Below are 57,671 nucleotides of genomic sequence, written 5' to 3'. Positions count from 1 at the left end.
AAGACGGTCGAGCAGATGTCCGGCGTCCGTGTCGACCACTTCGTGGAGGTGGACTTCGCCGGCTTCAAGGGGCTCGTGGACGCCCTCGGCGGGGTCACCGTCACCCTGGACAAGCCGATGTCGGGGGCCAAGGGCAGCCTCAAGCTGGACGCGGGCACGCACCGGCTCAATGGTGAGCAGTCGCTGCGGTTCGTCCGCACCCGCTACGGCTACGGCGACGGCAGCGATCTGGGCCGGATAGGCCTCCAGCAGCAGTTCATGATGGCGCTGCTGGCGGAGCTGAAGAAGCAGGACGCCCTGTCCAACCCGGCGCGGCTCTACAAGCTCGCCGACGCCGGCACCAAGTCGCTGACCACCGATTCGGGGCTGGGCTCGCTGAGCGCGCTCGCCGAGTTCGCGCAGAGCGTGCAGGGCGTGGACCCGAGCACGATGGAGACCATCATGCTGCCGGTCGCCTACGACCGGATCGACCCCAACCGGGTGGTGGTGGCCGAGCCGCAGGCGACGCAGCTGTGGGAAGCGGTGCGCAAGGACGAGAAGATCCCGGCCTCGGCGAAGGACTCCCCCGCCAAGGCCGGGTGATGCGCTCGTGGTTCAGGTGTGCGGCACCTGCTCGTCGCCGCGTTCGAGGCCGCGGCCGAGCCGGCTGTGCCCGCGGCCGTACGCGTAGTAGACGACGATGCCGATGGCCATCCAGATCCCGAACCGCAGCCAGGTGTCGGCCGGCAGGTTGAGCATCAGCCACAGGGAGGCCGCGATCGAGACGATCGGGAGCACCGGCACCCACGGGGTGCGGAAGGAGCGGTGCAGGTCGGGGCGGGTCCGGCGCAGGATGATCACGCCGAGCGCGACGACCACGAAGGCGAACAGGGTGCCGATGTTCACCAGTTCCGCGAGCTTCTCCAGGCTGGTGAAGCCGGCGAGGAAGGCGATGGCCACACCGAGCAGGATGGTCGCGCGGTACGGGGTGCGGTACTTCGGGTGGGTGACGGAGAAGAAGCGCGGCAGCAGACCGTCGCGGCTCATCGCGAAGAACACCCGGGTCTGGCCGAGCAGCAGGATCATGCTGACCGTGATCAGGCCGACGGCGGCACCGAGGCTGATGGCGCCGGCGAAGAACGGCTGGTTCACGGACTTGAAGGCCTCGGCGAGCGGTGCGGTCGGCGACATCTGCGTGTAGTGCTGCATACCGGTGACGACCAGGGTCACGGCGACGTAGAGCACGGTGCAGACCAGCAGCGAGCCCAGGATGCCGCGCGGCATGTCGCGCTGCGGGTTCTTGGTCTCCTCGGCCGCCGTCGCCACGACGTCGAAGCCGATGAAGGCGAAGAACACCAGCGCGGCGGCGGTGAAGATGCCCATGACGCCGAAGTTGGTCGGCTCGTAGCCGAACATCAGCTGGACCAGCGGGGCGTGCCAGCCGCTGACGGTCTCCTCCTGGGGCTTGGCCGGCGGGATGAACGGCGAGTAGTTGTCGGCCTTGATGAAGAACAGGCCCGCGACGATGACCAGCAGCACCACGGTCACCTTGATGGCGACGACGATGGCGGTGATCCGCGCCGAGAGCTTGGTGCCGACCACCAGGATCGCGGTGAGCGCCAGGACCAGCAGGAAGGCCATCAGGTCGAAGGAGCCGCCCGCGTCGGGTCCGGCCAGCGCCCTGGGCAGCTCCCAGCCGAGGTTGGTGTCCATCAGATGGCGTACGTACCCGGACCAGCCGACCGCGACCACCGCGGTGCCCAGGGCGAATTCCAGCACCAGGTCCCAGCCGATGATCCAGGCGGGCAGCTCGCCGATCGAGGCGTAGCTGAAGGTGTACGCCGATCCGGCCACCGGCACCGTCGAGGCGAACTCGGCGTAGCACAGGGCCGCGAGGGCGCAGACGACGCCCGCGGCCACGAAGGACAGGGCGGTGGCGGGTCCGGCGTTGTTCCGGGCCGCGATGCCCGTGAGGACGAAGATGCCCGTGCCGATGATGACACCGACACCGAAGATCATGAGGTCCCACGCGGAGAGCGACTTCCTGAGCTGATGCTCCGGCTCTTCGGTGTCACGGATGGACTGCTCGACCGATTTCGTACGGAAGGGGCTGTTGATATCCGTAGTCACGGACACACCTCCGAACTCAGGGTCCCCCCGGCGCGACCGGGAGGTGCCGGCATACGCGAACGGGCCGGGTGAACCACTCTTCAAGAGTGATCTCCCGGCCCGGTCCGTGCAACAGGGCGTCCCCGCGGGGGTGCCGGAACTAGTCGACCGCTGCGGCCGGCTCGTTGTCCAGACGGCCGTCCAGCTTGGCCACCAGGCCGGTGACCTGCCGCGCGATGTCCGGAGCGGTCAGGCCGATCTCGGCCATGATCTCCTTGCGCAGGGCGTGGTCGAGGAAGCGCTGCGGGATGCCGAAGTCACGCAGCGGTACGTCGACGCCCGCGTCGCGCAGGGCCTGCGCGACCGCGGCGCCCACACCGCCGGTACGGCCGTTGTCCTCGACGGTGACGACCACGCGGTGCCGCTCGGCGAGCGGCGCCAGGGCCTCGTCGACCGGCTTGACCCAGCGGGGGTCGACCACGGTGGAGGAGATGCCCTGCTTGTCGAGCAGGTCGGCGATCTCCAGGCACATCGGGGCGAGCGCGCCGACCGAGACGATCAGTACGTCCGGCCGGGTGACCTCGGGGGCTGGGGCGCGCAGCAGGTCCATGCCGCCGATCCGCCCGATGGCCGGGACGGCGGGGCCCACGACGCCCTTGGAGAAGCGGACCACCGTGGGGGCGTCCTTGACCTCGACGGCCTCGCGCAGCTGCGCGCGCAGCTGCTCGGCGTCGCGCGGGGCCGCCAGCCGCAGGCCGGGGACGACCTGGAGGATGGACATGTCCCACATGCCGTTGTGGGAGGCGCCGTCGTCGCCGGTGATGCCGGCCCGGTCCAGGACGAAGGTGACCCCGCACTTGTGCAGGGCGACGTCCATGAGGACCTGGTCGAAGGCGCGGTTGAGGAAGGTGGCGTACACGGCGAAGACCGGGTGGACGCCACCGGTGGCCAGGCCCGCGGCGGAGGTCGCGCCGTGCTGCTCGGCGATGCCGACGTCGTAGATGCGGTCCGGGAAGGCCTCGGCGAACTTGTTGAGGCCGACCGGGTGGAGCATGGCGGCGGTGATGCCGACGACGTCCGCGCGCTCGTGGCCGATCTTGACCATCTCGTCGGCGAAGACGGAGGTCCAGCTGGCGGCGGCGGTCTTGACCGGCAGGCCGGTGTCGGGGTGGATCACGCCGACCGCGTGGAAGCGGTCCGCCTCGTGCTCCAGGGCCGGGGTGTAGCCGCGGCCCTTCTGGGTGAGGCAGTGCACGATGACCGGGCCGCTGAAGCGCTTGGCGCGGATGAGGGCGGACTCCAGGGCCTCCACGTCGTGGCCGTCGATGGGGCCGATGTACTTCAGGCCCAGGTCCTCGAACATGCCCTGCGGGGCGATGAAGTCCTTCAGGCCCTTCTTGGCGCCGTGCAGGGTCTCGAAGAGCGGCTTGCCCACGACCGGGGTGCGCTCCAGGATCTCCTTGCCGCGGGCCAGGAAGCGCTCGTAGCCGTCGGTGGTGCGCAGGGTGGCCAGGTGGTTGGCGAGGCCGCCGATGGTGGGGCCGTAGGAGCGCTCGTTGTCGTTGACGACGATGACGAGCGGGCGGTCCTTGGCGGCGGCGATGTTGTTCAGCGCCTCCCAGGCCATGCCGCCGGTCAGCGCGCCGTCGCCGATGACGGCGGCCACGTGGTGGTCGTCGCGGCCGAGCACCTGGTTGGCCTTGGCGAGGCCGTCGGCCCAGCCCAGCACGGTGGAGGCGTGGCTGTTCTCGATCACGTCGTGGTCGGACTCGGCGCGCGAGGGGTAGCCGGACAGGCCGCCCTTGGAGCGCAGGTTGCCGAAGTCCTGACGGCCGGTGAGCAGCTTGTGCACGTAGGCCTGGTGGCCCGTGTCGAAAAGGATCTTGTCCTTGGGCGAGTCGAAGACCCGGTGCAGGGCGATCGTCAGTTCGACGACGCCGAGGTTGGGGCCGAGGTGCCCGCCGGTCTTGGAGACCGCGTCGACAAGGAAGGACCTGATCTCCGCGGCCAGCTGGTCCAGCTGCTCCGGGCTGAGCCGGTCCAGATCTCGCGGTCCCTTGATGCGGGGCAGCAGCACCCGTGCCTCCTTGCAGTTGCTTGCTGGTCTGTCGAGTCTAATGTTCCGCTCGCGGCGGGCGTCATCGGGCGGTCCCGGGTCGGTCACACCATTGTCATACGTGTACACACCGGTACGAGGTCACACACCACGAGCGGGTGAGGGAACGCACTGACGTACGCACCGGCGGACGCGTCGGGACACGCGGGTGCCCGGCGCCACCGTGAGGTGGCACCGGGCACCTGGAAGACGCCGGTCCGGTCGCTACGCCCTGTCGGCCTAGGCGCGGCCCGCCGTCTTCTGGGTCTTGCGGGTGACGGAGTCGATCACCACGGTCGCCAGCAGCACCGCACCGGTGATCATGTACTGGATCGGGGTGGCGATCCCCTCCAGGGCGAGACCGTACTGGATGGAGGTGATGACCATGACACCGAGGAGGGCGTTCCAGGTCCGCCCGCGCCCGCCGAAGAGGCTGGTGCCGCCGATCACGGCCGCCGCGATGACGTTCATCAGCAGGTCACCGGCGCCGGCGCTCTGGTTCGCCGCCGCGATCTTGGAGGCCCAGAACAGGCCGCCCACGGCCGCGAAGGTGCCCGCGATCGCGAAGACCGCGATGCGTACGCCGGCCACGTTGATGCCGGCGCGGCGGGAGGCCTCGACGCTGCCGCCGAGGGCGAAGACCTTGCGGCCGAAGCCCGTGCGGCGCAGCAGGAAGTCCGTGCCGACCAGCACCAGCACGAAGAGCAGCACCGCGAGCGGCAGGCCCTTGTACTGGTTGAAGACCGCCGCCGGCCCGAACGTGACGAGCGCGAGGAAGCCGGTGCGCAGCAGGATCTCGTTCAGCGGCCGGGAGGGGACGCCCGCGGCCTGGCGGCGGCGGTTGTCGAAGAAGGTGGCGAGGAAGTACGCCACCACGGCCAGCAGGGCGAGACCGTAGCCGGCGGCGACGTCCGAGAAGTAGAACGTGGTGAGCTGCCCCACCACGCCCTCGGAGTCGATGTTGATCGTGCCGTTGCTGCCGAGCAGCTGGAGCATGAACCCCGACCAGAACAGCAGGCCCGACAGGGTGACCGCGAAGGCGGGGGCGCCGATCCTGGCGAAGAAGAAGCCGTGGATGGCGCCGATCACCGCGCCGCCGGCGATGGCCGCGAGGACCGCCAGCCACTCGTTGACGCCGTGGGTGACGGCGAGGACGGCGAACAGGGCGCCGGAGACTCCGCTGACCGAGCCGACCGAGAGGTCGATCTCGCCGAGCAGCAGCACGAAGATGATGCCGACCGCCATCATGCCGGTGGCGACCATCGTGATCGCGATGTTGTTGAGGTTCTCCGGGGAGAGGAAGTTGGAGTTCAGTCCCTGGAAGATGCTCCAGATGACGATCAGGCCGATCACGACCGGGAGGGATCCCAGGTCGCCGGCGCGCATCTTGCGCCGGAACTCGCTCACGTAGCCGGACAGGCCCTGCTCGCGCACGAGCAGGCGCGGGTCCACGGCCGGGATGGCGTCGTGCGGGGCGGCGGGGTTGGCGAGTTCCGCGACGGCCTCGGTGCCGTGGTCCGCGGCGTGGTGTTCGGTGCTCACTTGCGAGCCTCCCCGGTGCGCGCCGCCCGGCGGGTCACGGCGTTGTCCGTGGCGCCCGTGATGGCGGAGATGATCTCTTCCTGCGAGGTGTCGGCGACGGTGAAGACGCCGTTGTTGCGGCCGAGCCGCAGCACCGCGACCTTGTCGGCGACGGCCTTCACATCGGCCATGTTGTGGCTGATGAGGATGACGGCGTGGCCGCGCTCGCGCAGCCGCTCGACGAGGTCGAGGACCTGGGCGGTCTGCTCGACGCCGAGGGCGGCGGTGGGCTCGTCGAGGATGACGAGCTGGGGCTCGCCCAGCATGGAGCGGGCGATGGCCACGGTCTGGCGCTGACCGCCGGAGAGCGAGGCGATGGGGATCCGGACACTGGGGATCCGGATGGACAGGGTGGTGAGCAGCTCGCGGGCGCGGCGCTCCATCTCCACCTCGTCCAGGACCCCGCGGCGCTTGAGCTCGCGGCCGAGGAAGAGGTTGCCGACGACATCGATGTTGTCGCACAGCGCGAGGTCCTGGTAGACCGTCGCGATGCCCAGGTTCTGGGCGTCGTGGGGCTTGGTGATCGACACCGGGCGGCCCTCCCACTCGATGACGCCGTCATCGATGGGGTGCACGCCGGCGATCGTCTTGACCAGCGTGGACTTACCGGCGCCGTTGTCGCCGACGAGGGCGACCACCTCGCCGGAGTGGATCTCGAGTTCTACGTCGGTCAGGGCCTGGACGGCGCCGAACCGCTTCGAGACCCCTCGCAACGCCAGCACGGGCGCAGCGGACACATGAACCATCTCCTTCGCCGCCTGACCAGCGGGGATGTCGTGCAAAGAAGTGCGGAAGGTGGGGTGGGGTGGGGTGGAGCAGAGTGGGTGGATCGTTTCTGCCCGGCGCCCCCGCGGTGGCGGGGGAAGAGGGGGCGGGGGCACCGGGCAGGCGGGAGGTGTCCCCCCTCGGGGCGGGGGGACGGGGGCCTTCACACGAGGGCCGGGGCCTTTCGCGGGAGGGCCGGGGCCTTTCGCGCGGGGGCCGGGGGCCTTCGCGCGGGGCCGGGAGGCTCGCGTACGGCGTGCCCGGAGCCTCGCGGAGCCTTCGGGGCCCCGCGGGCGGCCCGGGACCGTACCCGCGGGGCCCGGGGACCCTGCGGCGGGCCCGGGGCCGTACGGAGGGCCGACGGGCCCCACCGGGCCCGGGGGCCTACTTCAGGCCGACCGTGGCACAGGCGGCCGCGTACTTGTCGGAGCAGATCTCGTCCACGGTGTAGACGCCGTCCTTGATGACAGTGTCCTTGATGTTGTTCTTCGTGAGCGAGACGACGGGGACCAGGACCGAGGGGACGCCCTTGGTGGTGGGGCTGTCGACCTTGGAAGTGGTCACGGAGTCGAGCTTCTCGCCCTTGGCGAGGGCGACGGCCATCTTCGCGGCGGCCTCGGCCTCCGGCGCGTACGGCTTGTAGACGCTCATGAACTGCTCGCCCGCCACGATCCGCTGCACGCCGGCGAGTTCGGCGTCCTGACCGGTGACCGGGGGCAGCGGGTTCAGGCCGGCCGCCTTGAGGGCGGTGATGATGCCGCCGGCCATGCCGTCGTTGGCGGAGTAGACGCCGACGATCTTGTCCTTGCCGAGCGCGGAGATGGCGCCCGCCATGTTGGTGTTGGCGTTCTCCGGCTTCCACTCGACGGTGTCGTACTCCTTGCCGACGTTCACCTTGCCGTCGAGCACGGAGTGGGCGCCCTGCTTGAACAGCTTGGCGTTCGGGTCGGTGACCGAGCCGTTCATCATGACGATCTGGCCGTCCTTGGCCTTGTCGCCCAGGGCCTCCAGGAGCGCCTTGCCCTGGACGCGGCCGACCTCTTCGTTGTCGAAGGAGGTGTAGGCGTCGATCGGGCCCTCGGCCAGGCGGTCGTAGGCCACGACCGGGATACCGGCGTCCTTGGCCCGCTTGACCGCGCCCGCGATGGCCTTGGAGTCGACGGCGTCGATGATCAGGACGTTCACCTTGTTGGTGATCATCGCGTCGACCTGCGAGTTCTGCGCGGTCGCGTCCTGCTTGGCGTTGGCGTAGACGACCTCGCCCTTGCCGCCGGTGAGCTCGGCGATCTTCTTCTCGATGAGCGGCTTGTCGAACTTCTCGTAGCGCGCGGTCTGGTTCTCGGGCAGGAGCAGACCGACCTTGATCGCGTCGCTCTTGGCGGCGGAGCCGGACGCCGCGGGCTTCTCGCCGGCCTCCTTGGCGCTGCCACAGGCGGCGAGCGAGGCGGCCATCGCGGTGGCGGCGACGGCAACGGCGGCTCTACGCATACGCGTGTTCATTTCTCGAACCTCCCTGACGAGGCCGCAACGCTGCGGCCGAGGTGGTGTGAGTCAACCTCGGCCGCAACTTTGTCGTCAAGGAGTGAATCCTTAACGAGATGACAACGGAGTCATCCGTTATCTAACTGAAGACAAGAGGGCGGGGGTCGAAGTCCCGCCAAGCAGGGTGGAATCGCCCATTTCGCTGAGCACGAGGGCCAGCGCGCCCAGCACCTCGGCACGGCTGCCCAGCGATCCGGTGACCACCGACAACTGCCGGGCGGCGCTGGGGATCGCGTACCTCCCCACTGATTCACGTATGGGAGCCAGCACGAGTTCACCCGCCTCCGCGAGCGAGCCGCCGAGCACGATGCGGCTCGGGTTCAGGAGGTTGCACAGACTCGCCACCCCGCTGCCCACGTGCCGGCCGACGTCGGAGACCACCCGGCGGCATCCGGGGTCGCCCGCGCGGGCCAGCTCGACCACCCGTTCCATCGTCAGTTCCGGTCCGTGGCTGCCCTGCAGGAGCGGCAGCACGTAGCGGGCGGCGGCGAAGGTCTCCAGGCAGCCGCGGTTGCCGCAGCGGCACACCGGGCCCGACTCGTCGAGGGTGATGTGCCCGATCTCGCCGGCCGTGCCGCCGGGGCCGCGGTAGATCTGACCCCGTATGACCAGGCCCGCGCCGACGCCGCTGGCCACCTTGATGTACGCGAGGTCCTTGACCCCGCGGCCGCTGCCCCACACCAGCTCGCCCAGCGCGCCGAGGTTCGCGTCGTTGTCGACGTACACGGGGACGCCGAGCCGCTGCGAGAGCTCCTGGCGCGGATTGATGCCCGCCCAGCCCGGCAGGATGGAGGTCGAGCCGAGCGTGCCGGACTCGACGTCGATGGGCCCGGGGACGCCGAGGCCCACCCCGATGATCTTGTCGCGGCCCACCCCGGTGTCCTCGATCAGCTCCCCGACCAGCGCTTCCGCCCGGTCGAAGCCGTCCACCCAGGACGCGTCCACGTCCAGCGGCTCGGCCTCCTCGGCCAGCACCTGGTGGGCCAGGTTCCCGACCGCGACCCGCAGGTGCGTGTGCCCGAAGTCGACGCCGATGACGATGCCCGCGTCACCGCTGAGGGAGACGCTGCGCGCCCGCCGGCCGCCCGCCGAGGTGGGCGTGACCTCGACCGTCCCGCCGTCCTTCAGCTCCCGGACGATGTTGGAGACCGTGGCCGCCGACAGTCCGGTGGTACGGGCGATCTCCGCCTGGGTCAGCGAGCCGGCGAGCCGGACGGCCCGCACGACCCGTTCGAGATTCGCGCGGTGCAGCGAGGACTGCGAACCCGGAGTCTCCACGACTCATCCACTCCTGCCTACAAGCGACGGCCTGCCGTCGCCCCCCGGCCGAGGTCGCGGTGTCGAGACCTCGGCGTCTCCAACTTGTGAACCCTAAGTCGAGCCTTTGGCCCTCCACACGTCAAGAGGCTGAGCCAGCACGAATCGTCTCCTTGGGGCCGAAAGTATGAGAGAACCACCGGCCGGGTTCGTGTTACGGTCGCTGAGGCGCCGGTCATCTGCGGCTTTTCGGCCGAACCGGGCGCCTGCCATGACAGCGCGACGCGAGGAGGTGTTCGGGATGAGTCCCGACCGAAGTTCCCGCCGCGCCCTCGTCGGCTGATCACCTTCCGATCGCAATCGTGATCGTCAGCTGAAGCGCTGACTCCTCTTTTCCTCATCTTCCTTCCGCATGCCCGCTCGCGCCTCGCGTGGGCCCCTCCGGCATGCCGACCCGCGGGTCCGGCCGCATCAAGGCGCCGCCCCGCCGGTCCATGACCACTCCGCGTGACCGTACGGCTCCGTGCTGTCCGGATCGCGTGGAGGGAGGCATTCGTCATGACCATGCTCACCCCCCGTACCCCGACGAAACTCGCGCCGCCGGGCCGTACCCGGCGCGAGCGCAAGGCCGCCGAGCTGGAGGCCCGCACCCGTCGGGCCGGCGACCGGCTCACCGCCCTCAGCGCCCGGCCGGGCGCCCAGGTCCTCGAGGAGCTGGGCGCCACCCGCAACGGCCTCACGCACGACGAGGCCCGGCTGCGCCTGGAGCGGCACGGCGCCAACGCCGTCGCCCACGACCGGGCCCCGCACTGGACCGTCCAGCTGGCGAAGGCGTTCGCGAACCCCTTCATCGGCGTCCTGGTCTTCCTCGCCGCCGTCATGTACTGGCAGGACCCCGCGGATCCCGGCGTCGTCATCCTCTCCGTGATGGTGGCGATCAGCGGCCTGCTGCGCTTCTGGCAGGAGTTCCGCTCCGGCCGCGCCGCCGACGCCCTCAAGCAGCTCGTGACCACCACCTGCGCGGTGCAGCGGCGGGCCGGCAGCGGCTCGGGGCCGACCACCTTCGAGATCCCCATGGACCAGGTGGTCCCGGGCGACGTCGTCAAGCTCGCCGCCGGCGACCTGATCCCCGCCGACCTGCGGCTGATCACGTCCAAGGACCTGATGGTCAGCCAGGCGGCCCTGTCCGGCGAGTCGCTGCCGGTCGCCAAGGCCGACACGCCCGCCCGCTCCGCCGGGGGGTACGCCGCCGCCCAGGACCTCGGCCAGCAGCTGACCACCGACCCGGTCGAGGCCGACAACCTCTGCCTGATGGGGACCTCGGTCACCTCCGGCACCGCCACCGGCGTGGTCGTCGCCACCGGCGCCGGCACCTACTTCGGCTCGATGGCCGGTTCCCTGGCGGGCGAGCGCCCGCAGACCAACTTCGACACCGGCGTGCGCCGCGTCAGCTTCCTGCTGATCCGCTTCATGCTGGTCATGGTCCCGGTCGTGTTCGCGATCAACGGCCTGACCAAGGGCGACTGGGACGAGGCGTTCCTCTTCGGTATCGCCGTCGCGGTGGGCCTGACCCCCGAGATGCTGCCGATGGTGGTCTCCGCCAACCTGGCGCGCGGCGCGGTCGCCATGTCCCGGCGCAAGGTGGTCGTCAAGCGGCTGAACGCGATCCAGAACCTCGGCGCGATGGACGTGCTGTGCACCGACAAGACCGGCACCCTCACCGAGGACCGGATCGTCCTGGACCGCTACCTCGACGTGCACGGCGACGAGGACGACGAGGTCCTGGAGTACGGCTACCTCAACGCGCACTTCCAGACGGGCCTGCGCAACCTGATGGACCAGGCGGTCATCGACCGCGTGGGCGAGGCCGAGGAGGTTGTCGTCGACGCACGGTTCTCGATGGTCGACGAGATCCCCTTCGACTTCGCCCGGCGCCGGATGTCCGTGGTGCTCAGCCGCAACTCCCTGCTGGGCCGGGCCGGCCGGCCCGAGCACGTCATGATCACCAAGGGTGCGGTCGAGGAGGTCCTGGACCTGTGCACCCACCTGACCGACGGCGGCGAGCGGGTGGAGCTGACCGCGTCCCGCCGGCTGCGGGCCACCGCGACGGCGCAGGCCATGGGCCGTGACGGCCTGCGGGTCCTGGCCGTGGCCACCCGCACCCTGGACACCCCGCGCGACACCTACACCGTGGCGGACGAGGAAGGGCTGACCCTGGTCGGCTTCCTCGCCTTCCTCGACCCGCCGAAGGCCGACGCGGCCGCCGCCCTGCAGGGGCTGGCGGACAAGGGCATCGCGGTGAAGGTGGTCACCGGCGACAACGAGCTGGTGGCCGCCCGGGTCTGCGCGGACGTCGGCATCCACGTCGGGCATGTCGTCTCCGGCGCCGAGACCGACCGGCTCGACGACGCCGAACTGCGCGCGCTGGCCGCCCGTACGACCGTCTTCGCCAAGGTCAACCCGGTGCAGAAGGCCCGGATCGTGCGGGCCCTGCAGGCCGAGGGGCACACGGTCGGCTTCCTCGGGGACGGCATCAACGACGCGGCCGCGCTGCACGACGCCGATGTCGGCATCTCCGTCGACACCGCCGTGGACATCGCCAAGGAGTCGGCGGACATCATCCTGCTGGAGAAGGACCTCACCGTCCTGGAGCAGGGCGTGGTGCAGGGCCGCACCACCTTCGGCAACACGATCAAGTACATCAAGATGACGGCGTCGTCGAACTTCGGCAACGTCTTCTCGGTCCTGGTGGCCAGCGCCTTCATCCCGTTCCAGCCGATGCTCGCGATCATGCTGCTGGTGCAGAACCTGGTGTACGACATCGCCCAGCTGGCCACGCCCTGGGACCGGATGGACGAGGAGTACCTGCGCAAGCCGCGCAACTGGGATGCCAAGGGCATCGGCCGGTTCATGGTCACGATCGGCCCCGTGAGCTCGATCTTCGACATCGCCATGTTCGTGATCATGTGGAACGTCTTCGGGGCGAACAGTGAGGCGCACCAGTCGCTCTTCCAGTCCGGCTGGTTCGTCGAGGGCCTGCTCTCGCAGACCCTCATCGTCCACATGATCCGTACCCGGAAGATCCCCTTCATCCAGTCGCGGGCCTCCTGGCCGGTGATGGTGATGACCGTCCTTGCGGTGCTGACCGGCCTGTACCTGCCCTTCTCGCCGCTGGCCGGCTCCCTGGGCTTCGTACCGCTGCCGGCGGGCTACTTCCCGTGGCTGATCGGTGTGCTGCTCGCCTACTGCGCGCTCACGCAGGCCGTGAAGACCTGGTACATCCGCCGGTTCCACACCTGGCTGTAGCGAGGGGAAGGAGTCGGACCGATGGTGAACCAGTGGATGATGGCCGGGCACCTGGCCGCGGCCCTCGGCTTCGGGTCCCTCATCGGCCTGGAACGGCAGTGGCGGGCCCGGATGGCGGGCCTGCGCACCAACGCCCTGGTGGCGGGCGGCGCGGCTCTCTTCGTGCTGCTCTCGCAGTACGGCTTCCTGAGCGAGGTCCCGCAGGTCGGGTACGACGGCTCGCGCGTCGCCGCCCAGATCGTGTCCGGGATCGGTTTCCTGGGCGCGGGCGTGATCATGCGGGACGGGCTGAGCGTGCGCGGCCTGAACACGGCGGCGACCCTGTGGTGTTCGGCGGCCGTGGGCTGCCTGGCGGGCGTGGGCCTGTTCGTGCTGGCCGCCCTGGGAACGGTGGGCGTGGTGGGGACCAACCTCCTGCTGCGCCCGCTGGGCCGGCGCCTGGACCGGGAGCCGCGCGGCGGGGCGGAGGTCGCCACCGACTACCACTTCGAGGCGGTGTGCCTGGAGGCGGAGGAGGCCCACATCCGGCACCGGCTGGTGGACGCCCTGGGCCGGCCCGGCTACCAGCTGCGGGAGATCCGCAGCCAGGACGGGCCGGTGCCGGGCCGGGTGACCGTCTCGGCGCTGCTGACCGCCGAGGGCGAGGGCTGCAAGGCCCTGGAGGAGGCGGTCAGCAACCTCTCGCTGGACCCCTCGGTCTCGGCGGTCAGCTGGGCGGTCGTACCGGACGGGGCTATTTGAGGGTGGCGGAGGTCAGGCCCGCCTGGATCTGGCGCTGGAAGGAGAGGTAGACCACGAGCATCGGGATCATCGCGATCGTCACGCCCGCGAACAGCACCGGCAGGTCGGTCGCGTACCCCTGCTGCTGCTGGAGCTGGATCAGGCCCTGGGTGAGCAGGTAGCGCTCGGGGTCCGAGCCGGTCTGCGGCTGCATCAGCACCGAGGGCAGGATGTACTGGTTCCACTGGCCGAGCGTGTTGAATATCCCGACGCTGATCAGGCCGGGCTTGGCCATCGGCACCATCACCTGGAAGAAGATCCGGGTGTGGGAGGCCCCGTCGATCACGGCCGCCTCGTGGACCGCCGTGGGCAGTGTCCGGAAGAACGCGTGCATGAAGAAGACGGTGAACGGCATCGAGTAGGCCACGTAGACCAGCACCAGGCCGTGGTACGTGTTCAGCATGTCGAACCGCTTGACCATGAAGAACAGCGGGACCAGCGCCAGGAAGACCGGGAACATCGCCCCGCTGACGAAGAAGTAGTAGATGAACCGGTTGCCCCGGAAGGGGTAGCGGGCCAGGACGTACGCCGCCATCGACCCGAAGAGCATGGTCAGCGGGACCGAGAACACCATCACGATCAGCGTGTTGGCGAAGTAGTCGCCGATGCCCTTGTCCCAGGCCCGGCCGAAGGCGTCGAGGTTCCACCGGGCGGGCCAGGTCAGCGCCGAGCCGCCGATCTGGGCGTCGGTCTTGAAGGAGCCGAGCGCCAGCCAGACCAGGGGCAGGACGATCAGCGCGGCCCACACGGCCAGGAAGCCGTGGGAGAAGACGTTGAGGACCACGCCGTCGGGGCGGCGGCCCCGGTCCTCCCCCGGCCCGCCGTTGCCGGGCCGCTCGGCGGCGGCCTCGCCCGGTGCCTTGACGACTGTGGTCATGGAGGCCTCCGGCTCAGAACTCGATGCGCTCGCGGCGGGTGGCGCGCAGCGTGACGATGGAGAGGATCATGGTCAGGGCGAGCATGACGACGCCCATGGCGCAGGCGTAACCGCTCTTGCCGAAGTACAGGAAGTTGCGCATCAGCACCGTCGCCATGACCTCGCTGTGGTGGTCGGGGCCGCCGCCGAACTGTCCGGACGTCATCGTGGAGACCAGCACGAACATGTCCATGGCGGCGATGCCCAGATAGACCGCGGAGGTCTGCACAGAGTCCCACAGCAGGGGCAGCGTGACCCTGAGGAAGGTCTGGGCGCGCCCCGCGCCGTCGAGGAGGGCGGCCTCGTAGATGTCCTTCGGGATGGACTGCATGGCGGCGGAGAAGAGCACCAGGTAGAAGCCGACGCCGTGCCAGACGACCACCAGGAGCAGGCACCAGAGCACGAACCCCGGCTCGTTGAGCCATTCGATGGGTGCCTGCCGGTCGACCAGGCCCGTCCGGATGAGGACCCCGTTGAGCAGGCCCCCCTCGTCGCTGCGGTACACGGCGCCGAAGAGGACGGCGAGGATGGCGAGCGAGAGGACCTGCGGGAAGAAGTAGACGATCTTGTAGAAGCCCGATCCCCGCACGCCCTGCACGCCGCCGGCGCCGCCCCGGCCGCCCGCGTTCACCATGAAGGCGAAGAACAGGGCGAGCAGGATGGTGAGCACGGGGACGAACACCAGGAGCAGCAGGTTGTGCCACAGGGCCCCGCGGAAGACCTCGTCCTTCATCAGGGCCGCGTAGTTGTCCAGGCCGACGATGTCGAACGTCGGCGACTGGCCGGTCCAGTTGGTGAAGGAGTAGCCGAACGTCTGTACGTACGGCCAGATGACGAAGGTCAGGTACAGCGCGAGGGGTACGAGGAGGAAGCCGGCGATGAAGCCGCTCCGCCCCTTGCCCTGGGCTACTTGGCTCATGGTGTCCGTCCCTGGTGGTCCCCGGTCCTGGTCCCTGGTCCTGGCCGCCGGTCCCGGTGGCGTCAGGCCCGGCGGTTGTTCTTGGCGCTCGGGTCCTGCGCGGCCTTGTTCACCGCGATCTGGGCCCTCTTGATCCACTCCCTCGGCTGGATCCGCTTGGCCATGAGCTCATTGGACGCGTCCTGGATCGCGGTGTCCATCTCGCTGTACCACTCGGTGTACAGGTAGTTGAACGTGTTCGGCCCGGCTGCCTTCAGCGCCGCGACCGCCGACCGGGTGCCCGGCCGCAGCTTCACGCCCGGGTCCACGCCGTCCTTGACCACGGTGAGCGAGTTGGCCTGCTGGGCGAAGATGGTCGACCATTCGCGGGACAGCATCGAACGGATGAACTCCAGGCCGCCGGGCTTGTTGGCGGCCTGCTCCGGGACGATGAAGGGCTCGCCGGCGCCGGCCCTGACGGCCTCGAAGGGCAGCTTGCTGCCGGGCAGCAGCGGCATCGGCAGGAACTGCATGTCGAAGTCGTCCGGGGTCTGCTTGAGCTGCTCGTTCTCCAGCCAGGAGCCGGAGGGGATGAACGCGGCCTTGTACTGGTTCCAGGCGGTCTGGGACTCCGTATGGGTCAGTCCGTTGGTGCCCGGCATCAGCAGGCCCTTCTCGACGACCTCGTAGACCGCCTCGACGGCGGCGAGTGCGTCCGCGCTGCCCTCGAAGGCGTTCGGCTCCAGGTTGTCGATCGCCTTCATGGCCTCCAGACCGCCCTTCTTGGCGATCAGGTCCATGATGACCACGTTGATGTAGTAGGGGAACTTCCCCTGATGGGCGAGGCCGCCGATACCGGCGTCCTTCGCCCGGGTGCACACGGCGAGGAATTCCTCCCAGGTCTTCGGCGGGGTCCAGCCCTTCTCCTTGAAGAGCTTGCCGGAGTACCAGAACCCGAAGAGGGTGTAGACGTAGTTCAGGGACACGAATGTGCCGCCCTGCATGCCCTGTTCGACCGTCCCCGGGATCAGCAGGTCCCGGACCTTCTTGTCCGGGTCGTCGAGCGAGGGCGCGTCGAGCACCGGGGTGAGGTCGGCGAGCTGGTTGCTCCTGAAGAGCACGTCCAGCTTGATCTTCTGGGCGCCGGAGTTGTCGACGACGTCGGGCGGGTTGCCGCCGTTGAACCGCGTCTGGAGCTTGCCGGTGATCTCCTGGGTGCCGAGGTGGTCGCTCTTGGTTCCCCACTTCTTGTCGAAGGCGGCCTCCCAGGCCTTGGCGTAGTCGTCGCCGAATCCGCCCTTGAAGACGACGACGTCCAGCTTGGTGCCCCTGGCGACCCCGAACGGGTTCTCCTTGGTGATCGGCGCCTTGGCCGGGCCGCTGGTGCTCGCGTCCCCGCCGCCCGAGGCGCACGCGGACAGGAAACTCATCGTCGGGACGGAAATCAGGCCGAGTGCCGCGGAGCGCTTGATCAGGTCCCGTCGGCCGAGGCCCTCACCCGTGGATCCCATGCTGTGTCCTCGCCTTCGTCGGATATGTGAAGGAGGGCCCGGGGGGCCGCTCGAACCGCGGCGGCCCGGACGCGCACAGGTATAGTCCACTCGCGCTCGGCTCAGCAAGGCATGCGCCACACGGAAAAAGCGGAAGGGCCGTACCCCCTTAACGGGGATACGGCCCTTTGGTGTTGCTTCGTCGCCTTGTCGCTTCGTCGCCTTGTCGCTTCGGCGGCTCGGCGGCTTCGGCTCCTAGCCGCGGATGAGGTTCCGCAGGACGTACTGCATGATGCCGCCGTTGCGGTAGTAGTCCGCCTCACCGGGGGTGTCGATGCGGACGACCGCGTCGAACTCCACACCGGTGTCGGTGGTCACCTTGACCGTGCGCGGGGTGGTGCCGTTGTTCAGCTCCTCCACACCGGTGAAGGAGAAGGTCTCCTCGCCGGTCAGGCCCAGGGAGGCGGCCGAGGCGCCCTCCGGGAACTGGAGCGGGAGCACGCCCATGCCGATCAGGTTCGAGCGGTGGATGCGCTCGTAGGACTCGGCGATGACGGCCTTGACGCCGAGCAGCGCGGTGCCCTTGGCGGCCCAGTCGCGGGACGAGCCCGAGCCGTACTCCTTGCCCGCCAGGATGACCAGCGGGATGCCGGCGGCCTGGTAGTTCTGGGAGGCGTCGTAGATGAAGGAGACCGGCGCGCCCTCGACCGTGAAGTCGCGGGTGAAGCCGCCCTCGGTGCCCGGCGCGATCTGGTTGCGCAGGCGGATGTTGGCGAACGTACCGCGGATCATGACCTCGTGGTTGCCGCGGCGCGAGCCGTAGCTGTTGAAGTCACGGCGCTCCACACCGTGCTCGGTGAGGTACTTGCCGGCCGGGGTGTCGGCCTTGATCGCACCGGCCGGGGAGATGTGGTCGGTGGTGACCGAGTCGCCCAGCTTCGCCAGCACGCGCGCGCCGGCGATGTCGGAGACCGGGGTGGTCTCCATCGTCATGCCCTCGAAGTAGGGGGGCTTGCGGACGTAGGTGGACTGCGGGTCCCACTCGAAGGTGTTGCCGGTCGGGATCGGCAGCGCCTGCCACTGGGCGTCGCCCGCGAAGACGTCCCGGTAGGACTTGTTGAACATGTCCTCGCCGATGGCGTTGGCCACGACGTCGTTGACCTCGGCCTCGGAGGGCCAGATGTCCTTGAGGAAGACCGGGTTGCCCTCGGTGTCGATGCCGATGGCGTCCTTGGTGATGTCCACCTTCATGGAGCCCGCGATGGCGTACGCGACGACCAGCGGCGGGGAGGCCAGGTAGTTCATCTTGACGTCGGGGTTGATGCGGCCCTCGAAGTTGCGGTTGCCCGAGAGCACCGAGGTGACGGCCAGGTCGGCGTCGTTGATCGCCTTCGAGATCTCCTCGTCCAGCGGACCGGAGTTGCCGATGCAGGTGGTGCAGCCGTAGCCGACGAGGTTGAAGCCGATCTTGTCCAGGTACGGCGTGAGGCCGGCCTTGTCGAAGTAGTCGGTGACGACCTTCGAGCCCGGAGCCAGGGTGGTCTTGACCCACGGCTTGCGGGTCAGGCCCTTCTCGACCGCCTTCTTGGCCACGAGCGCCGCGGCGACCATGACGTAGGGGTTCGAGGTGTTGGTGCAGGAGGTGATCGCGGCGACCGTGACGGCGCCGTGGTCGATCTCGAAGGAGGAGCCGTCGGCCAGCGTGACCAGGGTCGGCTTGGTCGGCACACCGTTGGAGACGGCCGGGGCGTCGGACGCCGGGAAGGACTCCTTGCCGGCCTCCTCGTCGTCGCTGACGTAGTTGCGCACGTCCTGCGCGAACTGCTCGGCGGCCTCGGCCAGGACGATGCGGTCCTGCGGGCGCTTCGGACCGGCGATGGAGGGGACGACGGTCGACAGGTCGAGCTCGAGCTTCTCGGAGAAGTCCGGCTCGGCGGCCGGGTCGAGCCAGAGGCCCTGCTCCTTGGCGTACGCCTCGACGAGCGCGACCTGCTGCTCGGAGCGGCCGGTGAGCTTGAGGTACTTCAGCGTCTCGCCGTCGATCGGGAAGATCGCGGCGGTGGAGCCGAACTCGGGCGACATGTTGCCGATGGTGGCGCGGTTGGCCAGCGAGGTGGCGGCGACGCCCTCACCGTAGAACTCGACGAACTTGCCGACGACGCCGTGCTTGCGCAGCATCTCGGTGATCGTGAGCACCAGGTCGGTGGCGGTGGTGCCGGTGGGGAGCTCGCCGGTCAGCTTGAAGCCGACGACGCGCGGGATGAGCATGGAGACCGGCTGGCCGAGCATCGCGGCCTCGGCCTCGATGCCGCCGACGCCCCAGCCGAGCACACCGAGGCCGTTGACCATGGTGGTGTGGGAGTCGGTGCCGACGAGGGTGTCGGGGTACGCCTGGCCGTTACGGACCATGACGGTGCGGGCCAGGTGCTCGATGTTGACCTGGTGGACGATGCCGGTGCCGGGCGGGACGACCTTGAACTCGTCGAAGGCGGTCTGGCCCCAGCGCAGGAACTGGTAGCGCTCCTTGTTGCGGCCGTACTCCAGCTCCACGTTCTGGGTGAAGGCGTCCGGGGTGCCGAACTTGTCCGCGATGACGGAGTGGTCGATGACCAGCTCGGCCGGGGCCAGCGGGTTGATCTTCGACGGGTCGCCGCCGAGCGCCTTGACGGCCTCACGCATGGTGGCGAGGTCGACGACGCAGGGAACACCGGTGAAGTCCTGCATGATCACGCGCGCGGGCGTGAACTGGATCTCCTGGCTGGGCTGGGCCTGCGAGTCCCAGCCGCCGAGGGCCCGGATGTGGTCGGCGGTGATGTTCGCGCCGTCCTCGGTGCGCAGCAGGTTCTCCAGCAGGACCTTCAGGCTGTAGGGCAGACGGGCGGAGCCCTCGACCTTGTCCAGCCGGAAGATCTCGTACGACTCGTCGCCCACCTGCAGCGTGCTGCGGGCGTCGAAGCTGTTCGCCGACACGACAGTCTCCTTCATGCATGAATTCGCGCGTTCAACCGCATCCTGCCGCCTGGCACTCTGGCCAATCCGCTAAGGTAGGGCTAAGTTAGGTAACCCTTACCTGCGGCGCGGCTGCGGGACGCCTTAGGCAGTTATCTCGATGTCGAGATAACTCTAGTACATGGCCGCCCCTGAGGTCTGCACGCGCCCTGGGGTCCTCGGATTCGGGTCACCCGGAGCGCCTCCCATCCGTATGCTGCTGCGCGACCGGCACAGGGGCGCGGAAGCTCGGGGGGCGGCACATGGCGGGCGTGTTCATCAGTCACCGCAGCGTGGACGGGGACGAGGCCGAGGTTCTCGGCACTGCTCTCGTCGGCTTGGGGCACCAGGTCTGGCTGGACGTGTGGGAGGTCGGGGTCGGGGTGTCGATCGTGGGCGCCATGGAGCGCGGTCTGGCCGACGCCACCCACCTCGTCCTGTGTCTGTCCGACGCCGGGGTGCACGCCCCCTGGACGGCCCGCGAGTGGATGTCCGCGCTGGCCCGCCAGCTGGACGGCGCCGGCATCACCCTCCTGCCGGTCCGCCTGACCGGCGGCTCCCCGCCCGCGATCCTGGCCGACATCCGGTACGCCGATCTGGTGACCGACTGGGAGGCAGGGGTCGCCGAGCTCGACCGTGCGCTGCGCCGATGAGCACCGCGACGGCGCAGGAGGTCTACATCGTGGCGGCGCCCGGCGAGGAACCGCACGCCGAGACGCTCGCGGGGCCGCTGCGCGAGGCCGGGTACGACGTCACCCACAACGGCACGGTCCTGGTGGGCGACTCCATCGTCGGCGAAGCCACCCGGGCCCTGGGGCGGGGGGCGCCCGTCGTGCTGTGCGCCACGTACAGGGCCGTGGGCAGCGAGTGGACGCACAAGATCGTGAACGCGGCGCACACCGGTCCACCGCGGGTGTTCGTCGTCCAGATGGACGAGGGGGTCCATATCGCCCCGCTCGCGGTGAACACGGTGGTGGCCCGCTACGACCAGGACCCGGGGCATGCGGTGGCGCAGCTGCTGACGGCGCTGCGCAGCCGCTTCCCACCGCTGCCGCCGCCCGCGCCGGCGCCCCCACCGACCGGGGCCGGCGCCGCCTCCGAGGAGTCCCCGCTCCAGTTCATGGACCGTCCCAGCGGCGTGACGGTCCATGACCACGAGGCTCTGCAGGCCTTCCGCGCCGATCTGCGGGAGGAGGTCCTGGCCCGCTACCCGGCCGGCCTCACCGGGAGCGAGTTCCTCAGCCGGGCCGCCGTATCGGTCGACGGCGTCCTGACCCGGACCGGCGCCCTCCTCTTCGCCCGCCACCCGGGCCCGGAATCCGTCCGGTCGATGGTCAAGTGCGTCCGGTACTTCGGTACGGACCGCTCCGCAGCCCGGGACTCGCTCACCCTGGAGGGCCCGGTGGCCGAGGTGATCGTCGCCGCCCGCGCCTTCGTCGCCGACCGGGTACGCGTCGCCGAGCGGCCCTCGGCGGACCTGGCCCGCGCCGAGCCCTTGTACGCGTACCCCATGATCGCCGTCCGCGAGATCATCGCCAACGCCGTCGTGCACCGCGACTACGCCCGTGACGACGCCTGTGTCCACGTACGCCTCTTCGAGGACCGTCTGGAGATCAGCAGCCCCGGCGGCTGGTACGGCCGCGCGGTCGGCGTGCGCCCGCTGGACCTGGGCGCGCTGGAGGGGCAGTCGGCCAAACGCAACTTCCAGCTGGCCCGGCTGCTGGCGTGGACCCGGCTGGTCGAGGGCGAGGGCAGCGGCATCCCCACGGCGCTGGCGGACTGCGCGGAGGCCGGGACGACCCGGCCGAGCGTGGTGGAGGCCGACGGGTTCGTGACCGTGACGATCCGGCCGCTGGAGGGGTCCCTGGTCCCTCCCGGTCCGGCCGCCGTCGCCCTCCCGTTGCAGATCGGGGTCATGCCCCGGCGGGCGGACAGCTACCAGGTCCGCGCCGTGGAGGAGGAGGTCCGCACGGCCCTCGCCGACGGGCTCGACGTGGTCCTGACCGGCCTCGGCGGCATCGGCAAGACCCAGCTGGCGGCCAACGCGGCCCGTGAACTGGCGGCGCGCAGACGGCCGGACCTGCTGCTGTGGGTCGCGGCGGGCAGCCGCGAGGCGATCGTCCGCAGCTACGCGCAGGCGGCCGTCGCGCTGCTGCCGCACGCACCGGCCGGCGACCCCGAGGCGGCGGCCGCGCTGCTCCTGGCCCACCTGGCCTCGGAACGGCTGAACTGGCTCGTCGTCCTGGACGACGTGGTGAATCCGGCCGACCTGCGGGAACTCTGGCCGCCGTACACACCCTGCGGCAACGTCCTGGTCACCACGCGGCGGCGGGACTCCGCCCTGGGCGGAGAGCTGCGCCGGCTGATCTCGCCCGGTCCCTTCACCCCCGAGGAGTCCCGCGCCTACCTCACCGGCAAACTCGCGGCGGCGGGCCGGCTTCCCGAGCCGGCGTCCCTGGACGAGCTCGCCGCTCAGCTGGACCACATACCGCTGGCCCTGGCCCAGGCCACCGCGTACATGATCGACGCGGATCTCGACGTCGGCACGTACCTCGCGCTCCTGGCCGACTACCGGCTGGTGGACGTCCTCCCCGACGACTCGGCACTGCCGGACGGCCAGTTGGCGACCGTGTCGACCACCGTGGTGCTGTCCATCGAGCAGGCGGACCGGATGCGGCCGGCGGGGCTGGCCAGGCCGCTGCTGGAGCTCGGCTCGGTGCTGGCCGCAGGGGGCACGCCCGTCGCCGTACTGCTGGGGGACTCCGCCCGCCGGTACCTCTCGGCGCGGTCCGGGCAGCAGGTGGACCGGCTCTCGGCCCAGCTGGCACTGCGCTCGCTGGACCGCCTGGGACTGGTCACCCTGACCGCCGAGTCCGTCGAGGTGCACGGCATCGTGCAGCGCGTGACGGCGGAAGGCCTGTCGGAGGAGGTCTTCCAGCAGACGGCGGTGGCCGCCGGCGACGCCCTGGTCGAGATCTGGCCGGAGATCGAGAACGACACCGACCTGGCGCAGGCGCTCCGGGCCAACGCGCACGCCCTGGTCGCCCAGGCGCTGGCCGTGCTGTGCCGGGAGGAAGCGCATCCGGTGCTGCTGCGGCTGGCGCGCAGCATCGGGGAGGCCATGCCCGCCAGCGCCGCCGCGTACCTGCGCCCGGTGTGCGTGTACGCCGCCGTGCAGCTGGGTGCCGACCATCCCCTGACGCTCGCGCTGCGGGGGTGGGAGGCCCTGTACCGGCTGGTCGGCGGGGACGTGGCCGCGGCGGCGGACACGCTGGCCCGGCTGGTCGCCGACGAGACGCGGGTACTGGGGCCCACGCACCCCGCCACCCTGACGGCCGCGCACAACCTGGCGTGGGCCACGGGGCAGTCGGGCGACGCCGCCGGGGCCGTCGGCATCCTGGTCGCGATGCTGCCGGACACCGAACGGGCGCTGGGGCCGGACCACCCGGAAACCCTGTCCGTGCGCCACAGCCTGGCCTACTGGCGCAGCGAGGCCGGCGACACGGCGCGGGCGGCACGCGAGTACGAGGAGGTGCTGTCCGCCCGCCGGGCCGTCCTCGGCAACGACCACCCGCAGACCTTCGCGACCCGCGGCAACCTGGCCATGGTCCTCGTCCAGAGGGGCGACACCGCACGGGCCGTGGCCCAGCTGAAGGCGCTGCTGGCGGACGAGATCCGGGTACTGGGGCCGGAGCACCCCTCCACCCTCCTCACCCGGGGCAACCTCGCCAACGCGCTGGGCGGGCAGGGGGACTTCCCGGCGGCCGTCCGGCTCCAGAGGCAGCTGGTGGCCGAGCAGACGCGGGTGCTGGGACCCGAGCACCCCAACACCCTCACCTCCCGCAACAACCTGGCCACGTGGCTCGGGGCCGCCGGGGACGGCGTCGAGGCCGCGCGCACCCTGATCCCGCTGGCCGCCGACCAGATCCGGGTGCTGGGGGCCGACCATCCCGAGGCCGTCGGGACACGCCGGAACCTGGCCCGGTGGCTGGGGGCGGCACTGGAGGAACACGGTGCGGCGCCCGTCGCGGCCGCCGGGATCGTCACGGCGCTGGATCCGGTGCTGGCCCGGCGGGTGCGCAAGCGGCTGGCCGGTAGGTCGTCGGGGGAACTCCCGTGGGAGGACGTGGTGGAGCGGGCCTTCGCGAACGGGGCGACGGACCTGCTGGAGGAACTCATGCTGCTGCCGGGAGATCCGGCCCCGTCCGTCCGCATCGTCGGAGGAACCGGAAACACCGGCATCCTGATCACCGGCGCGCACGGCTCCGCGATCACCGGCGTGGTCAACACCGGAGTCGTCCTCGGCGGCGACTGAACGACCCGGCCGTCACCGCCGGACCGAGGACGCCCGGACCAGCAGGCCTGCGGGCACGGTCGGCGGGGAGGGCGGCCCGCCGGTGCCGGACTCCACGATCGCGATCAGGGCCGCGACCGCTGTTTCGGCGGTGAGGGCCGGGTTCAGGGTGACCGTGGTGACCGGCGGGGCGGACCGCTCGTACGCCGGGTCCTCGCTCGCGCAGACCAGGAGCAGCCCCTCGGGGACGGTCAGGCCGTGGCGGGCGGCCGCCGCCAGGGCCTGGCGGGCGCCGGGGTCGTAGAGGCAGTAGACGGCGTCGGCGGCGCGCGTGGCGAAGGCCCGGTCGAAGGCGTGGCCGGGTGCGTCGTCGGGGGCGAAGGGGATCACCAGTGGTGCGCGGCCGTGCTCCGCGCACCACTCCTCGTACGCCCGGGTCACCGCGTATGTGTAGTGCTCGTCGCCGAAGCCGCCGTGCAGGGCGATCCGGCGGGCGCCGGCCGCGGCGAGGTGGCCGAGGACCTCACGCGTGGTCGCGGCGTGGTCGTTGTCCACCCAGACGTCGCCGGGGCGCGGATCGGCGGGGCGGCCGTCGAAGACGACGGGGATGCCCCGGGCGCGCAGGGCGCTGAGCACCGGGTCGCCGCGTGGGCTGTCGAGCAGCAGCATCCCGTCGACGGCGAGGGTGTGCCACGGGGTTCCGGCCCCGCGGTCGGCGGGCAGGGTGGTCAGGGCGTACCCGTGGGCGTGGGCGGCGGCGGTGGCGGCCGTCAGCCACTGGGAGAAGTAGGACACCGCGACGAAGTTCCAGGCGGACCCGGCGAACGTGGTGACGGCCAGGCCCAGGCTGCGCGTGCGCGGGGCGCTGGGCGCCGCGTACCCGAGTCCGGTCGCGATCTCGCGGACCCGGCGGCGGGTGGCGTCGGCGAGCCGGCCGGTGCCGTTGAGGGCGTGCGAGACCGTCGCGGTGGAGACCTCCGCGGCGCGCGCGATGTCGGCGAGGGTGGGTCCGGGCGCGCGGTTCATCGTCGGGCCATCGTACGGATTCCGTCGTCGACGGCGGGTTCTGGTTAAGGACTTAATCAAACAGTGTCCTGGCCACAGCCGAGAGTTTGGAGTGGTCATGACGGAATCCTCGTCCTTCCCCGGGTCCTCTCCGCGGTCTTCCGCGGCCGACGGGTCCACCGGGCCCGCCGGGTCCGCAGGGTCCGCAGGGCCCGCCGGATCCGCAGGGCCCGCCGGATCCGCAGGGCCCGCCGGATCCGCCCGGGCCTCGCTGTCGCGGCGCGGCGTGCTCGTCGCGGCCGGGGCCGCCGGTACGGCCGGGCTGCTGGCCACCGCCGGCGCCGGTACGGCGGCCGCGGCGGGCGGCCGCACCGGCGCGGCGCTGGTGTTCCACAACGCCCGGGTGTTCACGGGCACCTCCGGCGGCGCCCCCGTGACGGCCGTGGCCGTGGGCCGGGACGGCCGGATCCTGGCGACCGGGCGGGATGCCGACGTACGCCGGCTGGCCGGCCGCGACACCGAGGTGGTCGACGCGCGCGGGAACACGGTGATGAGCGGCATCCACGACGGCCACGCGCACCCGCTGGGCGCGGGCGACCGGTCGCTGCGGCCCTCCCTGGACGGCGCCGAGACCACCCTCGCCCAGCTCACGGAGATCCTCACCGGCTTCCTCGCCGAGACCGGCGGCGCGGGCGCGGAGCCGGACACGTGGCTGGTGGTGGAGGACTGGAACCCGGTCGGGCTGCTGCCCACGGGCACGGTCCCGCACCACACGATGCTCGACGCGCTGCCCACCCGGCGGCCCCTCGTGCTGGTCGGCGGCGACGGCCACAACCTGTGGGCCAACCGGCGCGCCCTGGACATCGCGGGCATCACGGCGGCGACGCCCGACCCGGCCGGCGGCAAGATCGTCAAGGGGGCGGACGGGCAGCCGACGGGGGTCCTCAAGGACGACGCCCAGGAGCTGGTGAAGCGGCACATCCCGGCGCCGACCCGGGACCAGCTGGTCGCCGCGTGCGCCCGGGTGCTGGCCGAGGCGGCCGCCTCCGGGATCACCACCTTCATGGACGCCTGGGCCGGCCGCCACGAACTGGAGCTCTACCGGGCCCTGTCCGCCGCCGGGCAGCTCCCGCAGCGGATCGTCGCGGCCGTGCGCCTGGACGTGGAGCAGACCAAGGACCCGGCGGCCTCGGTGGCGTACGCGCGGGGGCTGGAGCGGGAGTTCCGGGGGGTGTCCGGGCTCCGGCTCGGGATGATCAAGGTGTTCCTGGACGGGGTCATCGAGTACCCGGCGCAGACGGCGGCGCTGCTGGAGCCGTACCTGGACGGCGACGGCAGGCCGACCGGGAACCGCGGCGAGCTGTACACCTCGGCCGCCGACTACGGGAAGCTGACGGCCGCCTTCAACCGGATCGGCTGGCAGATGCACGCGCACGGACTGGGCGACCGGGCGGTACGGACCGCTCTGGACGGATATGCGTACGCGCGCCGTGTGACGGGGCAGCGTGACGCGCGCAACGCGATCGCGCACCTCCAGATCGTCGACCCGGCCGATCTGCGCCGGTTCGCGCAGTTGGGGGTGGCCGCCTGCATGCAGTTGCAGTGGGCGGCCGAGGACACCTGGACGAACGAGGCGCTGCTGCCGTACATCGGGCCGCGCCGGCACCGCTGGATGTACCCGGCGCGCAGCCTGGAGCGGGCGGGCGCCCGGCTGTCGGGCGGCTCCGACTGGCCGGTGGACGCGCTCCAGGTGTGGAACCAGCTGCGGACCGCCGTCGACCGGCAGGGCGCGTACGGCAGGGGCCCGCTGTACCGGGAGCTGGAGGGCCTCGACCGGACCTCCGCCCTGCGGGCGCACACCCTGGGCACCGCGTGGCAGCTGCGCCAGGACGGCCTGACGGGCACCGTCGAGCGGGGCCGGGCGGCGGATCTGGTGCTGCTGGACCGCGATGTGACGCGCTGCCCGGTGGCCGACATCAGCGGTACGCAGGTACGGATGACGCTGGTCGGCGGGCGTGTGGTGCACGACGCCGGGTCGGCGTCCGGCCGGGCCGCCGCGGACCGGGTGGCGCGCGGTGCGGCGTCCCGCCCGGCGGCGTACGGCGCGGTGCACGGCGACCGGCACGCGGCGTGCGGCCACGGCGCGCACTGACGTTCCGAACCCGCACCATTCACCCCGATTCCTCTGATCATCCCCCCATCACCCAGAAGGAGTGCAAATCCCACCATTCTTCCGGGCGGCGGTCATCTCGCCGCGAGGACCGGCCCGGTGGAATCTGACGGTCGGTAACACCCGTCCGCCACGCCCGATGCGAAGGGCATCTCATATCTGAGATACCGTGCACCCATGGCAGACGACTACCTCGTACGCATCGGCAAGCTCATCCGTGACGCCCGGCAGCACCGGGGCTGGACACAGAGTCAGCTTGCCGATGCGCTCGGCACCAGCCAGAGCGCCGTGAACCGGATCGAGCGCGGCAACCAGAACATCAGCCTTGAGATGATCGCCCGGATCGGCGAGGCCCTCGACAGCGAAATCGTCTCTCTGGGCTACTCCGGCCCGATGCACCTGCGCGTCGTCGGCGGGCGCCGGCTGTCCGGTTCGATCGACGTCAAGACGAGCAAGAACGCGTGTGTCGCGCTGCTGTGCGCCTCGCTGCTCAACAAGGGCCGTACGGTGCTGCGCCGGGTGGCGCGCATCGAAGAGGTGTACCGCCTGCTGGAGGTCCTGAACTCCATCGGCGTGCGCACCCGCTGGATCAACGACGGCGTGGACCTGGAGATCGTCCCGCCGGCCGAGCTCGACATGGACGCCATCGACGCGGAGGCGGCCCGCCGTACCCGCAGCATCATCATGTTCCTCGGCCCGCTGCTGCACCGCATGGACCGCTTCCGGCTGCCGTACGCCGGCGGCTGCGACCTCGGCACCCGCACCATCGAGCCGCACATGATCGCGCTGCGCCGGTTCGGCCTGGACATCACCGCGACCGAGGGCATCTACCACGCGCAGGTCGAGACCGGCGTGCACCCCGACCGCCCGATCGTGCTGACCGAGCGCGGGGACACCGTCACCGAGAACGCGCTGCTGGCGGCCGCCCGGCACGACGGCGTCACCGTCATCCGCAACGCCTCCTCCAACTACATGGTCCAGGACCTGTGCTTCTTCCTGGAGGCACTGGGCGTCAAGGTCGAGGGCATCGGCTCCACCACCCTGACCGTGCACGGTGTGCCGACCATCGACGTGGACGTGGACTACTCGCCGTCCGAGGACCCGGTCGAGGCGATGAGCCTGCTGGCCGCGGCGGTCGTCACCGAGTCCGAACTGACCATCCGCCGGGTGCCGATCGAGTTCATGGAGATCGAGCTCGCGGTCCTGGAGGAGATGGGCCTGGACCACGACCGGTCGGCGGAGTACGTCGCCGACAACGGCCGTACCCGCCTGGTCGACCTGACGGTCCGCCCGTCCAAGCTCGAAGCCCCGATCGACAAGATCCACCCGATGCCGTTCCCGGGGCTGAACATCGACAACGTCCCGTTCTTCGCGGCCATCGCGGCCGTGGCCCAGGGCCAGACCCTGATCCACGACTGGGTGTACGACAACCGGGCCATCTACCTGACCGACCTCAACCGGCTCGGCGGGCGCCTGCAGCTCCTGGACCCGCACCGCGTCCTGGTCGAGGGCCCCACCCGCTGGCGCGCGGCGGAGATGATGTGCCCGCCGGCCCTGCGCCCGGCGGTCGTGGTCCTGCTGGCGATGATGGCGGCGGAGGGCACCTCGGTGCTGCGCAACGTCTACGTCATCAACCGCGGTTACGAGGAGCTGGCCGAACGCCTCAACTCGGTCGGCGCCCAGATCGAGACGTTCCGGGACATCTAGGACGTCCCCTCGCGCGCCCGGGGCCCGTACGACAGGCCCCGGGCGCGTCGTACGGAGCCCGGGCCGTCGCCGGACATACCGGAAAAGCCCCACGTCCGCGCCGACGGGCGCATATGCTGCGGCGGTTTCGCGGAGTTCTGGTCCTGGGGGGCTTGATCGTGTTCGGTGTTCTGCGTGTTTTGGGTGGTCCCGGTGGTCCCGGTCGTCCCGGTCGTCCTGGTGCTCGACGAGTCGCCGCGGTGGCCGTGGTGGGGGCCGTGGTGCTGCTCGGGGCCGGCTGTGGGGGCGGCACGGAGAAGGGGTCCGGCACGACGGGCTCGGACAAGGTCGCGGCCGTGCCCAGCGCGCCCACCGCACCGGTGATGCCGCAGGTCGTCGGGCAGGGGTTCACCGACGCCTCGGCGGCCGTGAACAAGCTCGGCGTCGCGGTCACGCTCGAACCGCGCAGCGCGTACGCGGACGTACGGCTCCCCGCGGACCACGCGGCGTGGACCGTGTGCTTCCAGACGCCGGCGGCGGGGACCGAGGTCACGCCCGGCGGCCGGGTCGAGCTGTCGCTGACGGCGCCCGGGACGCCGTGTCCCGAACAGGCCGGGGCCACCCTGAAGCCCGGCAAGGGTCCGAGCACACCGCCACCGGCGAAGGCACCGTCGGGCGCCGCCTCGAAGGCCCCGTCGAAGGCGCCCGCGCCGGCGCCCTCCACCAAGGTGCCGGACGCGCCGAAGACGACGGGCGGGGGCGGCGGCAGCGTCTCCTACAGGAACTGCGCCGAGGCCAAGGCGGCCGGCGCGGCACCCATCCGGCGCGGTCAGCCCGGCTACGGCAAGCACCTCGACCGCGACAACGACGGGATCGCCTGCGACAAGTAGCCACCGTCGGATTTCAGCCGGACGGGTGACCGCACGCTCGCCCGGTCCGGCCCGGCGGGGGCAGAATCTACGCGGCGGAGCAGTGGTGCGGCAGCGGGTCGAGGGGGCGGCGGGCATGGCAGTGGATACGACGATCGGTACGGAGGTCCCCGGCCCGGCCGGAACACCGCTGCTCGGGTCGCTGCTCGACCTCCGCAGCGACTCCCTCGGCACGTTCCTGCGCGCCCAGCAGGCGCACGGGGACGTCGTACGGATCACCGCGGGGCCGCCCGGGCTGCGCGCGCAGATGTACTGCGTCTTCTCCCCGGAGGGTGCCCAGCAGGTGCTGGCGTCGGAATCGGCCAACTTCCGCAAGGACAACGTCTTCTACCAGGAGGTCCGCGACTCCTTCGGCAACGGCCTGCTGACCAGCCAGGACGAGGACTACCTGCGCCAGCGGCGGCTGGTGCAGCCGCTGTTCACCCGCAGGCGGGTGGACGGGTACGCCGGCGCGGTCGCGGCCGAGACGGCGGCCTCGATCGGCGGCTGGCACGACGGCGCGGTGGTCGACGTGTCCGACGAGATGATGCGGCTGGCGCTGCGCGCCGTCGCCCGGATCCTGTTCGGTACGGACGTCGACGAGACGGTGGGGGTCGTCGACCGGTGTTTCCCGGTCATCGCCGAGTACGTGATGCGGCGCGGCTACTCCCCCGCCAACTTCCCCCGCCACTGGCCGACTCCGGGCAACCGGCGGGCCGCCGCGGCGATGGACGAGCTGTACGGGGTGTGCGACCGGATCGTCGCCGAGCGGCAGGCGGCGGGCGAGGCGGGCGAGGGCGGCCAGGACCTGCTGACGCTGCTCGCCGCCGCGCGCAGCGACGGCGACGCCGGCTTCGACGCCACCGAACTGCGCGACCAGGTCCTCGTCTTCCTGCTCGCCGGCCATGAGACGACGGCCACCTCGCTGGCGTTCGCCCTGCACCTGCTGGCCCGCCACCCCGAGCAGCAGGCCCGGGCGCACGAGGAGGTCGACCGGGTGCTGGGCGGCCGTCCGCCGCAGGCGGCCGACCTGGACCGGCTGCCGTACCTGACGCGGGTACTGAAGGAGGCGATGCGGCTGTACCCGGCCGCGCCGGTCATCGGGCGGCGGGCGGTCGCCGCCACCGAGATCGGCGGGTACACCGTGCCGGCCGGGGCGGACGTGATCGTGTCCCCGTGGGTGACCCACCGCCACCCGCAGCACTGGCCCGACCCGGACCGCTTCGACCCCGACCGCTTCACCCCGGAACAGGAGGCGGGCCGCCCGCGCTATGCCTGGTTCCCGTTCGGCGGCGGCCCGCGCGCGTGCATCGGCCAGCACTTCTCGATGCTGGAGTCGGTGATCGCCCTGGCGATGATCCTGGACCGCTACGCGTTCGACGCCGTCGACCCGGAGGTCCCGGTCACGACCGGCATCACCCTGCGCCCCACGGGCCCGGCCCGCTGCCGCCTGCGCGCACGCCCGCGCCCCTGATCCGCGGACGGGGCCCTCACACCCCGACCGCCGTGTGGTTGCCCTTCAGGCGTTCGATGTCGGAGGAGCGGACCTGGATCACGAACAGGGCGATCAGGGCGGCGGCCAGCGTGAAGCAGGAGCCCATGACGAAGGCCGCCGAGACGCCGGAGGCCAGGACCTGGTCGCCCCAGGGGTCGGGGAGCCGGCCGGTGCGGGCGAAGAGGAGCTTCTGCGCCGGGCCGGCCTCGGCGAGGAAGGCCGGCACCTGCTCCTTCGCCTCGTCGCGGCTGGCCGTACCGAAGACCGTGACCAGGATGGACAGCCCCAGCGAGCCGCCCACCTGCTGCGTGGTGTTCAGCAGGCCCGAGGCCGCACCCGACTCACGGTCGGCGACGCCGGAGAGGGCCATCAGGGTCAGGGACACGAACTGCATGCCCATGCCGCAGCTGAACACCAGCATCGGGCCCAGGATGCTGCCCAGGTACGTGGAGTGGACGTCGATCCGCGTCAGCCAGGCCAGGCCCCCCGCCGCGCACAGCGCGCCGGCCACCATGAACGGTTTGGGGCCGAACCTCGGCAGCATCCGCGAGGTGAAATTCGCCGTGACCGCGACGACCACGCTGACCGGCAGGAAGGCCACGCCCGCCCGGAACGGGCTGAAGCCGAGGACGTTCTGCACGAACAGCGTCAGGAAGAAGAACATGCCGAAGATCGAGCAGGCGAAGAAGAGCATGATGCCGTACGTCCCGGCACGGTTACGGTCGGCGATCAAGTGCAGCGGGGTGATCGGCTGCCGCGAGCGCCGCTCGACCAGGGCGAACGCGGCGAGCAGCACGACCGCCGCGCCGAACGAGGCCAGGGTGACAGGGTCGCGCCAGCCGTCCTGGGCCGCGCGGATGAACCCGTAGACCAGCGTGACCATGCCGAGCGTGCAGGTCAGGGCGCCGGCGAGGTCGAAGTGTCCGGGGTGGCGCGCGGACTCCGTGATCACGCGCGGGGTGGCCAGCGCGATCAGCGCGGCGATCGGGACGTTCACGAAGAGAACCCAGCGCCAGTCGAGCCATTCGACGAGGATGCCGCCGGCCAGCAGCCCGATGGCGCCGCCGCCCGCCGAGACGGCCGCGAACACGCCGAACGCCCGGTTGCGGTCCGGCCCTTCACGGAAGTTGGTGCTGATCAGCGCGAGCCCGGTCGGGGAAGCGATCGCGCCGCCGGCGCCCTGGAGGGCGCGGGCGGCCATCAGCTGGCCGGAGTTCTGCGCGAGGCCGCCGAGCAGCGAGGCCAGCCCGAAGAGCAGCACGCCGAAGACGAAGACCCGGCGCCGACCGAGGATGTCGCCGGCGCGGCCGCCGAGGAGGAGCAGCCCGCCGAAGGTGAGGGTGTAGGCGTTGACCACCCAGGACAGGCTCTCGGTGGAGAAGCCCAGGGCTGTCTGGATGTGCGGCAGCGCGATGTTCACGATGGTGACGTCGAGGACCACCATGAGCTGGCACGAGGCGATGACGAACAGCGCGAGGCCGCGCCGGGGCGGCCCGGCCGTACCGGCGCTCCCGTGCCGGGTCGGCCGGGGGCTTTGATCCACTCTTACGACGCTATGCCCGGCCCCTACGGGTCACCACTCGAATGGCCTAGGCGATGTACTATTTCACATGTCACACTACAGAGTCATGGATGACTTCCTTGACCTCTCGGCCCGGACCGCACGCTTCTCCTACGGCTCCCCGCGTGCCTTCGCCTTCGGGGACGGGGCCCGGCTGCTGTACTTCCTGCGCTCCACCGGCCCCACCGACCCCATGGAGAGCCTGTGGGTCCTCGACACCGCCACCGGCGCCGAGCGCCTGCTCGCCGACGCGGCCGAACTGGCCCCCGAACCCGGTGAACTGCCGCTCGCCGAACGCCGGCTGCGCGAGCGCATCCGGCTGGTCGCGGCCGGCATCGGAGCGTACGCCCTCTCCGGCGACGGCCTGCGCGCGGTGTTCGCGCTCCACGGGCGGCTCTACGAGGTCCCGGGCGACGGCGGCGCGGCCCCCAAGGAGCTCCCGGCCGCCGGTCCCGTCGTCGACCCGCGCCCCAACACCGACGGCTCGCGCGTCGCGTACGTCAGCGGGGACGCCCTGTACACGGCCCCCGGCGGCCGGGTCAGCCCGGCCGACGGGGCCCGCTGGGGCCTGGCCGAGTTCGCCGCCGCCGAGGAACTCGACCGCGCCCGCGGCCACTGGTGGTCGCCCGACGGGGTCACCCTGCTCGCCGCCCGGGTCGCCGAGGGCGCCCTGCCGCGCCGTCACTTCGCCGACGCCGCCCACCCCGAGCGGCCCGCCGAGGACTTCGCCTACCCGCAGGCCGGCGGCCCGAACGCCGATGTCCAGCTGTGGGTGCTCGGGCCCGGGGGCCGGCGGGTCCGGCTGGAGTGGGACGCGCAGGCCTTCCCGTACGTCTCGGACGCCGGGTGGGAGTCGAGCGACGAGATCCTGCTGACCGTCCAGGACCGGCTCCAGCAGAACGTGGTCCTGCTCGGCGCCGACCCGGCCACCGGCCGCACCCGCGAACTCTCCCGCACCACCCACCCGCAGTGGGTCGACCCGCTGGTGCCGGGCACCCCCGCCCGGCTGCCCGACGGCCGGATGCTCACCGCCGCCGACCTCCCGGGCGGAGCCGCCCGCGCGCTGGCCGTGGACGGCGTCCCGATCACCGGCGCCGCGGTGCAGGTACGGCGGGTGGCCGGCGTGCACGAGGGGCAGCTGCTGATCGAGGCGGGCCTGCGCGACCCCTCGGAGCAGCAGGTGCTGCTGCTCGACCCGGACTCCGGGGAGCTGACGGCGCTCGCCGACGCCCCCGGCGTGCACACGGTGACGGCGTCCGAGGGAGCGCTGCTGCTGACGGCCGCCGACGCCGGCGGCTTCCGGCGCACCGTACGCACCGCGGACGGCCGCGAGTTCACCCCGCGCGACCTCGCCCAGCCGCTGCCGTACCGGGTGGCGCCGGTGCTGGAACGGGTCACCGAGCACGGGGTGCCCACCGCGGTCGTCTGGCCGCGCGGCCATGTCCCCGGCCGCCGGCTGCCGGTGCTGATGGACTCCTACGGCGGCCCGGGCTTCCAGGACGTCTGCGCCGAGCCGCGCCGCTGGCAGGCCCGCCAGTGGTGGGCGGACCAGGGCTTCGCCGTCGTCACCGTCGACAACCGGGGCACCCCGTACGTCTCCCCCGCCTTCACGCACGCCATGTTCCGCGGCTTCTCCGCGGTGACCCTGGAGGACCAGGTGGCCGCGCTGCGGGCGCTCGGCGCCCGGCACGCCGACCTCGACCTCGGCCGGGTGGGGGTGCGCGGGTGGTCGTACGGCGGCTACCTGGCCGCGATGGCGGTCCTGCGCCGCCCGGACGTCTTCCACGCGGCCGCCGCCGGGGCCGCGCCGACCGACTTCCGCGCCTACGACACCGCCTACACCGAGCGCTACCTGGGCCTGCCGCAGGAGAACCCGGAGGGCTACGAGCGGGACTGCCTGATCGGTGACGCGCCCGCGCTGACCCGGCCGCTGCTGCTGATCACGGGCCTGGCCGACGACAACGTGCACCCCTCGCACACCCTGCGGCTGTCGCAGGCGCTCACCGACGCGGGCCGGCCGCACCAGCTGCTGGCGCTGCCCGGGGTGACGCACATGACGCCCGGTGGCGTGCGGGAGAAGCTGATGTGGCAGGAGCTGGCCTTCTTCCGCCGGGAGCTGAACGTCGGGAGCTGAGCTGAGCTCGGGGAGCTGAGCTGAGCTCGGGGAGCTGAGCGCACGAGCGAAGGGCCCCGCGGACGTCGTCGGCCGCGGGGCCCTTGCTCCTTCCCGGGTTTCCCCGTCAGTCCCCCGGGAAGTGACAGGCCACCTCGCGGCCGGCGCCGGTCCCGGCGATCCGCAGGAGCGGACGTTCGGTCCGGCAGATCTCCTGGGCCTTGGCGCAGCGCGGGTGGAAGGTGCAGCCGGGCGGCGGCGCGGCCGGGCTGGGCGGGTCGCCGAGCAGGGTGATGCGCTCGCGGCGGCGCTCGGCGGCGGGGTCCGGCAGGGGCACGGCGGACAGCAGGGCCCGGGTGTAGGGGTGCTGCGGGTCCTCGTACAGGGACTTCTTGTCGCCGATCTCGACGATCCGCCCGAGGTACATGACCGCCACCCGGTCGCTGACCCGTTTGACGACGGACAGGTCGTGGGCGATGAACACGTAGGCCAGGCCCAGTTCGGTGCGCAGCCGCTCCATGAGGTTGACGATCTGCGCCTGGACGGAGACGTCGAGGGCGGAGACCGGCTCGTCGGCGACGACCAGGCGGGGGCTGGTGGCCAGCGAGCGGGCGATGCCGATGCGCTGGGCCTGGCCGCCGGAGAACTCGTGCGGGTAGCGGTCGATGTGCTCCGGGATCAGCCCGACCAGGTCCATCAGTTCGGCCGCGCGGCGGCGGGCGTCGGCGGCCGTCCAGCCCTGCACCAGCAGCGGGTCGGAGATGATCCGGGCCACGGTCTGGCGGGGGTTGAGCGAGGAGTGCGGGTCCTGGAAGACCATCTGCAGGTGGCGGCGCAGCGGGCGGAGCCGGCCCTGCGGGAGATGGGTGATGTCCTGGCCGTCGAAGGTGATGCTGCCGGCGGTGGGTTCCAGCAGCCGTACCAGCATCCGGCCGGTGGTGGACTTGCCGCAGCCCGACTCGCCCACCAGGCCGAGGGTTTCGCCGGCGGCGAGGTCGAAGGAGACGCCGTCGACGGCGCGCACGGGCGCGCCGCGGCGGCCGGTGGCGCCGCGCCGGCCGGGGAAGGCCATGGTGAGGTCGCGGACGCGCAGCAGGGGCCCGTCGCCGTCCTCCGCGGCGGGGGCGGCCGCGGCCGTGACCCCGGGGGCCTCGGTGGGGTTCGCCGTGGTCATCGGGACACCTCCTGGACGGGGTCCGCGGCGGACCCGGCGGCGGGGCCGGCGCCGGCCGGCGGGTCGTGCGGACCGGCGAAGTGGCAGGCCGCGGTACGGCCGGGCACGGCGGCCGGGGAGGCGGCCGGGGAGGCGGCCGGGCCCGGGTACGGGCGCAGCGCCGGGCGGACGGTGGCGCAGCGGGTGCGGTCCTCGTCCGTACCGGCGGCGGCGCGGGCGCAGCGCGGGGCGAAGGCGCAGCCGGGGGCCGGTTCGCGCAGGGAGGGCGGGGCGCCGGGGATGGCCCGCAGCGGCTGGTCGTCGCTGTCGTCGAGGCGCGGCAGCGAGTCGAGCAGCCCACGGGTGTAGGGGTGTGCGGGGTCGGCGAACAGGTCGTCGACCGCCGCCTGTTCGGCGGCCCGGCCGCCGTACATGACGAGCACCTCGTGGGCGACGCGGGCGACCACGCCCAGATCGTGGGTGATCATCACGACGCCGAGGCCGCGCTCCTGCTGGAGCCGGGCGATCAGTTCCAGGATCTGGGCCTGGACGGTGACGTCCAGGGCGGTGGTCGGCTCGTCCGCGATCAGCAGGTCGGGTTCGCAGGCCAGGGCCATCGCGATCATGGCGCGCTGGCGCATGCCGCCGGAGAACTGGTGGGGGTACTCCCCCGCCCGCCGGGCGGGTTCGGGGATGCCGACCTCGCCCAGCATGTCGATCGCGCGGCGGCGGGCGGCGGCCCGTCCGGCGCGGAAGTGCACCCGGTGGTGCTCGGCGATCTGCTCGCCGACGGTGTAGTAGGGGTGCAGGCTGGAGAGCGGGTCCTGGAAGATCATCGCCATGCGGCGGCCGCGCAGCCGGGAGAGTTCCTTCTCGGCCATCCCGGTCAGTTCCCGCCCGTCCAGGGCGATGGATCCGGTGACCTCGGCGCCGCGGTGCAGGCCCATCACGGCGAGCGAGGTGACGGACTTGCCGGAGCCGGACTCGCCGACGATGCCGAGGGTGCGGCCGGCCTCGACGGTGAAGGAGAGGGAGTCCACGGCACGGACCCGGCCGCGCGGGGTGGTGAAGGTGACCTGGAGGTCGCGCACGTCGAGGAGGGGTGCGGGGTGCGTCATCAGTACCTCACTCTCGGGTCGACGACGGCGTACAGGAGGTCGACCGCGAGGTTGGCGACGACGATGAAGAAGGCGGCGAGCAGTGTGACGCCGAGGACGACGGGCTGGTCGGCGCCGACCAGTGCGCCGTAGAAGAGCCGTCCGACGCCGGGGAGTCCGAAGATGGACTCGGTGATGACGGCTCCGGCGAGCAGGCCGCCGAGGTCCATGCCGAAGATGGTCAGGACCGGGGTCATGCCGGAGCGCAGGCCGTGCTTGATCACGACGGTGCGCTCGGGAAGGCCCTTGGCGCGGGCGGTGCGGATGTACGGCTCCGCCATCGCCTCGATCATCGAACCGCGGCTCTGGCGGGCGTACATGGCGGCGTACAGCAGGGCGAGGGCGGTCCAGGGCAGCAGCAGGTTCGAGGCCCAGGCGGCGGGGTTCTCGGTGAAGGGCTGGTAGGTGGGGTAGGGCAGCAGGCCGGCGACGCGGATGACTCCGTAGATGAGCATCACGGAGGTGAAGTAGACGGGCAGCGACGCGGCCGCGACGGCGCCGACCATCAGGGCCTTGTCGGTGACGGTGTCCTTGCGCAGGGCGGCGGTGACGCCGGCGCCCAGGCCCAGCAGCAGCCAGAGGGCGGCGGCGCCGACGGCCAGGGAGGCGGAGACCGGGAGCCGGTCCATCAGCAGGTCCCAGACGGGCAGGGAGTTCTCGTACGAGTAGCCCAGGCACGGGAAGTCGCAGGTGACGGCGTACGGGCCGGTGCCGAGCGTGCGGCCCGTGAAGATGCCGGTGAGGAAGTCGGCGAACTGCCGCCACAGCGGCTGGTCCAGGCCCAGGTACGCGCGGACGTCGGCGATCCGCTCCGGGGTGCAGGTCTTGCCGCAGGCGGCGGCGGCCGGATCGGCGGGCAGCACGTAGAAGACGAGGAAGGTGACGGCGGCGATCGCGAGCAGCACGCCCGTGAGGGCGAGCAGTCGGCGGACCAGGTAGAGGATCATGTGCGGCCGCCCCGGGGGTCGAGGATGTCGCGCAGGGCGTCACCGAGCAGGGTGAAGGCGAGCACCGCGAGGAAGAGGAAGGTGCTGGGGATGAGGAAGTACATGGGGTCGGTCTCGTAGAAGGCGACGGACTCGGCGATCATCTGGCCCCAGGACGGGGTGGGCGGGCGGACTCCCACGCCGAGGTAGCTCAGCGCCGCCTCGGTGCTGATCATCCCGGGGATGAGCAGGGTCGTGTACGCGATCACGGGGCCGGCGACGCCGGGGAGGATGTCGCGGGTCAGGATCCGCCAGGGGCTCGATCCGCCGACGCGGGCGGCGTCGACGTACTCGCGGTGTTTGAGGGAGAGGGTCTGGCCGCGGACCACGCGGGCGACGCCGGGCCAGCCGAACAGGCCGATGACGGCGGTCATCAGCACGATCCGGTTGACGTCCTTGGCCACCGACATCATCGCGATCATGAAGATCAGCGAGGGGAAGGACATGGTGAGGTCCATCAGGCGGGACAGGACGGCGTCGGTGCGGCCGCCGAAGTAGCCGGCGGCGATCCCGGCGGCGGTGCCGGCGAGGACCACGATGGCGGTGGCGGCGAAGGCGATGAGGAGGGAGACCTGGGCGCCGTGGACGACGCGGGCGAACAGGTCGCGGCCGGTGACGGGTTCGACGCCGAGCCAGTGCTCGGAGCTGATGCCGCCGAGCGGGCCGATCGGCAGGCCGCCGAGGTAGGGGTCGACGGCGCTCTTGTCGAACGTGTCGGGGGACCAGCCGCCGAGTGCGCCCAGCCAGGGGGCGGTGACGGCCATGAGGACGAAGAGGAGGACGACGGCGAGGCTGACGCGGACGGCGGGGCGGCGGCGGAGCTCCCGCCGGGCGAGCTGCCAGGGGCTGCTGCCCGGGGGGAGGCCGGCTGCCCGGCCGTCCGCCGGGCCCTTGGCGGGGTCCGTGGCCGGGTCCCCGCCCGGGGCCGCGGGACCTGCGGCCGGTGCGGTGGCGGTCATGACGGGTTGGGCCTCGTCCGCTCTCAGCCCTGGCCCTGGCTCTTGGCCGGGTCCTTGAGGCCGACGGTGGCGTAGTCGATGGCGCCGGTCCACACGGGGTGGCCGAAGGCGCCCGCGATGTTGGTACCGACGAGGAGGGGCTTGCGCTCCAGCAGGACCGGGATGGACGGGGCCTTCTTCATGATCTCGGCGTCGAGGTCGATCCAGGCCTGGCTCGCCTGCTTGGCGTCGGACATGGCGTTGATCTCGTCGATCCGCTTCTGCACGGCCTCGTCGCGGAACTGGCTGTAGTTGCCCTGGTTGCCCTTCTCCTTGATGGTCCGTCCGTCGAAGACGAACGGGATCCAGGTGGAGCCGGAGGGGTAGTCCGGGCACCAGCCGGTGAACGTCATGTCCGGGGTGGTGGACAGGTCGCCGATGGAGTCGTAGTAGGCACCCGGGTCGATGGTGTCGATGACGACCTCGACGCCCGCGCGGGCCAGGCCGTGCTGGATGGCCTCGGCGCGGCCCTTGTCGCCGGTGGAGACGGCGAGGGAGACCTTGAGGCTCTCCTTGCCGGCGGCCTTGAGGAGTTCCTTGGCCTTGGCGGGGTCGCCGGCCGGGGCGGTCTTCAGGGTGTCGGCCTGCTTGCCGCCGGTGAGAGCGGGCGGCAGGTAGGCGGTGGCGACCTCGTTGAGGGCCGGGCCGCCGGCGGCGGTGATGACGGCTTCCTTGTCGAGGGCGTAGTGCATGGCCTCGCGGACCTTGGGGTCGTCGAAGGGGGCCCGGGAGTTGTTCAGGTGCAGCATCGTGGTGCAGCCCTGGGACTCGGCGAGCAGGCGCGCCTTGACGTCGGGCTTGGGCAGCACCTTGGGGGCGCTCTCCGGGCGCATGTTGGAGTACTCCACGGAGGAGGCGTCGGCGCCCTCGCTGGCGATGATCCGGTCGTCGATCTGGACCCCCTTGAGGCCCATGACGACCACGAACCGGTCAGGGTAGGCCTTGCGGACGGTGTCCGTCTTCGGGTCCCAGTGCTCGTTGCGGACCAGGACCAGCTTCTTGTCGCGGTCGTAGGTCTCGATCTTGTAGGGGCCGGAGGAGAAGGGGCGGGCGTCGTACTGGGTGCCCTTCTCCTGGGACTGCGGGACCGGCGCGAAGGTGGGCAGGGTGGCGGTCGCGGAGAACTCGGCGACGGGGCGCTTGAGTTCGAACACGATGGTGCGGTCGTCGGGGGTCTTGACGGAGTCGAGGTGCTTGCCCTGGAGGGGGCCCTTGTAGCCCTCGGTGCCGGCCAGGTACTGGGCGGCGTAGTCGGGGCCGCCGGTGAGGTCGGGGGCGAAGGAGCGCTCGACGTTGTACTTGATGTCCTGGGCCTTGATGGGCGTGCCGTCCTCGTACTTCACGCCCTCCTTGAGGGTGAAGGTCCAGGTGCGGCCCTCGTTGGAGGGGGTGCCGAGGTCAGTGGCGAGGTCGGGGACCAGCTCGCTGCCTGCGGCACCCGGCTCGGCCTTGAAGGTCACCAGGGTGCGGTAGAGCAGCCGGGTACCGAAGTCCATGGCCGGCATGGTCCAGTTGCGGGCCGGGTCGAGGTGGGAGAAGTCCTGGTTGGACAGGACGGTGAGGGTGCCGCCCTTGACCGGGGTCCCGCCGAGGATCTTGCCGTCGTTGGCGGCGGCCGGATTGGCGGCGCCCGCCCCGCCGCCCGCGCCCTTGGTGGTGCCGCCGGAGCAACCCGTGACGCCGAGTCCGAGTGCGGCCACCAGGGCGGTGGCGAGGGCGAGTTGGGTGCGCTTGTTCATGGTCACTCCAGGGAAGGGCGGCACTCTGCGATGTGACCGGTAACATAGTAATGTGAAATTGCACTGACAAGGGGTCGGGCTCCCTGTTATCCAGCCGTGTCCAAAACGGGGGCGGGCGGGGTGAGTTGGGGGCCGTGGGGGGCGGGCAGCGGGGGCGGGTCGCGAGGGTGGCCCTCGTGGACCCAGGGTCACGGCGGGCCTGGCCGGGCCGGCGGGACCCGGGCGAGGCTACGGGCATGACGAACCACCACACCACCGAAGTCACCGAAGCCACCACCACGGCCGCCCGAGTCACCACCACGGCCGCCCGAGTCACCACCACGGCCGCCGCAGTCACCACCACGGCCACTGAAGCCACCGCGACCGCCGAAACCACCGCCACCACCACCGAGTTCCGCGACCGCGTCGTCCTGATCACCGGAGGGACCAGCGGTATGGGTCTGGCCACGGCCGGCCGGCTGCTGGAGGCCGGCGCGCACGTCGTGGTCACCGGCCGCGACGACGCCCGCCTCCAGCGGGCGGCCGACCGGCTGAAGGCCGCCTCCGACGGCGGCGAACGGCTGCTCACCGTACGGGCCGACGCCGCTTCCGTCGCCGACCTCGACCGTCTGACCAGCGTGATCGGCGAACGCCACGGGCGGCTCGACGGGGTCTTCGCCAACGCCGGCGTCGGGGTCTTCCAGCGCGCGGCCGAGGTCAGCGAGGCGGACTTCGACCACGTCATCGGCGTGAACTTCAAGGGCGTCTTCTTCACCGTGCAGAAGTCCCTGCCGCTGCTCGCCGCCGGAGGTGCCGGAGCCGCGGGAGGTGCCGGAGGTTCGGTGGTCATCAACGCCTCGTGGACCCTGCACCGCGGCATGGCCCACGCGCCGGTGTACGCGGCGAGCAAGGCCGCCGTCCACAACCTCACCCGTACGCTGGGCAGCGACCTCGCGGAGCGCGGCATCCGGATCAACTCGGTGAGCCCCGGCTACATCGTCACCGAGATGTTCCACGCCAACATCCCCGACGTCGGCGCGCACGAGGCGATCCGGGCCGAGGTCCCGCTGGGGCGGCTGGGCGAGGCCGAGGACGTCGCCGAGACCGTGGCCTTCCTCCTCTCGCCGCGCTCCTCGTACATCACCGGCCAGGACATCGCGGTCGACGGCGGGCTGGTGACCGTCATCCCGGCCGTCCCGTGGACCCCGGTCGCGGCCGCGTGACGCTGCCTGGTCCTGGCAGGGCCAGGCAGCACCCCGCCCCGTCGGCCAGAATCGGGGCATGCCCGCCTCCACGAGCCTGAGCGATTTCCTGCGCACCCGCCGCGCCCGCCTGCACCCGCAGGACATCGGCCTGCCCGACTACGGCGGCCGGCGGCGCGTCAGCGGTCTGCGCCGCGAGGAGGTCGCCCAGCTCGCCGGGGTCAGCGTCGACTACTACACCCGTATGGAACAGGGCCGCGTCCCCCACCCGTCGGACTCCGTGCTCGACGCGCTCGCCCGCGCCCTGCGGCTGACCGAGGACGAGCGGACGCACCTGCGCCACCTGGCCGGGCCGCGGCGCACCGTCCGGCCCGCGGCCGGGCGGGCGCCGGCCCCGCCCCAGCGGGTGCGGCCGATGCTGCGGCGGCTGCTCGACGAACTGCGGGACGTGCCCGCGGTGGTGATGGGGCGGCGGATGGACATCCTGGCCTGGAACGCCGCCGCCGGTGCCCTGTTCGGCGACTACGGCGCCCTGGCTCCCGCCGAGCGCAACATCGCCCGGATCACCTTCCTCGACCCCGCCTCCCGCGCGCTGTTCGGGGACTGGGAGGGATGCGCGCGAGAGAACGTCGCCTACCTGCACCTGGAGGCGGGGCGGCATCCCGACGATCCGCGGCTCGCGCAGCTGATCGGCGAGCTGTCGCTGCGCAGCGAGCGGTTCCGCACCTGGTGGGCGCAGCACCCGGTGCAGGACAAGACCTCGGGCACCAAGCTGTACCACCATCCGGTGGTCGGTGACCTGGAGCTCTCCTACGAGACCCTGCGCGCCGCCGACGACACCGAGCAGGCCCTGATCACGTACGCCGCCGAGCCGGGCACCCCGTCGCACGACGCGCTGCGGATGCTGCTGGCCTGGGAGGCTCCGGCCGCCACCGCACCGGCGGCGGCCGGCGGAGGGGGCCGCTGAGGGCGGCGGCCCGCGGGCGGCTGCCGCAACCCGCCACCGCGAGCCCGCAACCCGCCACCGCGAGCCCGCAACCCGCCACCGCGAGCCCGCTACCCGCTACCGCGATCCGGCTACCGCAGCCCGCTGCCCAGGCCGCCCTCGGTGCGACCCACCGGTTCGTCGCGGCCCTGGGCCCACAGCGAGCGCACGTGGCCGAGGTGGCGGAGCATGCAGGCCTCCGCCGCCTCGGCGTCACCGGCGATCATCAGGTCCAGGAGCTCCAGGTGCTCCTCGGCGGAGGAGACGAGCTTGCCGGCCTCGTCCAGGCCCGTCAGTCCGTACAGCCGCGACCGCTTGCGCAGGTCGCCGACCGTCTCCACCAGCCGCTCGTTGCCCGCCAGACCCAGCAGGGTGAGGTGGAAGCGGCGGTCGGCCTCCAGGTAGCCGATGAGGTTGTGCTCGCGGGCGCTGGTGACGATCTCCTCGGCGATGGGCCGCAGCTCCTCCAGCTGCGCGGCCGTGGCGAGCCGGGTGACCCGGCCGATCATCGGCACCTCGATCAGCGTGCGCAGCTCGGTGTACTGGTCCAGGTCGCGCTCGCTGACCTCGGTGATCCGGAAGCCCTTGTTGCGCACCGGTTCGACCAGGCCCTCGCGGGCCAGGTCGAGCATGGCCTCGCGCACGGGGGTGGCCGAGACGCCGAGCTCGGCCGCCAGGCCCGGTGCCGAGTAGACGTTGCCGGGGCGCAGTTCGCCCGCTATCAGGGCGGCACGGAGGGCATGACCGACCTGGTCGCGAAGCCTTTCCTGGGCCTTGATGAGACTGTGCTGCTTCAGGTCGCCCATCGCATGTCCTCCGAAGATCCCCCAGCTACCGCTGGGCGGTGCCCCCAGCAGAGGAACAGCGTACAATGTCACGTTGCGCTGTTCTCCCCGGCCGCCGCGTACACCGCCACCGCCACCGCAAGATCCTCCCAGGCCATGCCCACACTCTTGAAGAGCTGTGGACAACTTCCCGGTTGTGGAGGACGCACCCGGCCGGTCACCAGATCGGCCAGCGTCCCGGTGATGTGACCGGGCCCGATCGCCCCCTCCGCCTCCGGCACCAGCAGGTCCCCGGCCTCGCGCAGCGCCGCCGCCCGCGACTCGACGTACACGGCCGCCCGCCGTACCAGCGCCGTGTCGGTCTCGCGGGCGTCCGGCTCGTGCGAGCCGACCGCGACGACCGTCGCGCCCGCCGGCACCAGCCGCCCGTCGAAGAGCGGCTCGCGCGCGGTCGTGCAGCACACGATCAGGTCGGCCCCGGCCACGTCCGCGGCCGTACCCGTCCGGGCGGGGACGCCCAGCGTACGGGCGTGGTCGGCCAGCTTCCCGGCCCCGAACGGGTTGCGCGCGACGACCAGGACCTCCGCCAACGGGCGCACCGCGAGCACCGCTTCGAGGTGCCCGTACGCCTGCGGCCCCGACCCGAACAGCACCAGCCGCAGCGGCCGCCCGGCCGGCGCCAGGTACCGCAGGGCGAGCGCGGATACCGCCGGGGTGCGCAGCGCGGTCAGCGCGGCGCCGTCCAGCAGGGCCAGCGGCCGCAGGGACGAGCCGTCCAGCAGCAGGTAGGACCCGGTGATCCGGGGCAGCCCGCGCGCGGCGTTGCCCGGCGCGACCCCGGCGATCTTCACGCCCGCGTACGCCCCCGTCGCGGCCGGCATCAGCAGCAGCTCGCCGCCGGGCACGGCCACGGAGGTGCGCTGCGGGCAGGCCTCCGGGTCGAGGCCCGCCAGCAGGACGTCGGCCAGCGCGTCGGCGGCACCCGCCGGGCCGAGGAGCCGCAGGACGTCCCCCTCGCCCAGCTGCGGCAGCGCGGTCACAGCTGGAACCCGGCGCCCAGGGCGTCGTAGGGGTCCACGACGAAGGCGTGCTCGCCGGTCCGGTACGCGGTGCCGGTGACCTCGGTGACCCCGCCGGCCAGAATCCGCCCGGTGAAGACGGAGCCCACCACCGACTCGTGGAGCAGGTCCTCGCCGCCGCCGAGCCGGCCGTCCTCCGCGAGCAGGGCCAGCCGCGCGGAGGTGCCCGATCCGCAGGGCGAACGGTCGATCTGCCCGTCGGCGAACACGGTCACGTTGCGCTGGTGCGGTCCGAAGGGGGTGTCGGGCAGTTCCTCGTAGAGGATCACCCCGTACACCCCGGACAGCAGCGGGCTGTCGGGGTGCCAGGTTCCGGGGTGGGGGGCGAGCGCCGCACGGATCTCCCGGCCGGCCCGGGTCAGCGCGGGCAGCGCGGCGCGCGTGACCTCCAGGCCGAGGTCACGGGCGGCGACCGAGGCGTAGCAGGCGCCCGCGTGGGCGAGGTCCACCTCGGCGACGCCGGACGACGTGGCGACCGGCACCTTGCGGGCGCTCACGCGGGCGGGGACGTTGCGGAAGGTGATGCCGGTGGTGCGGCCGCCGGCGCGGTGGACGGTCGCGGTGACCCGCCCCGACGGCACGTCGACGCGCACCTGGACCTCGCCGTCGTCGGGGGCCGCGACCCGGCCGGTGTCCACCGCCCACGCCCCGAGCGCCATCGTGCCGTGCCCGCACGCGGTGGAGTAGCCGTCCTTGTGCCAGAACAGCGCCCCGAAGTGGGCGCCGTCGTCGTCGGGCGGCACCACGAAGGCGCCGTACATCCCGGCGTGCCCGCGCGGCTCCTGCACCAGCAGCCGCCGTACGTCGTCCAGCCCGCCCCGGCGCGGCGCGGTGCCCGAGCCGCCCGGGCCGATGACGGTGGCGCAGCGCTCGGCCACGGTGTCCCCGGGTACCGGCGGCAGCCCGGGAGCCGTGGCGTCGACGATCCGGAAGGGCTCGCCGGCGGTGTGGTAGTCGGTGGTGCGGACGGTACGGATGGTGGGGATGGTGCTCACAGCAGGAACCCTCCGGGGAAGGGGTCGGACGGGTCGAGGAAGTACTGTGCCGTGCCGGTGATCCAGGCCCGCCCGGTGACGGTGGGCACGACGGCGGGCCGGCCGCCGACGGTGGTCTCCTCGACCAGCCGGCCGGTGAACTCGGTGCCGATGAAGGACTCGTTGACGAAGTCCCGGCCCACGGGGAGCAGGCCGCGGGCGTGCAGCTGGGCCATGCGCGCGCTGGTGCCCGTACCGCACGGGGAACGGTCGAACCAGCCCGGGTGGATGGCCATGGCGTGGCGCGAGCGGGTGGCGTCGGAGCCGGGGGCGGCCAGGTAGACGTGCTTGACGCCGGCGATGGAGGGGTTCTCGGGGTGGACGGGCCGGTCGGGGCCGGCGTTGACGGCGTCCATGACGGCCAGCCCGGCCGCGAGGAGGTCGTCCTTCCGAGCCCGGTCGAAGGGCAGCCCGAGGGCGTCGAGGTCGACGAAGGCGTAGAAGTTGCCGCCGTAGGCGAGGTCGTAGGTGACCGTGCCGTACCCGGGGACGTCGGCCTTCAGATCGAGCCCGACGCAGAAGGACGGCACGTTGGTGAGGGTGACCGACCGGGCCTCGCCGTCCTCGACCCGGACGTCCACGCTCACCAGCCCGGCCGGGGTGTCGAGGCGGACGGTGGTGACCGGCTCGACGGCGGGCACCATGCCCGTCTCCACCAGGACGGTGGCCACCCCGATGGTCCCGTGCCCGCACATCGGCAGCAGCCCCGACACCTCGATGTAGAGCACGCCGAAGTCGGCGTCGGGGCGGGTGGGCGGCTGGAGGATCGCGCCGCTCATGGCCGAGTGGCCGCGCGGCTCGTACATGAGCAGCGTACGGACGTGGTCCATGTGCTCGATGAAGTGCAGCCGCTTCTCGGCCATGGTGGCGCCGGGGATCACCCCGACTCCCCCGGTGATCACCCGGGTCGGCATGCCCTCGGTGTGGGAGTCGACGGCGTGGTAGACGTGACGGGTGCGCATGGGGATCCCCCTGTCGGCTGTGCGTGGACGGGACGGTCGGTCGGGTACGGGTCGGTGCGGGTCCGTGCAGGTCGGTGCGGGCCGGTCGCGCCGGAGCGGCCCCTAGTTGTGGCCCTCGGCCAGGGCCTTCTCGGTCGCGGCACGGACGGCGGCCTCGGTCTCCCCGGTGAGCGGGAAGCGCGGCGGCCGGGTGGCCCCGCCCGGACGGCCCGCCAGGTCCATGGACAGCTTGATGGCCTGGACGAACTCGGTCTTGGAGTCCCAGCGGAGCAGGCTGTGCAGGGACTTGTAGAGCGGCAGGGCGGTGGCGAGGTCACCGGCGACGGCGGCCCGGTAGAGCGTGGCGCAGGAGTTCGGCAGGGCGTTGGGGTAGCCGGCGATCCAGCCGACCGCGCCGGCGAGGGCGAGTTCGAGCAGGACGTCGTCCGCGCCGATGAGCAGGTCCAGCCCGGGGGCCAGCTCGGCGATCTCGTACGCGCGGCGGACGTCGCCGCTGAACTCCTTGACCGCCACGATGCTGCCGTCGGCGTGCAGCCGCGCCAGCAGGGCGGGGGTCAGGTCGACCTTGGTGTCGATGGGGTTGTTGTACGCGACCACCGGCAGGCCCGCCCGCGCCACCTCGGCGTAGTGGGCGCGTACGGCGTCCTCGTCGGCCCGGAAGGCGTTGGGCGGCAGCAGCAGGACGGAACCGGCGCCCGCCTCGGCGGCCTGCTCGGCCCAGCGGCGGGCCTCGGCGCTGCCGTAGGCGGCGACGCCCGGCATGACGCGGTCGCCGTCCCCGCCGGCCGCTTCGACGGCGGTGCGCACGACGCGGGCGCGCTCCTCGTCGGTGAGGGTCTGGTACTCGCCGAGGGAGCCGTTGGGGACGACGCCGTCGCAGCCGTTGGCGATCAGCCAGGCCACGTGCTCGGCGTAGGCGTCGTAGTCGACGGAGAGGTCCTCGCGCAGCGGGAGGGCGGTGGCGACCATGATGCCGTGCCAGGGGCGGGTGCGGGGACGGGGCGCGGGGGTGGGCGCGTGGGTCATGGGTGACTCCCTAGTGTGGTGTGTGACATTTTACTAGTGGGTTCGATGTGGCCACAAGGGCTACGTCCGGGCGGATCGAGGGCGGATCGAAGACCAATCGACAGGCGTTCGACGGACATTCGACTGGCGTCGGCCGGGCATGCGCCGGTCGGCCGGGCGAACGTCCGGCCGACGGTCCGGCGGCTGATCAGCCGCCGTCAGCGGGCAGGTCCGCCAGGTGCGCCAGCGGCACCGGGCAGGAGAACGGCCGGCGGTCGGCGGCGGGATCCTGCCCGGTCAGGGCGGCCACTGCCGGACCGCACATCCGGCCCTGGCACCAGCCCATACCGGCGCGCGTGAGGAGTTTGACGGTACGGGCGTCCCGCGCGCCGAGGTCGGCGACCGCCTCCCGGATCCGCCCGGCCGGGACCTCCTCGCACCGGCAGACGTCGGTGTCGTCGTCCAGCCAGCCGATCCAGCCGGGGCCGGGCCGGTGGGCGGCGGCCATGGCGTCGGCGAACCCCCGCAGCCGGGCGCGGCGGCGGCGCAGCCGCGCGGCGCGGCGGTCGTCGGCCGCGGTCGGGGCCGCCGGCGTGGGCGCCGAGGTGGCGGCGGTCGCGGACGGCCGTACGGTGCAGGCGACCGCCAGGGCCGCCAGCTCGCCCTCCACCAGGGCCAGTTGCGCGCCCCCGATGCCGCCGGTCTCACCGGCCGACCAGATGCCGGGTACCGAGGTCGCCTGGTCGTCGTCGAGGACGAGGGCGGCGGTGCCGTCGGCCGAGGTGAAGGTGGCGCAGCCCAGCGAGGTGGCGAGCTCCAGCTGGGGCACCAGCCCGTGCCCGACGGCGACCGCGTCGCAGGGGATCCGGCGTGCGGTGCCCGGGACCGGCCGCCAGTCCTTGTCCAGCCGGGCCACGGTCACCGCCTCGACGCGGGTCCCGCCGTGCGCCTCGGTGACGGCGTGCCGGGTCAGCAGCCGTACGCCGTGCCGCAGCAACGCCCCGCCGTACGTGGCGCCTTCGGCGAGCTTGCCCGGGTTGCGCAGCAGCACCGGCACCCGGCCGGCGTACCCGAGGTACGACGCGCCCTCGACGACGGCGGGCACCGTGGCCCCGGCGGCGGCGAGCGAACCGGCCACGGCCAGCAGCAGCGGCCCGCTCCCGGCGACGACCACGCGCCGGCCGGGCAGCACCAGCCCGCCCTTGAGCATCGCCTGCGCGCCGCCGGCGCCGATCACCCCGGGCAACGTCCAGCCGGGGAAGGGCAGCTGGCGCTCGTACGCCCCGGTGGCCAGGAGCACGGCGCGCGCCCGGACGCGGGCGGCGGTGTCGTCGGGGCCGACGGCGTGCAGCAGCCAGCCGTGGGGATCGTTCCCGGCCGGTTCGGCAGGGAGCAGCGTCCAGACGTGGCGGCCGGGCAGGTAGTCGATCCGGCCGGCCGCGATGTGCGCCCGCAGGGCCGCCTCGCGGCGCGCGAACGCGGACCAGTCGTGGTGCAGCGCCTCGGGGCGGGCGGCGCCCAGGGCGGGGTCCGGGTGGCGGTAGTACTGCCCGCCGGGCCGTGTTCCCGCGTCCAGGAGCGTGACGCGCAGGCCGAGTCCGGCCGCGGTGACGGCGGCCGCGAGCCCGGCCGGACCGGCGCCGACGACGGCCAGATCCGCGAGGCCGGTGGGGTCGGTGGGATCAGCGGGTCCAGTGGGATGCACGCGGTCCGCCGGCGGTTCGGGCTCAGACGGCGAGCTCGGCATGGCCGGTCCCTTCCTGGGTGGTGACGGTGTCCCCCGCCCGCGCCGGGACGAGGCAGGCGCGCTGGTTGGGGCGGCCGTTGACGGTGACCAGGCAGTCGTAGCAGCTGCCGATCCCGCAGAACACGCCGCGCAGAGCGGCCCCGTCGCGGGTGGTGCGCCAGGACAGGATCCCGGCGCCCCACAGGGCGGCGGCGATGCTCTGGCCCGCGAGCGCGGGGATCTCTTGGCCGTCGAACTCGATCGCGTACGCCGCCTGCGCGGCGCCGCCGACCAGCGCGCGCGGGGTGCGCGACGTACCCGTGCCGCCGGCCGGTTCGGTGGGGCGGTTCATGGGGCGGCCTCCTTCGGGGCGGCGGGACCGGCGGGACCGGCGGGATCGGCGGGATCGACCGGATCGTGGAAGTCCCCCTGCCCGTCACCGTCGCCGAAACGGTCCGGCCGGAACGGTTCCGGGTCCAGGGCGGGGGCGGTGCCCGCGAGCGCGGCCGCGATCAGCAGGCCCGTGCCCGGGGCGAGTCCGATGCCGGCGCCCTCGTGGCCGCAGGCGTGCAGCAGGCCCGGGACCCGCGGGTCGGGGCCGATCGCCGGGAGATGGTCGGGGAGGTAGGGGCGGAAGCCGTGGTACGTGCGCAGCACGCGGACGTCCGCCAGCACCGGGAACAGCGCGGCCGCCTGCCCGGCGAGGCGGCGCAGGGCCTCGGTGGACAGCGAGCGGTCGAAGCCGACGCGTTCGCGGGTGGCGCCGATGAGCACCGGGCCGGCCGGGGTGCCCTCGACGACGGCCGAGGACTGCAGCGCGGCGGAGCCGCTGGCGACGTCGGCGATGTAGTCGGCGGCGTAGACCTTGTGCCGCACCACGCGCGGCAGGGGTTCGGTGACGAGCACGAAGCCGCGGCGCGGCAGGACGGGCAGGGTGACGCCGGCGAGGCCGGCGACCGTCCCGCCCCAGGTGCCGGCGGCGTTGACGACGGCGGGGGCGAGGAGTTCGCGCCGCGCGGTGCGCACGCCCCGGACCGCGCCGGAGGCGTCGCGCAGGATCGCGGTGACCTCCTCGCCCAGGTGCACGGTGGCACCGGCGGGGGCAGCCGCGGCGGCGGCGAGCAGCCGCGCGGCCGCCTGGGCCGGCTGGACCTGGGCGTCCTGCGGGTAGTGGAACCCGCCCGCGAGACCCCGCGCCAGGTGGGGTTCGAGGTCGTACAGGCCGTCGGCGCTCACCTCGGCCGCCTCGACGCCGGCCGCCCGCTGGCCCTCGGCGAACGTCCGCAGGGCCTTGAGGGTGGTCTCGTCGGGTGCGACGACGAGGCCGCCCTTGGGCTCGTACTCGGTCTCCGGCGGGAGGACGTCGGCCAGTTCGCGCCACAGCCGCGCGGACAGGAGGGCGAGGTCGAGCTCGGGGCCCGCCTCCTTGTCGGAGACGAGCAGGTTGCCCTCCCCGGCGCCGGTGGTGCCACCGGCGACGGGGCCCCGGTCGACGACGGCCACGGAGAGTCCGGCGCGCGCGGCGTAGTACGCGCACGCCGCTCCGACGACGCCGGCGCCGATGATCACGGCGTCCAGAGGGTGTCTGTTGAGCACGGCAGTAATATGTCACATTCTTTAGAGGGTGCCTAGGGTCCGCCGCGCGGAGGCGGCGGACCGGGTGCAGGGGGGCCGATACAGGGGGCCGGCCCCGCCCCCGTTCGCTCATCGGGGCCGGCCCGGTATTGCCGGGTACCGCCTGCCGCCGCTCAGCCGCGCAGCGGGCCCTCGCAGCTGTAGCCGGAGGTGCCGGCCACCTTGTTCGACCAGATCTCTACGGGTCCGAAGCTGCAGTTCATGTCGGCGAGGTTGTTGGAGGCCGCGCCCGCCCGGTCGAGGATGAAGTAGTCGACCGTCTCGCTCATGTCCTTGAAGTTCTGGTCGTCACTGCGCCAGTTCTTCAGGTTGGCGGTGATCCGCCCGGTACAGGTGAAGCGCCGCTTGCCGGGCTCGCCGTTCTCCACGCAGTCGGGGGTGTTGTACGTGGCGGTGGCGAACGAGGACTTCACCGAGGCGAGCGCGGAGTCGCGCAGCTGGTCGACCGGCGTGAAGGTGGTGTTCGGGACGAACAGCTGGTCCACCTTGGCGATCTGCGCGTCGAGGAAGCGGTCGTAGTCGCGCTGGAGGTAGGTGTCGGCGGACAGCCGGTGGCGCCAGGCGTCGTACGCGGCCACGTTGTTGGTGCGCAGGTGCGTGTACATCTCGCGCAGCAGCGAGGGCTTCTCGGTCCACAGGAACTCGAAGAAGGTGCCCGCGTAGCTGTAGAAGCGGAAGCCGTCGCCGTCGTAGGTGGCGTTGAGCACCTGCTCCACCGTCATGCGCGGGCCGCCGCCGGCGGTGTCGTTGATGATGCTCTTGACCAGCGACTTGCGGACGGCGATGCCGTTGTCGCGGGTGGCGCCGTCGAAGAACTCGGCCGTGCCCTCGTCCATGGCCGTGGTGCGGTCGCCCTCGTACCAGGGGCCCTCGCCGAAGAAGCCGGGGACGGCGAAGCGGCCGTTGAGGTAGTGCACGTACTCGTGGCGGAAGAGCTCCTCGAGGGTGAGGGAGGAGTCCTGCGGCACCCGGCGCTGGTAGGTGTAGAAGGTGGCGCCGCGCTCGATGTAGATGCCGCCGTTGTTGGTGCCCATGCCGGTGAGGATGGGGTGGTAGTTCTCGTAGTCGGCACGGGAGGCGTACAGCACGATGTTCAGCGCGGTATTGGGGTCGTCGGCCAGCGGCTGCTCGGTGCCCAGGACCCGGTGGAACTGCGCCTTGACCTGCTTGCTCGCGTAGTAGAGCTGGTCGACGGTGGCCCGGTCGAGGGCGGTGCGGACCTTGATGGCGCCGTTGTCGTAGGTGTAGGTGTGGGGGAAGATCTGCTTCTCGATGTCCTCCTTGCACACCCCGTACGGCTTGCAGGCCTCGTAGAAGTTGAGCCAGGACACCAGCTTCGCCCACGGCTCGCTGCCGTTGCCGAAGGTGGCCTTGACCGGCTCCAGCAGCCCCCCGAGGTCGGCGGCGATCTGGTCCTTGAGCCCCGCGACCTGCCCGAAGCGGGCGTACTCGCTGAGCGCGTCGCGCACCACCCAGGCGTTGCCCGTGCCCTTGAGGTGCGCGTACGACGCGAACGCCTTGAAGGTGGCGCGGTACGCCGGGTCGGCGGCGACCGCGGCGTGGAAGGCGGCGTCCTGGTTGCCCGGGTAGACGCCCAGGTAGTTGACGGAGAGGGCGGCCAGCGCCGCGCCCGCCCAGCCGGCGTCGAGGTGGGTGGCCGGGTGGGCCGGGTCCATGGTGGCCAGGACCTTCGTGATCAGCGGGAGCTGGTGCTGGCGCAGGCCCGGGCCGCTGGCGGCGTAAAGGGCTTCGCGCAGGGTGCTGGCGTTGCTGGGGGTGACGTCGAAGGTGCGGGCGGCGTTGCCGAAGTCGGCGACGGCGCGGCGCATGGCGTCGACGGTCGGGGCGTCGGTGACGTCGATCTCGCCCCGCGAGAAGTCGTGGTACACGACCGCGTGCAGGTAGGTGAACATCTCCTCCAGGTGGGAGGAGTTCTTGCCGTCGTGGGAGGCGGCGAGGCTGGATATCCGGCGGGAGACGGCCTGCACGTGGGCGTCGGACATGACGGGCGCCAGGCGCGCGTCCCAGGTCCAGATCAGCCCGCGCAGACAGCCGTTGGCCAGGACGGCCGGGTCGGCGAGGAAGTCCGCGAACTGCTCGGGTGACAGGCCCGTGATCCCGTCGAGGGTGCAGGGGACGCCGGCGGCCACGGAGCGCGCGACGGGCGCGCCCTGGGCGAGCTTGCGGCTGCTCTCCTTCTCGGCCTGCACGGTGGCCGGGGCCGCGTCCGCCTCGGCGGGGGCGGCGCCGGGCACCTGGCCGGCCGCCTTGCCGGGCGCGGTCCCGCCGGGGGCGAAGGCGGGGGCGGGCAGCATCTCGGGGGCGGAACCGAGGCGGTCGACCTCGTCGAAGGGGTTCTCGCCGTGGGCGTGCTCGGCCTGACTCCCCTGGGTGAAGGTGGCGGGGACCTTCGGGGCGGCCTGGGTGGTGGCCTGCCCGGCGCCGGCGAGGAGGGTCACGGCGATGGCGGAGGCGAGGAGGGAAGATCGTACGGCTCTGCGTGTGGACACCAAAAACTCCTGATTGGGGAGGAAACGTGGGGGTTGGTGCACGAACGGACGGGCGACCCGCCCTGACGGGCGAACCGCCGCCAGGGACGAACCACCCGACGCCACAAGGCATTTGACGGGGATTAACGCGCCGGTGTGTGAGCTGTAACATAGTAATGTGAAATTGCACTGACAAGACCTGTGCACCCACCAGTTCTCGTCCTCCTTCTCGCCCACCCCCGAGGAGCCCCCATGACCGAAGCCCCTGCCCGCCTCCACATCGGCAGCCATGACCTGCCGGTATCCCCCGAGCTGTCCCGCTTCATGGCGGGCGACTGGGCCCCGTCCCCGCTCCCCGCCACCGCGCGGGCCGCCGCGTACGCCGTCACCCCGGCCCGCCGCGACCGCCTCTCGGCCCGCTTCCCCGGTGAGCGCCTGATCGTCCCGGCCGGCGAACTGAAGGTCCGCTCGAACGACTGCGACTACCGCTTCCGCCCGCACAGCGCGTACGCCTGGCTGACCGGGCTCACGGGCGAGGACCAGGTCGGCCACGTCCTGGTGATGGAGCCGAACGGCCCGCACGGCCACGAGGCGGTCCTGTACCTCCGTCCCCGCTCACCGCGCGCGGACGGCAACGAGGAGTTCTACCGCGACCGCCGCTACGGCGAGTTCTGGGTCGGCCGCCGCCCCGACCTCGCCGAGGCCGAACGCCTGACCGGCATCCGCTGCGCCCACCTCGACACGCTCGGCACCCCGCCCGGCCGCAACGCGGCAACCGACCCACAGCTGGCCGCCACCCTCTCGGAACTCCGCCTGATCAAGGACTCGTGGGAGGTCGCCCAGCTCCAACTGGCCGTCGACCACACGGTGGCCGGCTTCGAGGACGTCGTCCGCGCCCTCCCCCGCGCCCTGGCCCACCCGCGCGGCGAACGCTGGATCGAGGGCGTCTTCGGCCTGCGGGCCCGCGCCGAGGGCAACGGCACCGGCTACGACACCATCGCCGCGTCCGGCGCCCACGCCTGCGTCCTGCACTGGATCCGCAACGACGGCCCGCTCGACCCCTCCCACCTCCTCCTCCTGGACGCGGGCGTGGAGACGGACACCCTCTACACGGCCGACATCACCCGCACCCTCCCCCTCTCCGGCCGCTTCTCCCCGGTCCAGCGCCAGGTGTACGAACTGGTCCTGGCCGCCCAGGAGGCCGGCATCGCCGCCCTGCGCCCGGGCGCGAGCTTCCGCGACTTCCACCGGGCGGGCATGCGGGTGATCGCCGAAGGTCTCGCCGAATGGGGCGTCCTGAAACACCCCGAGGGCGACCTGCACCGCCGCTACACCCTGTGCAGCAGCGGCCACATGCTGGGCCTGGACGTCCACGACTGCGCCAAGGCCCGCGCGGAGACGTACCTGGACGGCGTCCTGGAGGAGGGCCAGGTCCTCACGGTCGAGCCGGGCCTCTACCTCCAGCCCGACGACGAAACCCTGCCCCCGGAGCTCCGCGGCATCGGCGTCCGCATCGAGGACGACCTCGTCATCACGGCCACGGGCGCCCACCTGATGTCATCAGCCCTCCCCCGCACCCCGGCAGCGATCGAAACCTGGATGTCCAACCTCCTGGAGCCCTGACCCTTTCCCCTGGCCGGCCCTGACCACCCCCAAGGGCCGGCCACAGGCCCACCCCCACGCCTCCGCGACACGAACAAGCCCCCGCACCTGGGACGTCGACCTCATCGCGATCAAGGAACTCCAGGGCCACGCCCACATCGGCGTCACCGCCGGCGTCCACGCCCACGTCCGAATCCGCCTGCAACGCCAAGCCATCGACGCCTTGGGCGACACTCTCGTCCCCACCGACGATCCGCCCTCCGCAGCCGTCATCCGCTGCCGCTGCCGCTGCGGTCAAACAGCCCAGAATCTTCCCCCGGAAGAACCCGGGGAAAGCTTTTCGGATTTCTTCCATTCGGATACTTCGGGAAGTCATCCATGACAGGCACGCCTTCTTCACGCATACGCCGGACCACTTCAACGTGGAGATCGTCATCATGGATGAGTTCCAAGGATGGGCCAAGGTGGTCATAGATCACTAGCCCGCTATCCCCAGCAGATTCATCAACACTAATGAGCACGTGCCGACCCGTCGGAGTTTCCCAGAGGTAGCTGAGTTCATCCAGACTCATGGAGCGAACGCCCCATCTCTCATCCAACATCCTTCGCACCGTAGGAGCGGAACCGTCCGGCAGGACGACCTGGCTGGAGACCTGCGGTGATCCAGCCTTTCGGAGGGCCGCCAACACATTCAAGTCACCCCGGCTCGCGCATGGGGTCCCGCCAGGATGAGTGTGCGAGATGACGCGCACATCGTCACCGACAGGGACGGTAACAGCCAGTTCCCTACGGAGTAAAGCCAATAGGCCCCACCACCGCCATTACGCCCGGGTCCAGTTCGGTAGACAAGGGCACATTCGATTCCAAGCTCCGCACTCAGTGCTGCCATTTGATCACCACTCAGGCGCCCAGGGCTTTGAACGCCTGCACTACCAGGCAGGTCCGCACTGGCACCTTCAGCAGCTGTCGCATTAGCGCCGCCGCGCCGTCAGGAGCCAGGGTTCTCGAGCGGGGACGGGATGCGGTCGCCGCGTGATTCGGCGACCCGGAGTGCATCGGTCAGGGCTTCGGTCAGCCGGCAGGCGAGCCACCGGTACTCGGCGGCCGAGAGCATCTTCGCTCCGGGAGCCACGACTCCGTGGGCGTACTCCAGGAGTTCCTCGCCCATGTCGAGTTGGACTTCTTCGATGCTGTCGGCGAGGGAGGAGAGGTAGCCCCTGCCGTCGGTGCTGAGGTAGCAGGGGTTTCCGTCCTGAGTAGTCCATGGCAGTAAGCGGGGACCGGTCACACCTGCCGCTGCGTCGTGCAACTCCCTGCAGCGCATGCGGTCCGCGTCGGTCCTGGATGTGCTCATGGTGCACCCCCACCTGGGTAGCCGAATGGAATACGGCGACCGTAGGGGGCTACTGTCCGTCACTCCATCGGCGAGGCATGCCAGTTATCGACGGAGCGTGCCGGAAGTATCGCGTTGCGTGGTAGCTATCCGACGACGCCCAGGTAGTTGGCCATCTCTCGCATCTCCGTTGTGAGGGTGCGCTTGCGCTTGCCCAGGATCTCCTGCATGGTCTCGGCGGCCATGTTCTGGTGCCGCATCCACTCCGGGGCCGCCTCTCGGGCTCGGGTCAGCTCGTCCATGGCGGCCGACAGGTCCCCAGTGCGTGTGTGGGCGCGCGCCATATCGAGGGTGAAGCGGTTCCCGTCGTTCGTACTGGGCTCACCCAGACGCCTCCACGCTTTGGGCGACAGCTCTTCCTGTTCGCCTGCCTTGCGGACCACGGCGCGCGCGTCGCCTACGACCATCGAATCTTCCAGGGCCTTCATCGCCGCTGTGACCGGTCCGAAGACGGACCAGTGCCGTGAGACGTTACGGTGCGACGTGCCAACAGCGGCTGCCGCCACCCGGGCTGCCTTCCGGTACTCCTTGGCCACATCCGGGCGGTTGTTGCGGGCGGCTGCGGCGGCGGCCTCCATCGCCAGACCGCCCCACACCGCGTAGTGGTCCGGCTCGGCCCCAGTGATCTTCGGTTCCACCGCGTCCATGCTCTGAGCGGCGATCCGCTCCGCCTCGTCCAGCCGCCCCTGCCTCACCAGCAGCCAGCACATACCGCCGACGCCGGAACCCGCCGCGAGCATGTCCCCGGCCCGCCGGGCATCCGTGATCGCGCCTGCCAGGGCGGTGTAGGCGATGTCGTACTGCCGGACCTGGGTGAGGTAGGT

At 72.0% G+C, this 57,671-nt stretch carries 41 protein-coding genes and 1 pseudogene (1 of these 42 running past the window's edge); 13 read left to right on the top strand and 29 right to left on the bottom strand.

Annotated elements, in window-relative coordinates:
* A protein-coding gene (locus ACIPXB_RS27310; protein WP_401454050.1) for an LCP family protein crosses the window boundary here: on the top strand, nt 1-582 show its 3' portion. It extends 468 nt beyond the left edge of the window; only the last 582 of its 1,050 coding nucleotides appear in the window; its start codon lies beyond the left edge, outside the window; its stop codon occupies nt 580-582.
* A 12-nt stretch (nt 583-594) separates the two neighbouring features.
* Here the strand turns inward: ACIPXB_RS27310 and ACIPXB_RS27305 are convergent, their stop codons facing one another.
* From ACIPXB_RS27305 to ACIPXB_RS27280, 6 genes are all read right to left on the bottom strand, one after another.
* Nucleotides 595-2,109 (bottom strand): amino acid permease, encoded by a 1,515-nt coding sequence (locus ACIPXB_RS27305; RefSeq protein ID WP_401454049.1) that lies wholly within the window; start codon nt 2,107-2,109, stop codon nt 595-597.
* A gap of 139 nt (nt 2,110-2,248) precedes the next feature.
* Nucleotides 2,249-4,165 (bottom strand): 1-deoxy-D-xylulose-5-phosphate synthase, encoded by a 1,917-nt coding sequence (gene dxs, locus ACIPXB_RS27300; RefSeq protein ID WP_401454047.1) that lies wholly within the window; start codon nt 4,163-4,165, stop codon nt 2,249-2,251.
* 258 nt (nt 4,166-4,423) lie between these two features.
* Nucleotides 4,424-5,725: a sugar ABC transporter permease gene (locus ACIPXB_RS27295; protein ID WP_401454046.1), complete on the bottom strand. Its 1,302-nt coding sequence runs from the start codon at nt 5,723-5,725 to the stop codon at nt 4,424-4,426.
* Nucleotides 5,722-6,510, bottom strand: coding sequence for an ATP-binding cassette domain-containing protein (locus ACIPXB_RS27290; RefSeq protein ID WP_401454045.1), 789 nt, complete (start codon nt 6,508-6,510; stop codon nt 5,722-5,724). The genes ACIPXB_RS27295 and ACIPXB_RS27290 overlap by 4 nt, the downstream gene beginning before the upstream one ends.
* A 403-nt stretch (nt 6,511-6,913) precedes the next feature.
* The gene (locus ACIPXB_RS27285) at nt 6,914-8,029 is read right to left on the bottom strand and encodes a substrate-binding domain-containing protein (RefSeq protein WP_401454044.1); all 1,116 of its coding nucleotides are present in this window, start codon (nt 8,027-8,029) and stop codon (nt 6,914-6,916) included.
* A gap of 117 nt (nt 8,030-8,146) precedes the next feature.
* Complete coding sequence (locus ACIPXB_RS27280) at nt 8,147-9,349, bottom strand: ROK family transcriptional regulator (RefSeq protein ID WP_401454043.1); 1,203 nt, start codon at nt 9,347-9,349, stop codon at nt 8,147-8,149.
* 537 nt (nt 9,350-9,886) lie between these two features.
* On the opposite strand from ACIPXB_RS27280, the gene mgtA reads away from it, so the two are divergent.
* Nucleotides 9,887-12,634: a magnesium-translocating P-type ATPase gene (gene mgtA, locus ACIPXB_RS27275; RefSeq protein WP_401454042.1), complete on the top strand. Its 2,748-nt coding sequence runs from the start codon at nt 9,887-9,889 to the stop codon at nt 12,632-12,634.
* Between the two features lie 21 nt (nt 12,635-12,655).
* A complete protein-coding gene (locus tag ACIPXB_RS27270) occupies nt 12,656-13,375 on the top strand; it encodes an MgtC/SapB family protein (RefSeq protein WP_401454040.1) in 720 nt (239 codons plus the stop codon).
* Here ACIPXB_RS27270 and ACIPXB_RS27265 read toward each other — a convergent pair.
* The 4 genes from ACIPXB_RS27265 to acnA all read right to left on the bottom strand — a co-directional run bounded on the left by ACIPXB_RS27265 (nt 13,368) and on the right by acnA (nt 19,688).
* Entirely contained in the window at nt 13,368-14,291 is a 924-nt protein-coding gene (locus ACIPXB_RS27265; RefSeq protein WP_401454039.1) for a carbohydrate ABC transporter permease, read from the bottom strand. The two genes, ACIPXB_RS27270 and ACIPXB_RS27265, sit on opposite strands and share 8 nt — an antisense overlap.
* Nucleotides 14,292-14,304: 13 nt before the next feature.
* A complete protein-coding gene (locus ACIPXB_RS27260; protein WP_401454038.1) occupies nt 14,305-15,249 on the bottom strand; it encodes a carbohydrate ABC transporter permease in 945 nt (314 codons plus the stop codon).
* A gap of 62 nt (nt 15,250-15,311) precedes the next feature.
* Nucleotides 15,312-16,739: an N-acetylglucosamine/diacetylchitobiose ABC transporter substrate-binding protein gene (gene ngcE / locus ACIPXB_RS27255; protein ID WP_401454037.1), complete on the bottom strand. Its 1,428-nt coding sequence runs from the start codon at nt 16,737-16,739 to the stop codon at nt 15,312-15,314.
* A gap of 234 nt (nt 16,740-16,973) precedes the next feature.
* Complete coding sequence (gene acnA / locus ACIPXB_RS27250) at nt 16,974-19,688, bottom strand: aconitate hydratase AcnA (RefSeq protein WP_401454036.1); 2,715 nt, start codon at nt 19,686-19,688, stop codon at nt 16,974-16,976.
* 281 nt (nt 19,689-19,969) lie between these two features.
* Between acnA and ACIPXB_RS27245 the strand changes: the two genes are divergently transcribed.
* Nucleotides 19,970-20,359 carry a toll/interleukin-1 receptor domain-containing protein gene (locus ACIPXB_RS27245; protein WP_401454034.1) on the top strand — a complete coding sequence of 130 codons (390 nt, stop codon included), beginning with the start codon at nt 19,970-19,972 and terminating at the stop codon, nt 20,357-20,359.
* Nucleotides 20,356-24,021, top strand: a complete 3,666-nt coding sequence (locus ACIPXB_RS27240; RefSeq protein ID WP_401454033.1) for a tetratricopeptide repeat protein — start codon at nt 20,356-20,358, stop codon at nt 24,019-24,021. The genes ACIPXB_RS27245 and ACIPXB_RS27240 overlap by 4 nt, the downstream gene beginning before the upstream one ends.
* A 12-nt stretch (nt 24,022-24,033) precedes the next feature.
* On the opposite strand, the gene ACIPXB_RS27235 is transcribed toward ACIPXB_RS27240, so the two are convergent.
* Nucleotides 24,034-25,026 carry a LacI family DNA-binding transcriptional regulator gene (locus ACIPXB_RS27235; protein WP_401454032.1) on the bottom strand — a complete coding sequence of 331 codons (993 nt, stop codon included), beginning with the start codon at nt 25,024-25,026 and terminating at the stop codon, nt 24,034-24,036.
* Between the two features lie 265 nt (nt 25,027-25,291).
* On the opposite strand from ACIPXB_RS27235, the gene ACIPXB_RS27230 reads away from it, so the two are divergent.
* The 4 genes from ACIPXB_RS27230 to ACIPXB_RS27215 all read left to right on the top strand — a co-directional run bounded on the left by ACIPXB_RS27230 (nt 25,292) and on the right by ACIPXB_RS27215 (nt 31,243).
* On the top strand, nt 25,292-27,157 hold the full coding sequence (locus ACIPXB_RS27230) for an amidohydrolase (protein WP_401454031.1): 1,866 nt from the start codon (nt 25,292-25,294) through the stop codon (nt 27,155-27,157).
* 195 nt (nt 27,158-27,352) lie between these two features.
* A complete protein-coding gene (locus ACIPXB_RS27225; RefSeq protein ID WP_401454030.1) occupies nt 27,353-28,882 on the top strand; it encodes a helix-turn-helix domain-containing protein in 1,530 nt (509 codons plus the stop codon).
* 239 nt (nt 28,883-29,121) lie between these two features.
* Nucleotides 29,122-29,751, top strand: coding sequence for an excalibur calcium-binding domain-containing protein (locus ACIPXB_RS27220; protein WP_401454028.1), 630 nt, complete (start codon nt 29,122-29,124; stop codon nt 29,749-29,751).
* A 115-nt stretch (nt 29,752-29,866) separates the two neighbouring features.
* A complete protein-coding gene (locus ACIPXB_RS27215; protein WP_401454027.1) occupies nt 29,867-31,243 on the top strand; it encodes a cytochrome P450 in 1,377 nt (458 codons plus the stop codon).
* Nucleotides 31,244-31,259: 16 nt separating this feature from the next.
* Here ACIPXB_RS27215 and ACIPXB_RS27210 read toward each other — a convergent pair whose 3' ends face one another.
* Nucleotides 31,260-32,807, bottom strand: coding sequence for an MFS transporter (locus ACIPXB_RS27210; protein ID WP_401454026.1), 1,548 nt, complete (start codon nt 32,805-32,807; stop codon nt 31,260-31,262).
* Between the two features lie 85 nt (nt 32,808-32,892).
* Here ACIPXB_RS27210 and ACIPXB_RS27205 point away from each other — a divergent pair, with 85 nt between their 5' ends.
* Nucleotides 32,893-34,959 carry a prolyl oligopeptidase family serine peptidase gene (locus ACIPXB_RS27205; protein WP_401454025.1) on the top strand — a complete coding sequence of 689 codons (2,067 nt, stop codon included), beginning with the start codon at nt 32,893-32,895 and terminating at the stop codon, nt 34,957-34,959.
* Nucleotides 34,960-35,065: 106 nt separating this feature from the next.
* On the opposite strand, the gene ACIPXB_RS27200 is transcribed toward ACIPXB_RS27205, so the two are convergent.
* From ACIPXB_RS27200 to ACIPXB_RS27180, 5 genes are read right to left on the bottom strand one after another with little or no spacing between them, the layout of a single operon-like run.
* Complete coding sequence (locus ACIPXB_RS27200; RefSeq protein WP_401454024.1) at nt 35,066-36,112, bottom strand: ABC transporter ATP-binding protein; 1,047 nt, start codon at nt 36,110-36,112, stop codon at nt 35,066-35,068.
* Nucleotides 36,109-37,209, bottom strand: coding sequence for an ABC transporter ATP-binding protein (locus ACIPXB_RS27195; RefSeq protein WP_401454023.1), 1,101 nt, complete (start codon nt 37,207-37,209; stop codon nt 36,109-36,111). The genes ACIPXB_RS27200 and ACIPXB_RS27195 overlap by 4 nt, the downstream gene beginning before the upstream one ends.
* Nucleotides 37,209-38,195: an ABC transporter permease gene (locus ACIPXB_RS27190; protein WP_401454022.1), complete on the bottom strand. Its 987-nt coding sequence runs from the start codon at nt 38,193-38,195 to the stop codon at nt 37,209-37,211. The genes ACIPXB_RS27195 and ACIPXB_RS27190 overlap by 1 nt, the downstream gene beginning before the upstream one ends.
* Nucleotides 38,192-39,193, bottom strand: coding sequence for an ABC transporter permease (locus ACIPXB_RS27185; RefSeq protein ID WP_401454021.1), 1,002 nt, complete (start codon nt 39,191-39,193; stop codon nt 38,192-38,194). Before ACIPXB_RS27185 ends, ACIPXB_RS27190 begins: the two co-directional genes overlap by 4 nt.
* A 23-nt stretch (nt 39,194-39,216) precedes the next feature.
* Entirely contained in the window at nt 39,217-40,971 is a 1,755-nt protein-coding gene (locus ACIPXB_RS27180; protein WP_401454020.1) for an ABC transporter substrate-binding protein, read from the bottom strand.
* Between the two features lie 236 nt (nt 40,972-41,207).
* Between ACIPXB_RS27180 and ACIPXB_RS27175 the strand changes: the two genes are divergently transcribed.
* Both ACIPXB_RS27175 and ACIPXB_RS27170 read left to right on the top strand, forming a co-directional pair.
* Entirely contained in the window at nt 41,208-42,173 is a 966-nt protein-coding gene (locus ACIPXB_RS27175) for an SDR family NAD(P)-dependent oxidoreductase (RefSeq protein WP_401454019.1), read from the top strand.
* A 58-nt stretch (nt 42,174-42,231) separates the two neighbouring features.
* A complete protein-coding gene (locus ACIPXB_RS27170) occupies nt 42,232-43,119 on the top strand; it encodes a helix-turn-helix transcriptional regulator (RefSeq protein ID WP_401454018.1) in 888 nt (295 codons plus the stop codon).
* A 110-nt stretch (nt 43,120-43,229) separates the two neighbouring features.
* Here the strand turns inward: ACIPXB_RS27170 and ACIPXB_RS27165 are convergent, their stop codons facing one another.
* The 9 genes from ACIPXB_RS27165 to ACIPXB_RS27125 form a co-directional block, all read right to left on the bottom strand.
* Nucleotides 43,230-43,943 (bottom strand): GntR family transcriptional regulator, encoded by a 714-nt coding sequence (locus ACIPXB_RS27165; RefSeq protein ID WP_401454017.1) that lies wholly within the window; start codon nt 43,941-43,943, stop codon nt 43,230-43,232.
* Between the two features lie 68 nt (nt 43,944-44,011).
* Nucleotides 44,012-44,962: an ornithine cyclodeaminase family protein gene (locus tag ACIPXB_RS27160; RefSeq protein WP_401454016.1), complete on the bottom strand. Its 951-nt coding sequence runs from the start codon at nt 44,960-44,962 to the stop codon at nt 44,012-44,014.
* Nucleotides 44,959-45,996 carry a proline racemase family protein gene (locus tag ACIPXB_RS27155; protein ID WP_401454015.1) on the bottom strand — a complete coding sequence of 346 codons (1,038 nt, stop codon included), beginning with the start codon at nt 45,994-45,996 and terminating at the stop codon, nt 44,959-44,961. The genes ACIPXB_RS27160 and ACIPXB_RS27155 overlap by 4 nt, the downstream gene beginning before the upstream one ends.
* Nucleotides 45,993-46,997 (bottom strand): proline racemase family protein, encoded by a 1,005-nt coding sequence (locus ACIPXB_RS27150; RefSeq protein WP_401454014.1) that lies wholly within the window; start codon nt 46,995-46,997, stop codon nt 45,993-45,995. The genes ACIPXB_RS27155 and ACIPXB_RS27150 overlap by 4 nt, the downstream gene beginning before the upstream one ends.
* A gap of 102 nt (nt 46,998-47,099) precedes the next feature.
* The gene (locus ACIPXB_RS27145) at nt 47,100-48,023 is read right to left on the bottom strand and encodes a dihydrodipicolinate synthase family protein (RefSeq protein WP_401454013.1); all 924 of its coding nucleotides are present in this window, start codon (nt 48,021-48,023) and stop codon (nt 47,100-47,102) included.
* Between the two features lie 187 nt (nt 48,024-48,210).
* Nucleotides 48,211-49,749: an NAD(P)/FAD-dependent oxidoreductase gene (locus tag ACIPXB_RS27140; protein WP_401454012.1), complete on the bottom strand. Its 1,539-nt coding sequence runs from the start codon at nt 49,747-49,749 to the stop codon at nt 48,211-48,213.
* The gene (locus tag ACIPXB_RS27135; RefSeq protein WP_401454011.1) at nt 49,730-50,080 is read right to left on the bottom strand and encodes a (2Fe-2S)-binding protein; all 351 of its coding nucleotides are present in this window, start codon (nt 50,078-50,080) and stop codon (nt 49,730-49,732) included. The genes ACIPXB_RS27140 and ACIPXB_RS27135 overlap by 20 nt, the downstream gene beginning before the upstream one ends.
* Nucleotides 50,077-51,324: an NAD(P)/FAD-dependent oxidoreductase gene (locus tag ACIPXB_RS27130; protein WP_401454010.1), complete on the bottom strand. Its 1,248-nt coding sequence runs from the start codon at nt 51,322-51,324 to the stop codon at nt 50,077-50,079. The genes ACIPXB_RS27135 and ACIPXB_RS27130 overlap by 4 nt, the downstream gene beginning before the upstream one ends.
* A gap of 152 nt (nt 51,325-51,476) precedes the next feature.
* Complete coding sequence (locus tag ACIPXB_RS27125; RefSeq protein WP_401454009.1) at nt 51,477-53,873, bottom strand: collagenase; 2,397 nt, start codon at nt 53,871-53,873, stop codon at nt 51,477-51,479.
* 231 nt (nt 53,874-54,104) lie between these two features.
* Here ACIPXB_RS27125 and ACIPXB_RS27120 point away from each other — a divergent pair, with 231 nt between their 5' ends.
* Nucleotides 54,105-55,475, top strand: coding sequence for an aminopeptidase P family protein (locus ACIPXB_RS27120; protein ID WP_401454008.1), 1,371 nt, complete (start codon nt 54,105-54,107; stop codon nt 55,473-55,475).
* Nucleotides 55,476-55,723: 248 nt separating this feature from the next.
* On the opposite strand, the gene ACIPXB_RS27115 is transcribed toward ACIPXB_RS27120, so the two are convergent.
* The 3 genes and pseudogenes from ACIPXB_RS27115 to ACIPXB_RS27105 form a co-directional block, all read right to left on the bottom strand.
* Nucleotides 55,724-56,056, bottom strand: coding sequence for a hypothetical protein (locus tag ACIPXB_RS27115; protein ID WP_401454007.1), 333 nt, complete (start codon nt 56,054-56,056; stop codon nt 55,724-55,726).
* Between the two features lie 386 nt (nt 56,057-56,442).
* Nucleotides 56,443-56,808 (bottom strand): hypothetical protein, encoded by a 366-nt coding sequence (locus ACIPXB_RS27110; RefSeq protein ID WP_401454006.1) that lies wholly within the window; start codon nt 56,806-56,808, stop codon nt 56,443-56,445.
* A 125-nt stretch (nt 56,809-56,933) separates the two neighbouring features.
* Nucleotides 56,934-57,671 (bottom strand): annotated as a pseudogene (locus tag ACIPXB_RS27105) (transcriptional regulator); the annotation flags it as partial.

Source organism: Streptomyces sp. NPDC090022 (assembly GCF_044748145.1).
In the GTDB taxonomy this organism is placed as follows: domain Bacteria; phylum Actinomycetota; class Actinomycetes; order Streptomycetales; family Streptomycetaceae; genus Streptomyces.
The sequence above is the reverse complement of the archived record's forward strand: the minus strand, read 5'-3'. Positions and strand labels throughout refer to the sequence as shown.

Bases quoted from the DNA above. Each gene is read 5' to 3' on its own strand.
- ACIPXB_RS27290 (WP_401454045.1), bottom strand. From the start codon at position 6,510: ATGGTTCATGTGTCCGCTGCGCCCGTGCTGGCGTTGCGAGGGGTCTCG.
- ACIPXB_RS27285 (WP_401454044.1), bottom strand. From the start codon at position 8,029: ATGAACACGCGTATGCGTAGAGCCGCCGTTGCCGTCGCCGCCACCGCG.
- mgtA (WP_401454042.1), top strand. From the start codon at position 9,887: ATGACCATGCTCACCCCCCGTACCCCGACGAAACTCGCGCCGCCGGGC.
- ACIPXB_RS27270 (WP_401454040.1), top strand. From the start codon at position 12,656: ATGGTGAACCAGTGGATGATGGCCGGGCACCTGGCCGCGGCCCTCGGC.
- ACIPXB_RS27265 (WP_401454039.1), bottom strand. From the start codon at position 14,291: ATGACCACAGTCGTCAAGGCACCGGGCGAGGCCGCCGCCGAGCGGCCC.
- ACIPXB_RS27260 (WP_401454038.1), bottom strand. From the start codon at position 15,249: ATGAGCCAAGTAGCCCAGGGCAAGGGGCGGAGCGGCTTCATCGCCGGC.
- ngcE (WP_401454037.1), bottom strand. From the start codon at position 16,739: ATGGGATCCACGGGTGAGGGCCTCGGCCGACGGGACCTGATCAAGCGC.
- ACIPXB_RS27245 (WP_401454034.1), top strand. From the start codon at position 19,970: ATGGCGGGCGTGTTCATCAGTCACCGCAGCGTGGACGGGGACGAGGCC.
- ACIPXB_RS27240 (WP_401454033.1), top strand. From the start codon at position 20,356: ATGAGCACCGCGACGGCGCAGGAGGTCTACATCGTGGCGGCGCCCGGC.
- ACIPXB_RS27235 (WP_401454032.1), bottom strand. From the start codon at position 25,026: ATGAACCGCGCGCCCGGACCCACCCTCGCCGACATCGCGCGCGCCGCG.
- ACIPXB_RS27225 (WP_401454030.1), top strand. From the start codon at position 27,353: ATGGCAGACGACTACCTCGTACGCATCGGCAAGCTCATCCGTGACGCC.
- ACIPXB_RS27215 (WP_401454027.1), top strand. From the start codon at position 29,867: ATGGCAGTGGATACGACGATCGGTACGGAGGTCCCCGGCCCGGCCGGA.
- ACIPXB_RS27205 (WP_401454025.1), top strand. From the start codon at position 32,893: ATGGATGACTTCCTTGACCTCTCGGCCCGGACCGCACGCTTCTCCTAC.
- ACIPXB_RS27200 (WP_401454024.1), bottom strand. From the start codon at position 36,112: ATGACCACGGCGAACCCCACCGAGGCCCCCGGGGTCACGGCCGCGGCC.
- ACIPXB_RS27195 (WP_401454023.1), bottom strand. From the start codon at position 37,209: ATGACGCACCCCGCACCCCTCCTCGACGTGCGCGACCTCCAGGTCACC.
- ACIPXB_RS27190 (WP_401454022.1), bottom strand. From the start codon at position 38,195: ATGATCCTCTACCTGGTCCGCCGACTGCTCGCCCTCACGGGCGTGCTG.
- ACIPXB_RS27185 (WP_401454021.1), bottom strand. From the start codon at position 39,193: ATGACCGCCACCGCACCGGCCGCAGGTCCCGCGGCCCCGGGCGGGGAC.
- ACIPXB_RS27180 (WP_401454020.1), bottom strand. From the start codon at position 40,971: ATGAACAAGCGCACCCAACTCGCCCTCGCCACCGCCCTGGTGGCCGCA.
- ACIPXB_RS27175 (WP_401454019.1), top strand. From the start codon at position 41,208: ATGACGAACCACCACACCACCGAAGTCACCGAAGCCACCACCACGGCC.
- ACIPXB_RS27170 (WP_401454018.1), top strand. From the start codon at position 42,232: ATGCCCGCCTCCACGAGCCTGAGCGATTTCCTGCGCACCCGCCGCGCC.
- ACIPXB_RS27165 (WP_401454017.1), bottom strand. From the start codon at position 43,943: ATGGGCGACCTGAAGCAGCACAGTCTCATCAAGGCCCAGGAAAGGCTT.
- ACIPXB_RS27150 (WP_401454014.1), bottom strand. From the start codon at position 46,997: ATGCGCACCCGTCACGTCTACCACGCCGTCGACTCCCACACCGAGGGC.
- ACIPXB_RS27145 (WP_401454013.1), bottom strand. From the start codon at position 48,023: ATGACCCACGCGCCCACCCCCGCGCCCCGTCCCCGCACCCGCCCCTGG.
- ACIPXB_RS27140 (WP_401454012.1), bottom strand. From the start codon at position 49,749: ATGCCGAGCTCGCCGTCTGAGCCCGAACCGCCGGCGGACCGCGTGCAT.
- ACIPXB_RS27135 (WP_401454011.1), bottom strand. From the start codon at position 50,080: ATGAACCGCCCCACCGAACCGGCCGGCGGCACGGGTACGTCGCGCACC.
- ACIPXB_RS27120 (WP_401454008.1), top strand. From the start codon at position 54,105: ATGACCGAAGCCCCTGCCCGCCTCCACATCGGCAGCCATGACCTGCCG.
- ACIPXB_RS27115 (WP_401454007.1), bottom strand. From the start codon at position 56,056: ATGTTGGATGAGAGATGGGGCGTTCGCTCCATGAGTCTGGATGAACTC.
- ACIPXB_RS27110 (WP_401454006.1), bottom strand. From the start codon at position 56,808: ATGAGCACATCCAGGACCGACGCGGACCGCATGCGCTGCAGGGAGTTG.